This window comes from Paeniglutamicibacter sp. ORCA_105, from assembly GCF_045798545.1.
Classification (GTDB): Bacteria; Actinomycetota; Actinomycetes; order Actinomycetales; family Micrococcaceae; genus Paeniglutamicibacter; species Paeniglutamicibacter sulfureus.
The window spans coordinates 111945-169615 of record NZ_JBIXLM010000002.1 but is presented as its reverse complement, the minus strand read 5'-3'; the positions used below and the strand labels follow the sequence as shown (position 1 = coordinate 169615).

The window sequence follows — 57671 nt, the reverse complement described above, 5'->3', positions numbered from 1 at the left end:
TGCTGGCCGCCTTTGGCACCGGCATCGGAGGCTCGCTGCTGCTGGAGGGGGTTCCACTCTTTGGCGCCCGGCAGGTCGGCGGGCACCTGGGGCATGTGCCCAGCGTCGAAGCCTTGGGGCTGCGCTGCCCCTGCGGGGGAACCGGGCACCTGGAGGCCATCGCCTCCGGGCCTTCGCTGCACGCGCTGTACCTGCGCAGCGGCGGGGATCCGGAAGTGCCCGACGCGCGTGCGGTGTTCGCCCGCGCAGCCGCCGGGGATCGCCTGGCCTTGGCCGCCATTGACACCGCGGCTACCGCCGCGGGGCGGGCCCTGGGCGGGCTGGCCAATGCGCTGGACCCCGCATCGGTCATCGTCTCCGGCGGCCTGGCGGAGGCCGGGGATTCCTGGTGGGCGCCGCTGCGCGCCGCCTTCGCCGCCGAACTCATCGGCCCGCTGTCCTCCCTGGTCCCGCAACCCGCCGCCCTGGGCGCAGACGCCGCGCTGGCCGGGGCCGCCTTCCTGCTGCTGGCGCCCGCCGATTCCACCCAATTTCCCGCTTCCAAGGAGCCAACCCCGTGCTGTTGACAGCTTCCGATCTTGCCGCGCTGAAGGGCGCGCTGATCGTCTCCGCCCAGGCCTACCCCGGCGAACCCATGCGCGATCCGCGCACCATGGCCCAGGTCGCCGCCTCCGCGGTGATCGGCGGGGCCAAAGCGGTGCGCGTGCAGGGCCTTGCCGACATTACCGCCACCCGCTCCGCGGTGCAGGTCCCGGTCATCGGCCTGTTCAAGGACGGGCACGAGGGCGTGTTCATCACCCCCACGCTGCACCACGCGCTGGCAGTTGCCGCCGCCGGCGCCCACGTGGTGGCCCTCGACGGGACCCGGCGGCCGCGGCCCGACGGGCTCACCCTGGCCGAAACCATTGCCGGGATCCGCGCGACATCCGGTGCGACGGTGATGGCCGACTGCGGCTCGCTGGAGGATGCCATTGCCGCCGCGGCAGCCGGGGCGGATTTGATCGGCACCACGCTGGCCGGCTACACCGGCGAGCGTCCCAAGACCCAGGGCCCGGACCTGGAATTGCTTGAGGCCATCGTTGCCGCGGACCTGGGTGTGCCTGTCATCGCCGAGGGCAGGATCCACACCCCGGCCCAGGCCCGCGCGGCACTGGATGCCGGTGCCCACGCGGTGGTGGTCGGCACCGCCATCACCCACCCGGCTACCCTGACCGGCTGGTTCCTCGACGCCCTGGAATCATGAACCACACACCACGTGGCACCCACCGGCCCACCGCCGACCCTGCGAGCGCCGATCCCCTGGCCACCGGCCATACCGTCCTGGCCACCCGCGGCGCCGGCGGCTACCGGCAATACCGCATCCCCGCCCTGGCCGTGACCACGGCCGGGACACTGCTGGCGGTCTACGACGGGCGGCCCACGCTCGATGACCTGCCCTCCCCCGCGGACCTGGTGCTGCGCCGCAGCACCGATCACGGGCAAACCTGGGAACCCCAGCGCATCCTGCGCACCGGCACCGGGCTCAACGGCTTCGGGGACGCCTCCCTGCTGGTGGACCCCGACACCGGCACCATCTTCTGCTTCCATGCCGCGACCACCCAATGGGGCTTCTTCGAATCCCTGGAAGGCACCACACAGACCCAGCACGTTGACCTCTCGGTCTCCACCGACGACGGCCACAGCTGGAGCCACCGCCGGATCACCGGCCAGCTGAAACGGCCCGGGATCCGCGGCATCTTCGCCGCCTCGGGCGCCGGCACCCGGATCGGGCACGGACCCTTCGCCGGCCGGCTGCTCCAGCCCTGCGTGGTGTTGCTGGCCAAGGAGGGGCGGATCGCCGCCGCGGTGGCCCACAGCGATGACCACGGGCACAGCTGGAGCCTGGGAGATGCGCTGGAACCGGCAGCGGATGGCACCCACACCAACGAATCCTCGCTCGCCGCCCTGCCCGACGGAACCGTGCTGCTGCATTCGCGCGCCACGCCGCACCGGCTGTCCGCCCGCTCGGAGGACGGCGGCGCCACCTTCACCCGCCCCGTCCCGGTCCCGGAACTGCCCGACCCTTCCGACAACGGTTCGCTGCTGGCCCTGGCCGGCGGCGGGCTTGTCGCCACGCACAATGCGCACCGGCACCTGCGCCGCAACACCGTGGTGCGGCACAGTCCCGATGCCGGAACCAGTTGGGCCGGAACCGTGGTGCTCTGCCCGGGTGCCTCGGCCTACTCCACCGCCGCGCAACTGCCCGACGGCTCCATCGGCGTGCTGTACGAGCGCGGGGCCTACGAGGAAATCGTCTTCGTCCGCATCCCGCTCGCGGCGCTCACCGCACCGGCCGCCCTCAACCCGACCGCCACCACCCCGATGGACGCAGACCCCGTGCACGGGCCCCGCCCGCTGCCCGGCCACCCGGAACTCCTGGTCGAAGTCGTGCCCCGCTCGATCACCCCCGCCGCCCCGCAGCACTTCAGGTTCACCGAACCCCACTTAGTCCTTGGGCAGGCGTATGCCGGTTACGGGGCTGCGGGCAAGGAGGTGGGCCAGGCCGCCGCGCAGCTGGTGGCCTCCCGGGCCGACCTGCTGGCCAACTATGGCCCGCCCGTCCCGGGAATCCACCCCGGGGACACGCTGACCTATTCGGCCGCCGTCACCAACCACGGTTCAATTCCGGTGGCGGTGTCTCCGCACGGAAACGTGGACGCAGAGGCAAGAACCATCGCCCCGGGTTCCACCGCCGTGTGGCTCCACCTGAACCACCTCGCCACCGCGGCCGGCGTCCCGCCACGCATCGACTGGGCGGTCGAACCCGGGCAGGATGTGCCAGGCACTCCGCACCTCCACCCTCCCATGGCGCAACACCAGGACCGTCCGCTGGGCCCCAACCTGGCCGAGCGGTTGGCACCCTGAATCTTCCGGCACCGGCCCCTCTGCTTGGCTCCGCCGAGGCGACACGGCATGAGACGGGTGCGGCGAATCGAGGCTGGATCAGCTGGCGCGGCGCCCGGACTCCCGGGGACGGGTGCGCAAAAACCTTGTAGCGCCGCCGCACCCGCGCCTACCATGGGAACCCATCAGGTCCCCGGAACGGGGAACCTGCGAACCAGTCGTTCAGCCGGGGGATGACGGCACATCGATTGAGGGATGAAATGGTTGAGCCACAAGACTCCGGGGACACCGACTACCTGAGGGTGGCCGAGGCCGCCGCAGCGATGGACGTGCCGAGGATGACCGTGTACGACCTGGTGCAGGAGGGCAAGCTGCCTGCGGTGAGCTTCGGCAAGTCCTACCGGATTCCCGCCCGGGCCGTGCGGGAGTACCTGTCCGCCGACCGATACGCGGCGGTGCCCGCACAAATGGGCGTGCCGACCTAGCCGGGAACAGCAGGCACGGCACTGGTTACCGGCCGTGGCGCGGAAGCGGGGTCGCGAGGGCGCCAGGGCCGGCCGGCACCGGAGCCGGGCGCTGTGCCTTCCGACCGGCCGCGGTCCGGCTCATGAGTGTGGCCGTGGCCTCGGCGATGGCCCGTTCCTCGTCGGTGGGCACGACCAGCACCGGGAACACGGAGCCGGCGGTGCTGATGCACCGCGGCTCCCGCGCCGGGGCCCGGTTCGCCGCCTCGTCAAGTGCCAAGCCCAGGGCCGCCAGCTTGCCGACAACCAATGACCGGAAACCGGCCGCGCTTTCCCCGATGCTTCCGGTGAAGACCAGGGCTTTGGCACCGCCGACGGCCACATGGTAGCCGCCCGCGTATTTTGCCAGGCGGTAGGCGGCCATTTCCAGGGCGAGGCCGGCCTCTTTCCCCCCGTTCGCTGCCACTTTCTCAATGAAAGCCAAGTCGTCAAGGCCGCAGAGTGCCTGGAAGCCGCAGTGCCGATCCAGCATTTCCTCCGCGCCATCGGGATCGAGCCCTTTTCGTTGGAGGTACAGCAGGACCGAGGGATCGATGTCTCCGCACCTGGTGCCCCCGATCAACCCGTCCGCCGGCGAGTACCCCATGGACGTGTCGATGCTGCGGCCCCCCTTGATGGCTGTCACGGATGAGCCATCGCCCAGGTGCGCAATGATGCCGTCGAACTGTCCGACGCCCAGCCCCAGGAAATGCGATGCGGCGCGGGTGACCTGGTCGACCGAGATCCCATGGAATCCGTAGCGCCGGATCCCGTGCCGGCTGTAGTAGCCCCCGGGGATGGCATAGCGCCAGGCGGACTCGGGCATCGTCTGGTGAAAGGCGGTGTCAAAGACAGCCACCTGAGGGATTCCGGGCCACAAGGCGCCGGCAACCCGGATTCCCTGAAGTCCATCGGGGTTGTGCCGTGGGGCCAACCGCGTCAGGTCCTCCAGCGCGGCGATCGTTTCCTCGGTCAGTGCCACGGGCTCGGTGAATTTCTCTCCGCCGTGGACCACGCGGTGTCCGATGGCATCGATCGTCCTTTCGCCCAGGACCTCGTTCATGTGGTTCTTGATGTGCGCCAGGGCCTGGATTCCGTCCACGCTCCCGGAGAGATCCGGTCGCCCGCCACTCTTTGGGACCTCGCCCGAGGCGAGCAGAACCGATGCGTCCTGGGCATCCGCGTGTTCAAAGTGGCGCAGTTGGTAGCGGATCGACTCCGGGCCGCACATCAATGCCAGGATGAGCATGGTCCCGCCCCTGACCGGTGCCTCGTGGGGGAAACCCGTCGGTCCACGACGCGGCTGTGGTTTCCGGGGGCACGGATGGCGGGTGGGGCCGTCCGATGAACATGGATCTCGGATGGTGTGCGGCAAGGCCGAGGCCTGGTGCCCGGGACGGTGGGTGAACAGGCCATGCTGGATCTCCGAGGTACCCACCGGGGACATCGCCACCCCGTGGTTAAGGCCGGACCCTGCTTGCCGTCCATCTCCAGTCTATGGACCCCTCCCCGCGTGAGGGAAGGGATGAAGCCACCAGTATCCCCACCCGGCCCCGCGGTGCGGCCGGCGGCCGGAAGGACTGCCGCGACTGCCGCGATTGCGCTGAATCCTGGGGCGCCGCCGCCCGGCTGTCACGCCATGTCCGTCCGAGGGTGCACGTCCCGACGGTCCCGGAGGCTGACGCTCGGATACCTGGAAGCCCGTGCAAACACAATATCCCGTCATCCGGCATTGGTTGCCGGTCCCATCCATTGTCTTGGCCGAGGCGCGGCCGTAGCATTGCGACAGGGAAGATCCCTGTCGACGCCGGCTTCTGGCCGGTGGAGATGCGATACAACAAGAGGGTGCAACAATGGCAACAGGCGTAGTCAAGTGGTTCAATTCCGAAAAGGGCTTCGGCTTCATCGCTCCCGATGATGGTTCCGATGATGTTTTCGCCCATTATTCGGCGATCGCCAGCAGCGGCTACCGCTCCCTGGAAGAGAACCAGAAGGTCCAGTTTGATATCGTCCGAGGAGACAAGGGTCCGCAGGCGGAGAACATCCAGCCCTTGTAATCCCGGATCAAGAACATTCCCCCCTTTGCCACGTGCGGTAGCGGGGTCAGTGCATCCGAAGCGACGGGCCGTTGCGTTTGCTACCGGCCGTCAAGTCGAGGACGAGTGTACGGGGAGCCTGGTGCCATCGAACACCTGGGGAACCCTGCCCGAAGGATCAACCTTCGGGCAGGGTTCTTTCTCTTGCGTGGGGCACGCGCTTGCGACGGCCACAGACGGTTTCGTGCCATCCGGCCCAGCGGATCCGCGTCCGCCACTTGAGCCGGTACCCTTCGTGTTCTACGGTGGAATCCCACCGAGCAGGAGGTACGTCATGGGTGAAGTCATTGAACCACTGGACGCCGGGGACGCCGAGGCCATTGCCGCCGGGATCATCGCTCCCGACGAGGCCAGACCCGTGGATGAATCCGACCCCGAGCCCGGCCTGGACAGCGAGCGGCCAGTGCTGCTGGAGGACCGGAGGGGCAGCGAAGCTACCCCGACAGCTGGTTCCGGCGACGGCCTGGACGTTGAGTACACCGCGGATCCCGCAGATCAATAGGCGCCCGCGGCAACCTTGCCCCTTGCGACTTCCGGGGCACTGACCAATCTTGCCTCCACGGCTGAAGTAGCCGGTCGGCATTCGCGATGCGGTGCAGCCGTTGTGGCGCCCTGGCAGCGGTGGTGGGACGTTCTCCGCGGTTGGATCGCGACCTCGGCCAGCGATTGCCGTGTCCGAAATAGGCAACCGTTATCCGCGGGAGCGGTAGTCGGCCGGATTCTGGTCGATCAAGCCGAAGGCGTGAATGACGACGTCGACCAGAACGTCCCGCATATGGCCAGGGAGTGCGGCATACATCCTTTTCGGTCATTGCAGGCAAGGAACCCAGCGTCGGGAGGGCCTCTCGATGGCCGGAGCCCAGTCGATTAGACTACTCGTTTCTCGACCTCACCTACAGAGATGCTTTCCCAGCGGTTGGATATCTGAGGGAAGACGCGGAAAGGTGCAGCCAACCCGAGGTTGACTGCACCTTTCCTAGCTATTGCTGGCCTGGCGGAAGCACGCTAGAGGCGTGCAGTCCAGCTTTGCGTGCCGGTCAGCTTGTAGGCGCTGGATGACGCCTTGGTGGTGACGGTGACGGCCCCGGTGTACCTGTGGGTACCTGCAGCCTTCTTCACGCCGTTCACGTAGTAGGCGACACCCGTCTTCGACGGGATCTTCACCGTGTTGGCCGACGCGCTGAACACCGGCTTCGTCGGCGTCACCGCGTTGCGGTTGTCGAACCTCCACGACGTCGTTCCGGTCAGCTTGTAGACACTGTTCGATGCCTGGGCTGTGACGGTGACCACGCCGCTGTACTTGTGGGTACCGGCAGCCTTCTTGACACCGTTCACGTAGTACGCGACTCCCCTCTTGGATGGGATCGTCACCGTATTGGCCGAGGCACTGGCCACCGGCTTCGTCGGCGTCACCGCGTCGCGGTTGTCAAAATTCCACGAGACTGTGCCGGTCAGGGACTCGGTACCGCCGGCGGCCTTGGCCGTCACTTTGCCCTTTCCGGCGTAGGTGTGCGTCCCTGCCTTCTTCGCCACTCCGTTGATGGAGTAGGCCACGCCCGTCCTGTTGGGAATCGTGATGGTGTTGGCACTGGCGTTGGTGGCTGGCCTCGGCGCCGTCGCGGAGTTGACGTTGTTGAACTTCCAAGAAGTCGTCGCTCCTTCGGCCACCTTGTGCGAACTGTCAACGGCCTTGGCCGTCACAGTTCCCGATCCGGCGTTGACGTACGTACCCGCAGCCTTCGCTTCACCGTCGATGAAGTAGCCGACTCCGGTTGAAGCCGGAATCTTGACCTGGTTGGCCGTGGCACTGAAGGTCGGAGCAGCCGGGGTCACTTCGGTCCTCAGATCGAACTTCCACGAACGCGCCTCGACGATGTAGTTCTCCGAGGCCGCCTCCGCCGTGACCGTCACCTGCGTAGTTGCCGGGTAGGTTCCGGCTTCCTTGAGGGCTCCGTCGATGGAGTAGGCAACTCCGGTGACCTTCGGGATGGTCACGGTCTTGTTGGACAGGTTGTGGTCCGGAGCCTGCGCCGTGACGGTTTCCTTCAGGGTGCTCAGAGTTCCCTGGGTGGGATCGGAGATGAACTGTGAAGGTGCACCGTCAACCCCTGTCACGGTCGCCACGACCTGGACCGGGAATCCGGCCTCGGCCTCGGTGAAGGTGAACTTGCCCGTGGTGTTCGACTGCGTGGTGGTGGCGAACTGGGTGTTATCCGGTGCCAGGCGCAGGACCTGGAGTTCGAAGGCCACCTCGCTGCCGCCGGTGACCGGTCCCTGCACGTTGGCCGTGAGCTGGCCGCCGGCTGCCGGAACCGCGTTGGAGGAAAGTGCCACCGAAAGCGCGACGCCCGGCTCGGGATCGGGATCGCCGAGGCCGTTGCTGATGTCGATGATGCCGTCGGCGAACTGCAGCTGCTCAATGTTGCGCAGCACATCCACGCTGGCGTCGTTTCCGGTAGTGGTCACCTTGACCATGCCGTCGGGCAGGGCTTCGAGCTGCGCCTCGTCGGCATTGATGCCGTACACGACGGTGTCGCTTCCGCCCGTGGCGATCTGGATCTTCCGTTCGATCGTCAGCTCCGACGGGTTGATGGCGCGATCGAAGATGCGCTCGATGAAGGGCTCGAGCGTATCGGAACGTTCATCGCCCAGGGCGATGTTCACGTCCAGCCAGGCATCGCCGTCGACGAAGTTCTCGCCCCGACGGGGCTCGATCAGGTCGCTGCCGCCGCCACCGAGGATGAGGTTGTTGTTCATGTCCTCGGCATCGAAGGTCTGTCCGTCAAGGAAGGGCAGGGCGTAGACAGGCTGCTCGCCGCCGCCGAGCAGGTCACGAAGGCCGGTGACGCGGTCCAGCTGCGCCTGGGTCAGCCGGTGGCCGTACCCGATCTTGTCCCTCTGGGGGTCTTCGAATGCATCACGGTTGCGGACGCCGCGGACGACGTCATCCCCGTCGAATCCGGAGAACGCCTCGACCTCGTCGTAGCGATCGACGATGGAGCTTTCGACGCCCGGCACGATCTGGACGGGGTCAAGGTCGGCGCGAATCGGGTGGCTGGTCTTGTCGTAGGTCACCCAGTCGAATCCGAGCATGCCGTGGAAGCGGTCGGTGCCGGGGCCGCCGACCATGATGTCGTCGCCGCCTTCGGCGTCGTGGTCGTTGTTGCCGGTCCGGCCCACCAGGACGTCGTGTCCGCCGTGATACATCCCGGGGTCGTTTTGAGCGGTGCCGCTCAAGTCGCCGACCAGAAGGTCGGCGTTGGTTCCGCCGTCGATCCAGTCATCTCCCTCATCGCCGCGGACGTTGTCGCGGCCGGTGGAGCCAAGGATGAAGTCGTTCCCGAGCCCGCCGAAGCTGGTGGAGAAGTCCTGGCCGCCGACGATGAAGTCCTGCCCGGAACCACCGAAGAGCAGGTCGCCGAGGCCCGGTCCGCCGTTGAGTGCGTCGTTGCCGGCTTCACCTTGGAGACGGTCGTCGCCGAAGATGTCGGTCAGGACATCGTCGCCGTCGCCGCCCATGAGGGCATCTGCGCCGTCGTCACCTTCGATGGTGTCGTTGCCGCCCTTGCCCCAGACCGAGTCGTCACCGATGCCGGTGCGGATGGTGCTGCTTTGGTCGGCACCCTCGGCATCCTTGGCGTCCTGGACGACGATGTGTTCGTCTCCGGTGAACCGCCAGCCGTCGGCCTGCGAACCGGTGAGGCCTGCCGCGTTGAGCTCGGCCTGGCGGGTGGCGCCGTCGTCCAGGTTGAACGTCAGCTGCGGTGCCGCAAAGACATCGTGCGGGACGCGGTCCGCGGTGGTGTTGCGCTGCACGATCTGGGACAGCGAGTTCGCCTCCAGCGAGTGGAAGAGCGAGTTGCCCAGGTTGCGTGAGAGGTAGTAGAACCTGTCACCGTTCTGCAGGTCCTCAAGTTGCTTCTCAAAGACGTGGTTGAACGTGGCCCCGAGCATGCCGCCGAAGACGAACGGCTTCTCGGCCAGTCCACCCATCCACAGGTCAATGTCGTCCAGGCCGGCTTCGGACGCGGGCAGGTTCATGAATGCCGTGTCGCCCGCGAGCGTCGTACCGGCTGCACGCTTGGCTGCCAGGGTGGTGGCGGCGGTCAGGGACGGGTGGTTGCCGTAGGCGGCGATGAAGTTGACGATTGATTCCGGGTTCTTCATCGAGAGCTTGAAGTCCTGCCAGCTGGAGTAGGGCTGCAGCTGGGGATCGCGCGTCTCGGCAAAGAACACCTTGCGCGCCGCCTGGAGGCCCGGAGTACCGGTTTCCCTCGCACGCGCCATGTTGATGGTGGCGAGATCGAGCGGGAGGCCAAGAAGCTTGTTGCGCAGGGTATCGGTGACGAACTCGTCGACGCCGTTGGCGGTCTGGTTGGCCAGGCCCTTGAGGATGTTGCCCGCGGCATCCGCGGAATCGGTTCCCGAAGCCGCAAACAAAGCGGGATTGAGGAAGGCCTCCAAGAGTTGCTTGTCGGCGAACGTGCCGTCGGCTTGTTCCACCGGGATGGTCTCCCGCAGCATGGAGTGCCCGAACCGGTAGACGGAGTGGGCGAACTCGGCGCGGATCGAGGAGTTCACGTCCGGCTGGTACGAGTTCTCATTCAGCACAGTGGTGTCGATCTCCGGCTGGATCCGGCGGGCGAATTCCTCGAAGACCAGGTGCTGGTACTGCATCTCGGTCAGGAAGCGGGCGGCCTGGAACAGTCGCTCGCCCTTGTCCCAGAATCCGTTTGCGTTGAAGCGACTCTGCAGGTCGGCAGGCATCGAAGCGAGTTCTTCCTGGATCTGTGCCTGCAGGCGGTTGTGCTCCGAGTGGAAGACGTGGTGCACGGCGGTCAGGCCGATGTTCTCGTTTCCGCGACCATCGCCCGTGATGAAGTGCTTGCCCAGGGCGTCGTTGTCGTAGCCGGGGATCAGCGGGGAGTTCGGATCATTGGGAACCGACGGCTTTGGCTCGGCCGGCGTCGCACCATGGGCGATGTCGTCCAGGAACGATGCATTTGCCGTGAGCCCGTCCGTGACGATCGGTGAGCCGATGTTGCCTTCCTTGAACCCTCCGGTGGTGGCCAACTGGGGCATGCCCGAGGCTCCGAGGATCAGGTGTCCGTAGGGGTCCGTGGCGAGCAGCGGCACGTCCAGGACGTCGAAGTCGTCCAGGATGATTCCGAGCTTATCGGCTGCCTGGGCCTGGACATCGTCCCACGTGGGAAGACCTCCTGCTGCCCCGTCGAGGATCTTCCCCGTGGGAACGGGCTTGCCCTCGACGAGTTCGTATTCGCGCATGAACGCCTGGTGTGATGCGTGCGATCCGTAGGTCTGGTTCTGGTCCACGAACGGCGTGGTGCGGTTGACGTGTTCGCGAGCCGTGCCGTCATCACCGGTGTCGATGGTGGCGCGGGTCAGGGTCAGGAAGTTGGTGCGCCCGCCCGGGACATAGAGCGGGTCGTCCTCCTTCAGGGGCACCACAACGGTTCCGTTCCCGCCCTTGGACACGAGGTCCAGGCCGTGGTCGAAGAACTGGCCGAAGATCGTGAACAGGCTGGTGGCGGAGGCCGAAAGCCCCTCGTCGGTGGCGATATCGGGGATGAAGGTGTTGTTTGCGCCCTCCGGGCCTGCCCCCTCGACCCGCTGGACGACTTCGCCGGCGGCCGGATTGCCGGTCGTCTGGTCGACGATCAGGTTGCTGATGGTGCGTGGTTCCGAATCGTAGACGAATCCTTCGGTCTGCTTGTAGCTCGTGGCTGCCCCGGGTTCATCCGTGGCGTTTCCCGGGGCGCGCGGCGGCGTGACCTCGGCGTCCTTGTACTGGGCCGGAACGAGGCGCGGGAACGTTTCCTGTGCCGTGCCGAATCCGTCCTGGCCCGGCATGAGGTTGTTCCACCGCCCGTCAACGGTCCGCAGGCCGTGCGGCAGCAGCGGATTTCCCACGCAGGGGTCGTTGTTCGCGTCGAAGAATGTCTGCGACGCGACGTCGAACCGCTTGCCGTTTCCGCACAGCGGCGACGCATCGGGATTTGTGAGATTTCGCCTGGCATGCGCTTCGGAGATCTCGACCTGCTTGATGATGTATTCCAGGTCGCCTTGCGTGACGTTGAAGTCCTGACCCGGCGGAGGTGCGGCAACTGCGGCCGCAATCGGCCCGAGCGCACCGGTCGCAACCAATGCAGCCCCAACTGCAAGGGCCCCCCATTTTTTGCCCGGTTGCCCGGACTTTTCCCCATTTTTTTTCAATTTAATGCACTCCCAAGGTGATGACGGCGCGACGGATTGACCGTCGGCCGTGTTTGACCGAGGAACTGGCACTCCCCCAAAAGCCCAATGTGAGTGACCTGAACCCCCCAAGTACGGACAACTATGGCGCGAGAGCTCTCCAATGTAAATAGCGTGTGTTGACTCTTTTCCGGAGCCCCCGTGCAGTGCCCGCAAAACCACAAGCCGGGGCGGGAATGACGCAGGGATCGGCGCGAACCTTCCCCTGATGACAATCAGGATCGTTGGATGTTCATGCACGATTTCGCAGCGATTCGATCACCCACATCGCTGCCGGTCCTCTGGGGGGATTACTCGGAAATACCGAAACGGTAACCCACGTTTCGAATCCCCATGGCCGATCTGGAATTGGCAAGCCGCTCCAGGGGAAAGCCATTGAAAAAGAACCAAGACATTTCCTGCGCTCGACTCCTGACAGGCGAGGCTTGGCCTGACATACTGGGCCCATGGGGACTCGGGGGAAATCCAGGATAGGTGCAATCTTTTTGGGTGGCACAAGCATCATCTGCATGCTTTCGGCATGCGCCTTCTTCGGACCGGGACCGCCCAGTCCGACCAGTGACCCGTCCGCACGGGGCTCCACGGAACCGGTGCCTTCATCTTCCGCGGCCGTCGAAAGCCCCACGTCGAACCCGACGACAAGCGCCTCGGCTTCCGCGGGCACCGGCGAGCGCCCATCTTCCGGCGCCGGCTCCGTGAAGGGATCAATGGTGCTGGAGTTGGCGGACCCTGGGCTCCCCGCGGGCGCCGATTGCCAGGCCAGCGCCCAGAACACCAGTGAGGTCACCTCCGGCGGAGGCGGACTGGGTGGCGCGTCGGCGGCACTTGGACCGGTGTCCCCGGCCGACTCCACCGACTTCGACCTGTTGCCCGGGGTGTACGACGTTCTCGTCCTGTGCACCGCCGGTGAGGAAACCTGGCAGGCGGTGGAACGTTCGGTGTCCATCACCAGGGACCACGTCACGAACGTTCGCCTCGAACCCAACCAGGAACTCTAGCAGAACCCCCCTTGTTGCGGCACTCGGGCATCCAAGGCTCCGAGCTAGCGTGAAGCCCCGGTCCGGGGCTTGGGAAGCTTGGACAGCCGTTCGGCCATGAGCCCCGACACCTGCTCATGGAAGCGCTCGGTAGAGTCCCCGCGCGCGGCCCCGAAGTAGAGTTCCCGCGCCCTGAGGCGGCCATCTCGTCATCCTCGATCCACGATTCGAGCAGGGTGTCGAGTGAACCGTGGCCCGCCTGATTGACCACTCGGCAGGCGGAGGAGACCGGGGCGTCTTCATGCAGTTTGTCAGATGTATCCCCGGCGGTCGGTCAGGATCAGGGGCTTGTCAACGCACAGGTAGAGGAAGTCCAGTCCGACACTCGAAAAATCAGTACACGTCCACCGAAGTGTAGTTGTTGTCGTAGTTCTCACCCTCCCAGGTCGGCGAATAAGTGACCGTCCGCTGCTCGCTCTCCGATAAGGTCGGCTCAAAATCCACACCAAGTTGGGGCCTGCCGGTCACCAGGAGCTTGTCAAAATCACAGTCGATCAATCGCGCCTCGTGCCGCGCAATGGCTGCCGGACCTACAACGAAAACCTTGTCGTAGGCCTTCGCCTTGTTTGACACCACGAAGGTCGTTTACGTGGGCCGGTTGACTGCCAACAAGAACGTGGTCCAGATCATCGATATCGTCGGCACGGTGGCTCGCACCGGACATCGAGCTCGACATTCTCGGCGAAGGCGAACAACGCCAGGCCTTGGAGAAGCAGGTCGCAGATCTGGGCCTGGGGTAAATCGTGCACTTCCGTGGCCATGTCGCCGCGGTGGGACAGTATCTGTCGACGGCAAGCGTGCTCCTCGAGGCCCAGTCATACGGGTGCATTCCGGTGGCCTTCGATGTGCATTTCGGTCCGAGAGAAGTCATCAAGCAGGGCGAGACCGGCTATTTGGTCGAATACGGCGACATTGCAGCCGCGGCCGGTACCGTCATACGGTTGCTCGTCAACGAGGAACTTGCTTCGAGTATGTCTGCGCGGGGATTCGAGCAGGCCCAGGATTTCACCAGCCCCGCGATCTCCAGACGCTGGCAGGAAACCCTGGATTTGGCCCGTGGCAACCAGCGGGCCCTTTCCGTCCTGGGTCTCCTCGAGCCTCCTCTGGACTGCATCCGTTTCCGACCGGATGGACAGCTCGAAGTCGACATCGACCGGGAGGAAAAACAACTGGTTGTCGATGCACTGCATTTGGTGATCTCCGCGCGGGACTCGCAGGCTACCGGCCCGACACAAAGGATTGAACCCAGTGAGATCACCGGGGACGGAGCGAGGTTCCTGATTCCCGCGGGCACCAGATCCGCTGCCAACCCCGCAGCAATCCTTGACCTCAGCCTTGGTCTTCGCTCGGGCTCCGCGGCCATGACGATACGTCTGGGGCCAAGGAGCAAACCCGATCTCCTCCCCTATCTCACGGCCTATGGAAACCTGAGCCTCAAGTAATCCACATGGCCACGCGGGCCAAATAACTGCAGGCACGGCGATGGGTGTCGTTTCCTCGGGTAAGGAAACGACACCCATCCTTTAGGCGCTCCAGGTACTTCTAGGTGGGGGGCCGCCTATGGTGCCGGGAGCGTGTTCAAAGCGCTCGGGACTATGTCCGTTGCGTTGGACAGTGCCACTTCATCCTGGCCCTGGTCATCGGTGTAGGCGATGGCCAGGCGAATGAAGTTGTTCTGCTGTGCGGTGGTGACTGTGAACGAGGCCGCGTTGGACCCATCGCCGGTGGCTCCGGCGATATCGCTCCAGTCGGTTCCGTTGGGACTCTGCTGCCAGGTGTACACGCCACCTGTCCCTGCGAGCACCGCTTCCGCACCATCCTCGTCACTCATTTGGGTGGCGATCCGCAGGCTGTCACCGACCTGTGCTGCCTGTGGTGCGATGACCGCACCCACCGGAGCGTCATTGACGTTGGCGACTGCCGCGGTGGGTTCCGAGGCGATCTGTTCATGCGTTCCCGCACCGTCAATGTAGGTGATCTGTACCCGGACCGGGGCGCCGACTTCGGCGTCGGTGAGGGTGAAGGTACCCGTCTCATTCGCCTGGGTGGTGACCCACGCGTTGGTGAATTCAGCGGTCTCCGCTTCCACGAAGGCCTGCAGCGAGTAAGTCAGGTCCGATTCGATGCCGTCGGAGTCGGTGACTCCGCCGGCGTCGGTGGTGACGACGCCGTTTTCGGTGATCGGTGCGGTGAAGCCCAGCTGGACCTCACCCTCGGCCTGGCCGCAATTCGCCGTGGTGCCCAGCGGGAGGCAGACAACCTGGTCGTTGAACTGGATGCGCTCGATGTTGCGCAGGGTGTTGGACTTTGCCTCGCCCTCGAGCACGTTCACGACCTTGACGACGTTGGGTTCCAGCTCGGTCACGGTGTAATCCGCCGCGACGCCCTCGAAGACCACCGTGTCAATGTTGTCAGCTTCATTCTCCAGCTGCAGGACCTCGCGAACCATATGCAGTTCGCTCGGGTTGATCGTTCCATTGAGCAGCCGGGTGTTGAAGGCAGTCATGGAATCCCGGGACTCCACTGCACCGCCGGCAGGCCGGTACTCGATGCGAACGTTCAGCCACGCATCCCCGTCGACGAAGTTGCGTCCGTCGCGCGGTTCAAGAAGATCCGAGCCTGTGCCTCCGAGCAGGATGTTGTTGTTGAAGTCCCCTTCGAAGGTGAGCGGGTCGTCGAGCAGGAACGGACGGGAGTAGGCAGGAACTTCTCCCCCGCCGAGCAGCTCGCGAAGGTTGTCCACGCGATCCAGGTGTTCCTGGGTCAGGTGGTGCCCATAGCCGACTGCTCCGCCTGCCGGATCGAACGAGAGGTCCGGGTCGCCCTGCGAGCCGCGAATGATGTCGTTTCCGGTCCATCCGCTGGTGGCTTCGGTCTGCAGGAACCTGTCCCTGATGCCGCTCAAGTCGAGCGGCATGCCCACGATGAAGCCCATGTCGGAGTTGACCGGTGTGGTGTGGCCCTTGTGGGTCACCCAGTCAAATCCTAGGACGCCGGAGTACCTCTCGGTTCCCGGCCCGGCAACCATGATGTCGTCGCCACCCTCTGCGTCGATGTCGTTGTTTCCACCATTGCCCATGAGAATGTCATGTCCGCCGTGGTAGAGGTTCGGATCGTTGACCATGGTGTTGCCCATGTCGCCCTGGACCAGGTCGGGGCCGCCCAGGCCTTCAAGCCAGTCATTGCCCTCGTCGCCGTAGAGGATATCGGAACCGGTGGAACCGATCATGAAGTCATCGCCGAGTCCGCCGTGGGCGGTGACCCTGTCTTGGCCTCCGAGCATCCAGTCGATGCCCGATCCGCCGAAGGTGAGGTCCCCGACTCCCGGGCCCGGGTTCATGACGTCGTTGCCGGCTTCGCCCTGCAACCTGTCTCCGTCGCCGAAGAGGTCGTTGAGGATATCGTCGCCGTCCCCGCCCATCAGGACGTCAACACCGTCGTCACCTTCGATCCTGTCGTTGCCGCCCTTGCCCCAGATGGAGTCGTCGCCGAGACCGCCGCGGATGGTGCTTGCGGCGTCGGTGTCCTGGATGACCACGTGTTCGGCGCCATTGAAGCGCCAGCCGTCAGCTTGGCTGCCGGTCAGGCCCGCGGCGTTCAGTTCCGCCTGGGTGGAATCCAGGTTGAACGTTGCCTGCGGAGATGCGAACACGTCATGCGGAACACGGTCCGCGGTGGTGTTGCGCAGGACGATCTGGGAGAACGAGTTCGCTTCCAGGGAGTGGAAGAGCGTGTTGCCCAGGTTGCGGGAGAGGTAGTAGAACCTGTCACCGTTCTGCAGGTCCTCGAGCTGCTGCTCAAAGACGTAGTTGAAGGTGGAACCCAACATGCCGCCGAAGATGTACGGCTTTTCTGCCAGGCCGCCCATCCACAGGTCAACATCGTTGAGGCCGGTGCCTGCGGCCGGGGCATTCATGAATGCGGCGTCCGCTGCAAGTGCCGCGCCCGCTGCGCGCTTGTCGGCAAGCGTGGTTGCGTCGTTCACCGTGGCGTGGTTGGCGTACGCGGCCAGGAAGTTCCCGATGGATTCGGGGTTCTTCATGGAGAGCCGGAAATCTTCCCAGCTTTCATAGGGTTGCAGCTGCGAGTCGCCCGATTCGTTGTAAAACGTATCGCGTGCTGTCTGCATCGAGGCGACACCGGTGTCCCGTGCGCGCGCCAGGTTGATGGCCGGCAGATCCAGCGGCAAACCGAGCAGCTTGTTCCGCAGGGTATCGGTGACAAACTCGTCGATGCCATTTGCGGTTTGGTTGGCCAGGCCCTTCAGGATTCCGCCGGCCGATTCGTCGGCGGACATTGGCTGTCCGTCAGGTCCGGTGGCGAATACCTTCGGAGCCAGGAACGCATCAAGCAACGGCAATTCGGTCGTCTGCGTTCCGTGCGTGCGTGGGACTGTCTCGCGGAGCATGGAGTGTCCGAACCGGTACACGGCATGGGCGAATTCGGCCCTGATGGAGGAATTCACTTCTGGCTGGTAGGAGTTCTCATTCAGCGCCGTCGGATCGATCGCGGGCTGGATGCGGCGAGCAAATTCCTCGAAGACCAAGTGCTGGTACTGCATTTCGGTGAAGAACCGAGCTGCCTGGAAGAGACGTTCGCCGTAGGTCCAGAAACCGTCGGCCTGGTAGCGTTCGAGCAATGCCGCCGGCACATTGGTTTCCAGTTCTTCCTTCACCTGTTCCATCAGCCGGTTGTGTTCAGAGTGGAACACATGGTGGACGGAAGTGAGCCCGATGTTCTCATTGCCGCGACCGTCGCCGGTGATGTAGTGCGATTCCAGGGTTGCATTGTCGTAACCCGGAATCTGCGGTCCATTGGGATCGTTCGGGTTATTTACGAGCACCGGGGTGGCCCCGTGGGCAATGTCATCCAGGAACGAGACATTCGCGGTGAGCACGCCATCGGTTGACAGCGGAGTTGTCCGGTTGCCCGACCTGAGCTCATTGCCTTCAAAGACCATCTGGGCCTGGCCGTTGGCGTCAAGAACAAGTGAGCCGTACGGGTCGGTCACGAGCAGCGGCACATCCAGGACGTCAAAGTCATCCATCTCGATGCCAAGGATGCTTCGTGCTTGGTCCTTGACATTCTTCCAGGTTGGGAGGCCTTCGCCGCCGGCACCGTTGAGGATCTTTCCGGTCGGCGTCGGCCGGCCATCAACCAACACGTACTCGCGCATGAACGCCTGGTGTGAGGCATGAGAACCATAGGTCTGGTTCTGGTCAACAAACGGAGTGGTCCTGTTGACGTGCTCGCGTTGGCCATCGGTGGAGTCGATGGTTGCACGGGTGAGCATCAGGAAATTGGTGGGCGAGCCGGCGACATACAGCGGATCGTCTGGCTGCAGCGGAATGACAACGGTTCCATTGCCGCCCTTGGAAACCAGGTCCAATCCATGGTCGAAGAACTGCCCGAAGATGGTGAAGAGGCTCGTGGCCGAAGCGGAAAGCCCCTCATCTGTTGCGATGTCGGGAATCTGGTATGTGTCGCTCGTGATCAACGGTGCCAGTGCTCCGTCCAGTGCCGGTGCCAAAGCGACCGGTCCGCCGACGACCACCACGTTCCTGGGCTGAAGTCGTTGGATTTCAGCGAGGATCGCAGGTGGGATGGTGCCGTTTGCCGGAACCAGCAGAATCGGTGCGCCCTTGGCTCCCGCCACCGGCGCCAAGCTTAGCGCGTCCGGGAAGTTGGAACCGGTCGTCACGTAGATCGTGTCCACCGGAGGCGTGTAATTGGCGGCGGAAATCATTGCCGCGGTGTCGTACCGCGTGGCTCCGCCAATCCGGGTCACGGGCCAGGAGGCCCGCAGGGTGGTTTCAACCGACTCGGAAACTGCAATGGGTCCGCCCAGGATGACAATTTCCTGTGGGGCTAGTCGTTGCAATTCGGCCAGTACAACGGCCGGAACGGTGTTCTGCCCGACGAGCAGGACCTGATGCCCATCCCGTGCAGCTGGAGCGGCAACCGCCAAGGCGTCAGAAAAACTGGCACCTGTTGCGACATAGACACGTGCTTCCGGGTTCGTCGGAGATGCATCGGGGTTCGCAAACTTGCTGAGCTCCACAGCCGTTTCGTACCGGTTGGCACCGGCTACACGCGAAACAGCCCCGGATGCGTAGGTACCAAGTTCCGTGAACACGGCATCGGAGACAGCGGTGGGTCCGCCGGCCACTATGATGTTCACCGGGTTCAACCGGGTCAGCTCCGTTGCAATGTCGGCCGGAATGCTGTTCGAACTGACCAGCAATACCGGCGCGTTGAGTGCCTTTGCCACTGAGCCGGACACCAATGCATCTGCATAGTCATTGGACCGGGAGATGACAACGTTTTCCGTGTTTGCCGGGAAGAAGGATTTGCTGATCGCGGCAGAAGTTGCCGCCGAGTTGGCACCAAAGACGCGCGTCGGTGCCTCGCCCATTTCCAGGCCTGCGCCGTCAACACGGGCAGCGACTTCGCCAGCGGCGGGATTGTCCGCCGTTTGGTCAACAATCAGGTTGCTGATGGTGCGCGGTTCCGAGTCATAAACGAAGCCCTCGGTTTGGGTGTAGCTCGTAGGTCCGGGAGCTCCTGGCGCACCATCGGGCCTGACCTGAGCGTCTTTGTATTCGGCTTCAAGCAGGCGCGGGAAGACCTCCTGGGCTGTCCCATACCCGTCCTGGCCAGGCATCAGGTTGTTCCATCGACCGTCCACCGTCCGCAGTCCGAACGGCAAAAGTGGAGATCCCACGCAGGGATCTCCATCTAGGTCGATATGTGTTTGTGTTGGAATGTCAAACTTTGACGTTGGCTTACACAATGGTGATGAATTTGCGTTGGCCATTGCATCCTCGGCATGCGCCTCAGCGATATCAATTTGTTTGATAATGAATTCGAGATCGCCCTGTGAGACGTTGAAATCTTGACCCGGTGGCGGTGCCGCCAGTCCTGCGGGAACGTTCGCAATCGCTCCCGTTATGACCATTGCCGCAGCCGCGGCAATTGACCCCAATTTCCGGCCCGGCGAGCCGGACGTTGGTTTTTTGCCCGGCGATCCGGACACGCTGCTTTGCTTGTGCACCGTATTCTCCCCAAAAATCTGGCCCGGCGCTTTTCGTCATTGGGCCAAGGTGTACCCAGAAGACGGCCCCTGCGCTTCCCAAGCTAAGACCATGCCCCCCAAGATGAACCCACTATGGATCACGGATCGGGAGAAGTAAATAGATCGATCAGACTTGTTTAGTCAACCCGTGCCACTCAGGCCAGTTCCGGATGGCGTCCCGTCCACCCGCGGTCCTCTGGAATGGCGTCCTGGAATCGCTCCCGCCCATCCAGGGCAAAGGAGGGTATTGGCACTTGGTCTGGGGTTACTGCGCCCGGCCTTAGCCCCTGGGCGGGAGACGCTCCGGCGTCCGCCGGCAGGGGAAGAAAATACGCCAGCCGTTGCTCTTCTCACAATGGCGCTCGTGCGTTACCGTGATGCCTAAGCGTTCGGTTATTGGGGTGACCGCAACCACCACTCGATTTTTGTCGGGGTAGGCATCCTTCTTGAGCCATCGCTAGGCTATGCGCTGCATGTGGCTATTCTTGGGGGGCGTTACTCGGTGAAAAAATTGCATTCGAACGGTTCTATCCGTGCCAGACACCGGAGGAATACATCGAGCAAGGCAACACGTGTGGCTGCGTTGGGAATGGCCATTGCCTTCGGGTTGGCGCCTTCGGCTGCACCCGCCTTTCAAACAGGCCAATTCCGATTGGTTTCGCAGTCCCCGATGGGAACTTCCACGAATGCGGAGACCGGACTGGATTCTGTGTGGTTAGGTCTTCAAGGCGGGGGCACCACCATGTCGCGGCAGTGGCTGGATTTCAGAAGCGCTGCACCAGGTTTTCCAGTAACTGCCACCCCTGATTCGAGCAGCCCTGGTTCGAGCAGCCCTGATTCGAGCGGCGGAAACACTCTGTGGAACCGCGTCACCGGTGGAAACACAGCGGACATGGTTGCAAATCAGCGGGTGTCCGCGCAAAGACTTCTGCCCGGCAAGATCCACCTCATTCATCCGGTGACAACACGATTCATCACGAGTCGCTTCGGCTGGCGGAAGAATCCCACAGGGGCTGGACACCAGACACATGTCGGGCAAGATTATGGAATTGCTTGCGGATCGCCCGTATATGCGACCGCCGATGGAACTGTCGTCGTATCGGCATGGGCCGGCCACTCCGGAATGCGCGTGACCATTGAGCACGGAAGCTCCGTCCGGACCGGATACAGCCATAACTCCAAGCTGCTGGCCCGAGTTGGGGATTTTGTGAAACAGGGCCAGGTCATTGCGTTGAGCGGTACCACGGGGAACTCCACAGGATGCCATGTGCATTTCGAGGTCATCATCAGTGGCCGTTGGGTGGACCCGAGGCCGTATCTTCCCGGGTCGAATGGGCAACCGGGTCAGTCCCTTAATGCCGGCAACCTGGTGAGTAGGACCAATACCCAAGGCCCAAGGGCCCTGCTCGGTCATGACTTGGAGCTCGAGCTGCCGAACAAGACGGAATCCAAAAAGTCCGGCAAGAAAAAGTCCGATCCAGGACGAGACACCATACCGGCCGTCAAGGCGCCTCCGACGCCGAAACCCGCACCGGATCCAACCGCCAAGCCGACCCCGAAGCCGGCTCCCGCGCCGAAGCCTGAGACCACGCCAAAGCCCAAACCAGAGCCGACGCCCGAAACCACGCCAAAGCCTGAGACCACCCCGAAGCCCCAACCCGAGCCAAAGCCTGAGACCACGCCGAAGCCCCAACCCGAGCCAAAGCCTGAGACCACGCCGAAGCCACAGCCACAGCCACAACCAGAGCCAACGCCCGAAACCGTGCCAAAGCCCGCGCCGGAGCAGACACCCGAAACATCGCCCGAGCCAAAGCCTGTTCCTGCGCCGGAAAGCAACGCGTCAGAATCGCCCGCAGTTGTTGCCCCGGTGCCGACACCGGAAGCCAAGCCAGGGCCGACACCAAAACCTGCCCCCGAACCGGCGCCTAAGCTTTCACCGAAGCCAGAGCCCAAGCCCGCGCCGGAAGCCGAAACGGTGGAACCGCCGGCAATTGCCAAGCCTGCACCGTCGCCCGAAGCGAGCGCAAAGGCTACCCCGGAGCCTGCACCATCGATCCCGGTTCCATCTGCTATCCCGGAAGCCTGCGATCCGGAACTCGGATTGGACGCAACTGCAACGTCGGCGGCGGCGGAACAGTCTTGTCTCCCCACCGGGGGCGAAGCCACACCGAAGTCCTCCGGCACCGCAGCCCCTCCGGCACGGGAAGAGCAGGGCTAGCGCAACGAACGGCGTCGCCCCGGCGGGCCCCTTGAAGCCAAAAACACATTAAGAAACGAAGGTCCCGCAACCCTTGGGGTTGCGGGACCTTCGTACATCCAGCCCAGGGGCCGGAACAAGCGGTTTAGCGCTTGGAGAACTGCGAAGCCTTACGGGCCTTCTTGAGACCAGCCTTCTTGCGCTCGATGACGCGGGCGTCACGGGTCAAGTAGCCGGCCTTCTTGAGGGCTGCACGGTTGTTGTCGCGGTCAATTTCGTTCAGCGAACGGGCGATGCCCAGGCGCAACGCACCGGCCTGGCCCGAGGGGCCGCCACCGTGGATGCGTGCAAGAACGTCGTAGGCGCCGTCGAGCTCGAGGAGCTTGAACGGTTCGTTGACATCCTGCTGGTGCAGCTTGTTCGGGAAGTAGTTTTCCAGGGTGCGACCGTTAAGGGTCCACTTGCCGGTACCCGGGACGACGCGCACGCGGGCAATTGCCTGCTTGCGACGGCCGACTGCTGCGCCTGCAACGGTCAGTGCCGGACGTTCCTTGACGGCTTCTGCCTCAACGGCAACGGTCTCCGAGGTGTACGAAGTCGGAGCTTCACCCTCGAATTCAGTGGTTTCTTCAGTGTTCTGAGCCACGATATTCTCCTAAAGTCTTGTTCTCGGGGCCCAGCGCTACTGCGCGACCTGGGTGATTTCGAAGGTCTGCGGCTGCTGTGCAGCGTGCGGGTGCTCGGCACCGCGGTAGACCTTCAACTTGGACAGCTGATCCGCAGCCAGCGAGTTCTTCGGGAGCATGCCCTTGATGGCCTTCTCCACTGCCTGGACCGGGTTCTTTTCAAGAAGCTCGGCGTAGGTCACGGACTTCAGGCCGCCCGGGAAACCCGAGTGACGGTAGGCGCGCTTGTTTTCGAGCTTGGCGCCGGTGAGGGCAACCTTCTCGGCGTTGATGATGATGACGTGATCGCCCATGTCCATGTGGGGGGCGAAGGTAGCCTTGTGCTTGCCGCGCAGCAGGGTTGCGGCCTGGACGGCGAGGCGACCAAGTACAACGTCGGTGGCATCAATGATGTGCCACTGGCGGGTCTGGTCAGCCGGCTTTGGAGTGAACGTACGCACTGTAATTGCCTTTGTTTTATTGGTTACTGGTCAAGCACAGTTCCAAGCAGCGGCTGTGAGATCCACTGTTGTAGATGTGCTGTGTTCGATGCGCTGTAACCAGTTCGCCAGGTGAGGACTGAAAAGACCGGCCGTCCATGAATGTTCGCAATCCCAGCAGACCAGTGGCTCTGCAACTGAGCCGTCACGCGGAGAAGGTTGTGTCGAACAAAGGACACGCACAACAGCCCATAGTCTATCGGATTAACCCCTGCACCGCCAAAGCGCCCGCAGTGAGCCTGCCGACAAGCCATCTTCAAGGCAAAAAGAGTCACGTAGGCCCGTACCAGCGGCACCAAACGTCCGTTCTCTTTGCGCACGGGATTGCTCCCGGTTTGGATATGCCGACTGGTTGCGAATGCCGTGGATTGCTCCACAACCAAGGCAGACGTGTCGGTCGCAACAGTGCACAGCAGGGACATCCCGCAACGAGCCAATTAGGCTTGAAGCTACCTCCTGCGCATCAGAAAAATGTTGCCTCCCGGACTACGACGCAACGATTCAAGGATCCCATTGCCCTTTACCCTGGCCCATGCGGCCGCTGTCCTTCCGTTCGTGCGCCAGCCGCTCGTTCCGCTCGCGCTTGTCGCAGGCGCGATGGCCCCTGATCTTCCATACTTCCTGATGGTGCCACCAAGCAGGCACGGCCGGTTCGCCTCAATCCTCAACGGCGTCAATTCGCACGATTTCACCCAGATCTTGTCCGTCGGATTGCCGCTGGCCTTGGTGCTGGCCGGTTTCCTGTGGCTGGTGCGGGAACCAGTTCGATGGGCACTTCCCAAGTCCTGGATACCGGCCAATCCCGCTCCCACGGGACGTCGGCCCACCAGCGCGCGCATCGTTCTGTGGACGTTCTACTCCCTGATGCTCGGGCTTCTCACCCACCTCGTGTGGGACTCGTTTACGCATTCTTCCGGGTGGGTGGTTCAGCAATTGCCCTTCCTGGGCATTTCACCCGTTGGCGGCATTCCCCTCTTCCGCATCCTGCAACATGGCAGCAGCATCGTAGGCCTGGGGTTCCTGGCAATCTGGTACCTGAAACGGCGAAAAGCCTCCGACACGATCGAAAGTGCCGACGAACTCAGGGCCCGCTATGTGCGCACCCTGATGCTGGCCATGTTCTTATTGGTCCCGGCCGAGACGGCTGTTTTTGTGGGCCTGGGCCAGGATGTGGTTCCGGTGGTCGAAGATACGGCCAGTGCCGAAGTCTTCCTGCAGATCGTCATCCGACAAAGCGGCGCCGGGGCGATGATGGCATTGGCCGCATACGGTGTCGCATGGCATGTCATCGCCAAGATCCGGAAGTTTCACGGCGTGGGCATGGTCCGAAGCTAGCTTCAGCCGCTTCGCTGCGCAGGCCTACTTCACCACTGTGAACCGGCGTTTGGCTCGCCTTGCAGGAGAGGGAATCCCCCACGGGCCGATCGGCGCTCCCGCCTCAGGCCTTGCCGCCACGGGGGTCCCTACTCGGTGAATCCGAGCAACTCCGGCAGGTCGGTGGTGATATCGTCCGGCTTGCGCCGGGTCCGCGTCAACGCAGCACGTCTGGCGATCTCGTGGTCATCCAGCGGATAGGCGACTTCCTCAAGCACCAGGGCGCGAGGGTCGGCCAACATGATCCGTGAATCGCGCACTGCCTCCGCAAGTCGCCTGGCCACCCACCCCGGGGTCTCGCGTCCGTCGCCGACCTTGATGCATGCACCGATCATGGCCCTGACCATGTTGTGGCAAAAGGCGTCGGCCTTCAGGTGGGCCACGATGATCCCCTCGGCATCGCGGACAAACGAAAATTCCGTGAGCGTGCGGATCGTGGTGGCATGCTCCCGCGGCTTGCAGAAAGACAGGAAATCGTGGCGTCCGAGCAGGCTCACGGCCTCGGAGTTCAGCAACCCGACGTCAAGTTCTGTCTTGTGCCACATCGTGTAGGCGCGGGTGAGCGGGTCGAAGCGTGCCGGGCCGTCGGCGATCCGGTACGAGTAGCGGCGCCAGAGCGCGGAAAAGCGTGCGTCGAATCCATCCGGTGCGATCCAGACATCGTGGACCAGGACCGCACCGTTCTCGCGTCCCAGCACCCCGCGCAGTCGACGCAGCAGGGCAAAACCGGGTTCCAGGCCCGACCCGCGGGCCAGGCCCGCGACCTCGGTGGGTGTCAGATCGAAGTGCGCGATCTGGTTCCGGGCGTGAACGCCGGCATCGGTGCGCCCTGCCACCACGGTGCGGATGTTGCGGCGGACGAGCATTGACAGGCCGGCCTCGAGGACGCCCTGCACGGTGGGCAGGCCCGGCTGCAGCGCCCAGCCGTTGTAGGCGGTTCCGTCATAGCCGATCCGGATGGCCAGGCGCACGGTGGCGGGCTCGGTGGCCCCTCCGGACGGCGCAAGACCGGGGTGCCGGAGGTCAATGGGGGAAGTGTTCATCTCACGATCCTCGTTCAGTGGCCGCCCCCACCGACGCGGAGCGGGTCCTCCCGCCCTTATCGCCTGTCGCCGGGGGCGCCCATGGCACGGCGGGGGTGCTTCAGTACTTAAAACTTTGGCCCGGTGCATAAGTGCACCGGGCCAACGATTCAGCTATTGCCGAGTAAACAAGGACTAGGCCTTGTTCTCCTCTGCAGCTTCGGTCTCTGCAACCTCTGCGGCTTCGGTTGATTCGGTCTCAACGACCTCTTCAGCCGGAGCAGCCACTGCGGCAGCCTTTTCGGCTTCCTTCACAACGGCCTGCTTCGGGGAAACCGGCTCCATGACCAATTCGATGACAGCCATCGGAGCGTTGTCGCCCTTGCGGTTGCCGATCTTGGTGATGCGGGTGTAGCCACCCGGGCGCTCGGCCATGAGCGGTGCGATGTTCTCGAACAGCTCGTGAACGATCGACTTGTTGGTGCGGCTGCGCGAGGCAATGACTGCCTGAACGCGGCGACGCGAGGCCAGGTCTCCGCGCTTTGCGAAGGTGATCAAGCGCTCTGCGTGCGGACGAAGGCGCTTGGCCTTGGTCAGCGTGGTGGTGATGGATTTGTTCTCGAACAGCTGCGCGGACAGGTTCGCGAGCATCAAACGCTCGTGAGCTGCGCTGCCGCCGAGACGCGGACCCTTGGGAGGGGTAGGCATAGTGTTCTCCTATTATGGTGGCCTTTGTGCCCGGAACCCCGGGGGGAACCCGGGCACAAAGGTTTAAGTTCTATAGCTGGTGAGCCAAGAAGTCTTAGACTTCTTCGTCACCGTAGACGTCATCGTCGCCAATGGCGGCGGCACGTGCTGCAAGATCGAAGCCCGGAGGGGAATCCTTCAGGGCCAGACCCAAATCGATCAGCTTCGCCTTGACCTCGTCGATGGACTTCGCACCAAAGTTGCGGATGTCCATCAGGTCGGCCTCGGAGCGTGCAACGAGTTCACCCACGGAGTGGATGCCCTCACGCTTGAGGCAGTTGTACGAACGAACGGTCAATTCGAGGTCCTCGATCGGCAACGCCATGTCGGCTGCGAGGGCGGCGTCCGTCGGGGACGGGCCGATCTCGATGCCTTCAGCGGCGGTGTTCAGCTCGCGAGCCAGTCCGAACAGTTCAACCAGGGTGGTGCCGGCAGATGCAACTGCATCGCGCGGGGCCATCGAATCCTTGGTCTCGACATCGACGATGAGCTTGTCAAAGTCGGTGCGCTGCTCGACACGGGTGGCCTCCACGCGGAAGGTCACCTTGAGTACCGGCGAGTAAATCGAATCCACAGGGATGCGACCGATCTCGGCGTCCACGTTCTTGTTCTGCGCTGCAGAAACATAGCCGCGGCCACGCTCGATGGTCAGTTCCATGTCGAACTTGCCCTTCGCGTTCAGCGTCGCGATGTGCAGGTCCGGGTTGTGGAATTCCACGCCGGCTGGCGGGGTGATGTCGGCTGCGGTGACGACGCCCGGGCCCTGCTTGCGCAGGTAGGCGACGACCGGCTCATCGTGTTCGGAGGAGACCGAGAGATTCTTGATGTTCAGAATCAGCTCGGTGACATCTTCCTTAACACCGGCTACGGTGGTGAACTCGTGCAGTACGCCGTCGATCCGCACACTGGTGACAGCTGCACCAGGAATGGAGGAGAGAAGGGTACGGCGAAGCGAGTTTCCCAAGGTGTAGCCGAAGCCAGGCTCCAACGGTTCAATTACGAAACGGGAGCGGTTCTCCGCTACGACTTCTTCGGTCAGGGTGGGGCGCTGTGCAATAAGCACTTACATTTCCTTTCAGCGAGCGTCCGCTATATGACGCAACACAGGGGGTGGAAACGACGTAAGCCTCGTCGGCGTTCGTCTGGTTCGGTCTGGCTTGCCGTGGCGATCATGCCGCCGCGCCCAACTCCCTTGCGGAAGAAAGACGCGGCGGCATCAAAGCCAGACAGTCAATTAGACGCGGCGACGCTTTGAAGGGCGGCAGCCGTTGTGTGCGCTTGGGGAAACGTCCTGGATGGACCCAACCTCCAGGCCAGCGGCCTGGAGCGAACGGATCGCGGTTTCGCGTCCCGAGCCCGGGCCCTTGACGAAAACGTCAACCTTGCGAAGTCCGTGCTCCTGTGCACGCTTTGCAGCAGCCTCGGCGGCCATCTGTGCAGCATACGGAGTGGACTTACGCGAACCCTTGAATCCAACCTCGCCGGCCGAGGCCCACGAGATTACAGCACCGTTGGGATCCGTGATGGAAACAATGGTGTTGTTGAAGGTGCTCTTGATGTGCGCCTGTCCGAGCGGGATATTCTTTTTGTCCTTGCGACGCGGCTTGCGGACCGCTCCACGAGTCTTGGGGGGCATGCTTACTCCTACGAGAAATTTGGCTTAGTGACGACCGCTAGATTTAGCGGGTCTTCTTCTTACCGGCGACGGTGCGCTTCGGGCCCTTGCGGGTACGAGCGTTGGTCTTGGTGCGCTGACCGCGGACCGGCAGGCCCTTGCGGTGGCGAATGCCTTCGTAGGAGCCGATCTCAACCTTGCGGCGGATATCAGCTGCCACCTCGCGGCGGAGGTCACCCTCGACCTTGAAGCTGCCTTCAATGAAGTCACGCAGCTGAACCAGCTCAGCGTCGGACAGATCCTTCACACGAGTGTCCGGGTTGATCCCGGTCTCGGCGATGGTCTGTTCTGCACGGGTCTTGCCCACGCCGTAGATGTATGTGAGCGCAATAATCACGCGCTTTTCGCGCGGGATGTCTACGCCAGCTAGACGAGCCATATGCTGTCTACCTTTCGATGTGCGGAGGTCTAAAACAGCACATTCCCGAGTGTTCCCGGTCCACGGCCTCCGTGCCGTGGGTATGCATCGCGCGGTGGATGCTGTGCTGCCAATTACTTTTACTACGCGCAGGATTTCCCGTGAGGGAAATTAGCCCTGACGCTGCTTGTGGCGTGGGTTTTCGCAGATCACCATGACCACGCCATTACGACGGATCACCTTGCACTTATCGCAGATCGGCTTCACGCTAGGGTTAACCTTCAAGGCTTTGTCCTTTTGCGGTTGCGGTTTCAAGTGGAGCGTAACTACCTTTGTCGCCCGTCCCCAGGGGATGGAAGAACAAAAATCTTTACTTGTAGCGGTAAACGATACGTCCGCGGTTGAGGTCATACGGACTGAGTTCCACCACTACGCGATCCTCTGGGAGGATTCGAATGTAGTGCTGACGCATCTTTCCCGAGATAGTTGCAAGTACAACGTGCCCGTTGGGCAGCTCAACACGGAACATCGCATTGGGCAGTGCCTCTGACACGGTGCCTTCTACCTCGATGACACCCTCTTTCTTGGCCATATCCTCCGCTAACTTTTGTTGCCGGCGGCTTTTGCCCCCGACAGGTTTATGGTCTTGGCCATCAAGAACAGAGGCACCCGAAGCATGAGCTTTTGGGCACCAAGGAACAGACAACCAACAGTCAAGCCTACGTGGTATATGGCTTAAAGGGAAATCATAGTGGCCAACCGATTTGTTAGATCGCCCACACTTTTTCCGGGCAGCTTCCGCACCGGCCCGCAGGTGGGCCGGTGCGGAAGAAAGCTATGAAGCGATCGGGGACGGCGTCACGCCGAAGGGGGCAAGGCCTGCCACTCCCCCGTCGTGGGCAGTCAGCACCCAGATGCCGCCCATGTGCACGGCAACCGAATGCTCCCACTGCGAGGCGCGCGCTCCGTCGACGGTGACAACAGTCCAGTCGTCCTCGAGCACCTTGGTCTCCAGGCCCCCGCGCACCAGCATGGGCTCGATGGCCAGGCACATGCCCGGCTTGATGCGGGGACCGCGGTGGCCGGTGCGGTAGTTGAGCACGTCCGGGGCCTGGTGCATTTCCGAACCGATGCCGTGGCCGACGTAGTCCTCCAGGATGCCCAGCGGCTTACCCGGCACGGCCGAGACGAAGTCGTCGATGGCATCGCCGATCTGGCCGACGAAGCGGGCCTCGGCAAGCGCCGCGATGCCGCGCCACATGGCCTCCTGCGTGATGTCGGACAGTCGCTGGTCCTCCGGGTCCGCGTTGCCCACGATCACGGTGCGTGCCGAGTCGGCGTGCCAGCCCTCGATGATGGCGCCGCCGTCGATCTTCAGCACGTCCCCGTCCTTGAGCACGTACTCGCTCGGGAAGCCGTGGACGACCTCGTCGTTGACCGAGGCGCAGATGTTCGCGGGGAAGTCGTGGTAGCCCTTGAAGTTGGATGTCGCACCGTGGCGTTCGAGCACCGCGGCAAACACCTCGTCAAGGTGTGCGGTGGTGACCCCGATCTGTGCGGCGGCAACCGCTTCGTCCAGTGCCTCGGCCAGCACCAATCCGGCTTCCCGCATCTTCAGGATCTGCGTGTTGGTCTTGTACTCGATTTTTGGTTGGCGCAAAGCCATGGTGTGTGTCCCCTTCCAAGGAATCTTCTGGGCGGCGTTAGCGCAAAAACCGCGGGGATGCCGGCACGTGTGGTGCCGATCCCCGCGGTTTGCGCGTGTGCAAGCTATTTAGACGTTCTGTCCCAGCGCGCCCATGACGCGGTCGGTGACTTCGTCGATCTCGCCGATGCCGTCGACCAGGCGCACGATGCCGCGCTCCTGGTAGCGGTTGACCACGACGGCGGTTTCCTCGTGGTAGAGGCCCAGGCGGTGGCGGATGACCTCTTCGTTGTCATCCGCGCGGCCCTCGATCTCGGCGCGCTTGAGCAGGCGGGCGACGAGCTCGTCGTCATCGGCGGTCAGCTGCAGCACCGCGTCAAGCTCCACGCCGGCGTCCGCCAGGATCGAATCCAGCTCGTCGACCTGGGCGCTGGTGCGCGGGTAGCCGTCCAGCAGGAAGCCGTCCTTGACGTCGTCCTGGGACAGGCGGTCACGGACCATGGAGTTGGTGACCGAGTCGGGAACGAAGTTCCCTGCGTCGATGTACTTCTTGGCCTCGACGCCCAGCGGGGTGCCGCCCTTGACGTTGGCGCGGAAGATGTCGCCGGTGGAGATGGCCACAACGTTGAGGCGCTCGGAAATGCGGTCCGCCTGGGTGCCCTTGCCGGCACCGGGTGGTCCAATGATCAACAGTCTTGTCATCGCAGAAGTCCTTCGTAGTGTCGCTGCTGCATTTGTGCGTTGATTTGCTTGACGGTCTCAAGACCCACACCAACCATGATGAGGATCGAGGTGCCGCCAAATGGGAAGTTCTGATCGGCGTTGATGAGCACGAAGGCAATCAACGGAATCAGGGCCACGAATGCCAGGTAAATGGCACCGGGGAAGGTGATGCGGCTGAGCACGTACTCGAGGTACTCGGCCGTGGGGCGTCCTGCGCGGATGCCCGGGATGAATCCGCCGTACTGCTTCATGTTGTCGGCAACCTCGGTCGGGTTGAACGTGATCGCGACGTAGAAGTAGGTGAAGCCAATGGTCAGCAACGTGTAGGCGACCATGTAGAGCGGGGACGAGCCGGAGAAGTTCGTCTGCACCCACAGCGCCCAGTCCGGCAGCGTGCCGTCGGCCCGCGTGTTGAACGAGACCAGCATGGTCGGCAGCGCCAGCATCGAGGATGCGAAGATCACCGGGATGACGCCGGCCATGTTGACCTTGATCGGGATGTAGGTGGAGGTGCCACCCACGGTGCGGCGCCCGATCATGCGCTTGGCGTACTGGACCGGGATGCGGCGCTGGGACTGCTCCACGAAGACGACCAGGCCGATCACGGCGACGCCGATGAGGATGACGCCAATGAAGACGCCCCAGCCCTGCGAGGTGGCGATGGCGCCCATGGCGGAGGGGAAGCCCGAGGCGATGGAGACGAAGATCAGCAGGGACATGCCGTTGCCGACGCCGCGCTCGGTGGCCAGCTCGCCCATCCACATGATCAGGCCGGTGCCGGCGGTCAGCGTGAAGATCATCAGCACGATGATCCACAAGCTGTCATCCGGGACGATCGGCAGTTGGCAGGAGGGGAAGAGCATGCCGCTGCGGGCCAGCGAGACCAGCGTGGTGGCCTGCAACAGGCCCAACGCGATCGTCAGGTAACGGGTGTACTGGGTCAGGACGGCCTGTCCGGACTGGCCTTCCTTGTGCAGTTCCTCGAAGCGCGGAATCACCACGCGCAACAGCTGGACGATGATCGAGGCCGTGATGTACGGCATGATGCCCATGGCGAAGATGGAGACCTGGAGCAGGGCGCCGCCGCTGAACAGGTTCACGAACTGGTACAGCCCGCCGGTGGTGTTACCCGCGGCAAGGCACTGCTGGACGTTCGAGTAGTCCACGCCGGGAGCAGGGATATAGACACCCATGCGGTAAATCGCGATAATGGCGAGCGTGAACAACAACTTGCGTCGCAGGTCAGGCGTCCGGAATACCCGGGCAATGGCGGCGAACAAGCGTCCTCCTGAAGGATGGTGGCCCGGCAAACCCGGGTGTTGACCTACTGATTCTAGCGGGTGGCGAGCGTGACTCGCCAAATGCACCGCGGCAAAACCGAAATCATTCCCTGGCCGATTGGGATATTCGGCGGGAAAACAGCCCCGGTGACCGCGTGCCGGCGTCCTGCGGATGCCGATGGTAACGGGGTGGTGAAACGGTAAGAAAAAGGGGGGTGGTCCCGGAATCCGCCATGCGAATTCCGGGTCCACCCCCCTCTCACTGTGTGATCAAGAGACCACGTAGCTTAGAGCTCTACTGCAGAGCCGCCGGCTGCGGCGATCTTTTCCGCTGCGGAGGACGAGAAGGCGTTGACCTTGACGTCGACCTTGACGGTCAGTTCGCCCGAGCCAAGGACCTTGACGGGCTCGTTCTTGCGAACGGCGCCCTTCGCGATCAGTGCCTCAACGGTGACTTCGCCACCTTCGGGGAACAGCTCCGAGATCTTGTCCAGGTTAACAACCTGGTACTCGACGCGGAACGGGTTCTTGAAGCCGCGAAGCTTCGGAAGACGCATGTGCAGCGGCAACTGGCCACCGGCGAAGCCGGCCTTGACCTGGTAGCGCGCCTTGGTGCCCTTCATACCGCGACCTGCGGTCTTACCCTTGGATCCTTCACCACGACCCACACGGGTCTTGGCCTTCTTGGAACCTTCGGCCGGACGCAGGTGGTGTACCTTCAGTGCGTTTTCTTTTTCAGCCATGATTACTTCGCCTCCTCAACCTTTACGAGGTGCGGAACCGTGTTGATCATGCCAACGGTCACTGCATCAGCGGTACGGAACACGGTGTGTCCGATGCGCTTCAAGCCAAGCGAGCGAAGGGTATCGCGCTGGTTCTGCTTTACACCAATGATGGACCTGATCTGGGTGATTGCCAGATTTGCGTCGCTAGGGACAAAATTCTTCGCCACTACTTACGCACCTGCCTTCTGGTTCTGGATGTTCCACAGCATCTGTGCCGAAACAACTTCTTCCAACGGCAGGCCACGACGTGCTGCTACTGCCTGAGGCTCTTCAAGGGCCTTCAGGGCGGCAACGGTGCCGTGGACGATGTTGATCTGGTTGGTCGAGCCCATGGACTTCGACAGAACATCGTGGATGCCTGCGCATTCCAGTACGGCGCGAACCGGACCACCGGCGATAACACCGGTACCCGGCGAAGCCGGACGCAGGAGGACAACGCCGGCAGCGGCTTCACCCTGCACCAGGTGCGGGATGGTGGTGCCGACGCGGGGAACGCGGAAGAAGGACTTCTTGGCTTCTTCAACGCCCTTGGCGATTGCTGCCGGAACTTCCTTGGCCTTGCCGTAGCCGACGCCAACGAGACCGTTGCCGTCACCCACGACGACAAGTGCGGTGAAGCTGAAGCGACGACCACCCTTGACGACCTTGGATACGCGGTTGATGGCTACAACGCGCTCAAGGAACTTGTCCTTGTCGTCGTTGCGGCTGTCCTTCGAATCGCGGCCACGGCCACGACCCTCGCCACGGCCACGGCCTTCGCCGCCACGTCCACGGCCTTCGCCGCGAGCGGCGCCGGCCTTGTCGGCGGCAGGAGCAGCAGCAGCTGCCTCAGTAGCTTCAGACACCTGAGTTTCCTTCTTGTTAGTTGCTTCGCTCACAGTGCCAGCCCACCTTCACGTGCACCCTCAGCAACAGCTGCCACGCGACCGTGGTACTTGTTGCCGCCGCGGTCGAAGACCACGGACTCGATGCCTGCGGCCTTGGCGCGCTCGGCAACGAGCTCGCCAATGCGCTTGGCCTTGGCGGTCTTGTCACCATCGAACGTGCGCAAGTCGGCTTCCATCGTCGACGCGTAAGCAACGGTGATGCCCTTGCTATCGTCTACGATCTGGACGAAGATGTGGCGTGCCGAGCGGTTGACGACCAGGCGCGGACGCACCTCGGTGCCGGTGATGCGCTTACGGACACGCAAGTGGCGGCGGCCGCGTGCGGCGGCCTTGCTCTTACCCTTGATTCCCAGAGCCATGGTTACTTACCAGCCTTTCCGACCTTGCGGCGGATGATTTCGCCAGCGTACCGAACGCCCTTGCCCTTGTACGGGTCAGGCTTGCGGAGCTTGCGGATGTTGGCGGAAACTTCGCCAACCTGCTGCTTGTTGATACCCGAGACGGTGATCTTGGTGTTGCCGTCGAGCGCGAAGGCAATGCCCTCGGGAGCTTCGACAACAACCGGGTGCGAGTAGCCCAGGGCGAACTCGAGGTTCGAACCCTTTGCCACTACGCGGTAACCGGTACCGTGGATTTCGAGCTTCTTTTCGTAGCCAGCGGTGACACCGATGATCATGTTCTCGATCAGGGTGCGGGTCAGGCCGTGCAGCGAACGCGAATCGCGCTCGTCGTTCGGGCGCGACACGGTTACGGTGTTCTCTTCGAGAACAACCGCAATCGGGCTGGGTACGGTGTGCGTCAGTTCGCCCTTGGAGCCCTTGACGGAGACAATGTCGCCATCAATCTTGAGCTCTACGCCGGCAGGAACAGTGATCGGAAGACGTCCAATACGTGACATGGTTTCTTTCTCCCTTTCCCGTTACCAGACGTAGGCGAGGACTTCCCCACCTACACCCTTCTTGGCTGCCTGGCGGTCGGTGAGCAGACCGGAGGACGTGGACAGGATTGCAATGCCGAGGCCACCAAGGACGTGCGGCAAGTTGGTGGACTTTGCGTATACACGCAGGCCCGGCTTGGAAATACGGCGAACGCCAGCGATTGAACGCTCGCGGCTCGGGCCGAACTTCAGGGTGATGGTCAGCTTCTTGCCAACCTCTGCTGCTTCTTCAACGAACGAGGCGATGTAGCCCTGTTCCTTGAGGATCTGTGCAACGCGCACCTTCAGCTTCGACGACGGCATGGAAACCGTGTCGTGGTAAGCCGAGTTGGCGTTACGCAGACGAGTCAGCATATCTGCGACAGGATCTGTCATTGTCATTTGGGCTTCTGCCCTTCCTCGCTACGGTTTCCGCGCAAGCGCGGACCTGCAACGTAGTTGATCTAGTTGGCGGTCTTGAACGGGAAGCCCAGTGCCTTGAGCAAGGCACGACCTTCGTCGTCGGTCTTCGCGGTGGTCACTACGGTGATGTCCATGCCGCGAACGCGGTCAATGGAATCAACATCGATTTCGTGGAACATGGACTGTTCCGTGAGACCGAAGGTGTAGTTTCCGTTGCCGTCGAACTGCTTCGGGCTCAGGCCACGGAAGTCACGGATACGCGGCAGTGCCAGCGAAACCAAGCGGTCCACGAATTCCCACATGCGATCTCCGCGCAGGGTGGCGTGGGTACCAATCGGCATGCCTTCGCGCAGCTTGAACTGTGCGATCGACTTGCGTGCCTTGGTTACCAACGGCTTCTGGCCGGTGATGGCGGTGAGGTCGCGAACTGCGCCTTCGATGAGCTTGGAGTCCTTGGCGGCTTCGCCAACACCCATGTTCACAACAACCTTGACCAGGCCCGGGACCTGCATCGGGTTGGCGTAGCTGAACTCGTTCGTCAGGGTTTCGCGGATTTCGGCGTTGTACTTGGCCTTAAGGCGAGGCTGGATGTTCACAGCTGCTTCAGTCATTACAGTGCCTTTCCGGAAGACTTGGCGAAGCGAACACGGACGGTCTTGGACACGCCGTTCTTCTCCACGGTTTCCTCGCGGAAGCCAACGCGGGTCGGCTTCTTGGTTTCCGGGTCAACGATTGCGACATTCGAGATGTGCATCGGGGCCTCAACGACCTCAATGCCACCGGTCTGCGTGCCACGCTCGGTCTGGCCGGCCTTGGTGTGCTTGGTGACGCGGTTGACACCCTCAACAAGCACGCGCTGTGCTGCGGGGAATACCTTCAGCACCTTGCCCTGCTTGTTGCGGTCGGAACCGGCGATGACCTGAACGAGGTCACCCTTCTTAATCTTTGCACCCATGGTTACAGTACCTCCGGAGCCAGGGAAACGATCTTCATGAACTTCTTATCGCGAAGTTCACGACCCACCGGACCGAAAATACGGGTACCGCGGGGCTCACCGTCAGCCTTGAGGATGACAGCTGCGTTCTCGTCGAACTTGATGTAGGAACCGTCGACGCGTCGACGTTCCTTCTTGGTGCGAACGATGACAGCCTTGACGACGTCACCCTTCTTTACGTTTCCGCCCGGGATTGCATCCTTGACGGTGGCGACGATTACGTCGCCGATGCCTGCATAGCGACGGCCAGATCCACCGAGAACACGAATGGTAAGGATTTCCTTAGCACCGGTGTTGTCGGCAATCTTCAGTCGCGATTCCTGCTGAATCACTTTTTACTCCTGTCGTCTCGCTGGTTCTCCTAGGGAGCCTTGCGGAACGGATATGGTCCATCTCAGCTTCTGCTTACCCCCACCTCCAAACACCACGATGCACAACGCCCGAGGGCGAAAAACATGTGAAGCTGGGGAAGCAGGGCCGAGGCTTAGGCTCAGAGCTATGCCGCACGACTTTCGGGCCCGTAAAAAACCCTCCGGCCGCACTATGCATCATGAAGGAGGTGGATAGTCCCCATACACAACGCGCACAGAAAATAAAGTCTACCGCACGGATGCACGATCCCGAAACCGTATGCTATGTGCCCGCGGGTGGTCCTTGGTCACACACGCCCCCCGGAATTCCGCGCCTTTTGGGGACGTCGGTCATCGGCAGAAAGCCAGACGCGCCACGATCCCGTGGTGGTCGGTGCCGGGCACCGAGAAACGCTCGGAGCCGAGCACCGCCAGACCGCGAACCAGGACATGGTCGATCCCCGCGAACGCGGGCAGGTCCATGTCGGCGGGCCAAGTGGCACCTGCCCATGGTCCCAACCTCGGGGAGGCTTCCACAAGGCCGGCTGCCAGGGCCCGGAATTGCGGGTGCGCGGCCGTGGCGTTGAAGTCCCCCGCCATCACCAGCGGCATACCGGTCTGTCCATGCTTCCAGGCCCCGAGGTCTTGCAGGGTGCCTGCCCAGGACGACGGCGAGTAGGTCGGCGGCGCCGGATGGACACCGGCGACCCGGATGGGACCGGCCAGCGGATGTTCGATGACGGCCACGGGAACGTCGAAGAGCGCACCGTTTGATTGGAGCGCCCCCGCGGCCTCTTCCCGCAGCGGGTGCCTGGAGAGGATCACGGTGTCCGCGCTTCCGCCCGTGACCACTTTCCCCGTCCGGTGCGTGTACTCCCATGCGGGGAACCCTGCTGCCAGCGCCGTGAGCATCGGTTCGCTGGACTCGACAAGCACCAGCACATCCGGGGCCGAATCGCGGATCACCTCGGCCAGGGAGGAAGTGTCGGCGCGTCCGTGCTCCGCGTTCAGCGAGAGCACGCGCACCTGCTCCCCCGGTGTGCACGTCGTCCCGGTCACCGACCCCACGGAGGGTGCCACGACCGGTGCCAACGAGGCGGCGGCAAGGACCAGCAACACCGCGGCGGGAACGAAGGCGCGGCGCAACGCCAGGACCAGGCAGGCCAGCAGGGCGGCCACGCACCACAGCGGCAAAAGGGCCTGCAGCACCGCCAGGATCCTGAAAGGACCAACGGAGAGGTGTGGCAGCGCGGCCAGGACCAACCCGGGAACCAGCACCGGAACCAGGCGCAGGGCCAGCGGTTTCCGCATCCTTGCCGGGTTTCCCCGCCGAGTGCTTCCCACCGTGCTCCATCCCCCGTTCCCACGGAACCGGTTCGGTTCACGCCAAGGCACCCATGCTACCGGCGGTAGTTGTGGGGGAAACGCAAAACACCCCGGCACCGGCTGGATAATCCAGCGGTCCCGGGGTGTTCTGCTTGGTTCACGTCAGAGTGAAAACCAGCGAAAGGGGCTTACTTGGCCTTTTCGAGGATTTCCACGAGGCGCCACCGCTTGGAAGCGGACAGCGGGCGGGTCTCGGCGATGAGAACGAGGTCGCCGATACCGGCGCTGTTCTCTTCGTCGTGAGCCTTGACGTTCTTGTTGCGACGCATGACCTTGCCGTAGAGGGCGTGCTTTACACGGTCCTCGACGTCAACGACGATCGTCTTCTGCATCTTGTCGGAAACCACGTACCCGCGGAGGGTCTTGCGGTCGTTGCGCTCTGAAGCTGCATCCACGACGTTCTCCTTCTCGCTCATTACTTGGCTTCCTCAGTTGCTTCTTCGGTAGCTTCGGCCTTCTTGGAAGACTTTTTGGCCTTCTTGGCTTCTTCTACCGGGACAACAACATCTGCACGAATGCCCAGCTCGCGTTCGCGAAGTACCGTGTAGATACGTGCGATGTCGCGCTTGACAGTCTTCAGGTTGCCGTGCGATTCGAGCTGACCGGTGGCCGACTGGAAACGGAGGTTGAAAAGCTCCTCCTTGGCCTTCTTGAGCTCCTCGACCAGACGGGCGTTATCAAAGCCGTCCAGTGCTTCGGTTGCTAGATCCTTGGATCCGATTGCCATTCCTTATTCACCACCTTCGCGACGCACAATGCGTGCCTTCAACGGCAGCTTGTGGATTGCCAGGCGCAATGCCTCGCGTGCTACCTCATCACTGACGCCGGAGAGTTCAAAGAGAACCCGTCCCGGCTTTACGTTTGCGACCCACCATTCCGGCGAACCCTTACCGGAACCCATGCGGGTTTCGGCAGGCTTCTTGGTCAGCGGACGGTCCGGATAAATGTTGATCCAGACCTTACCGCCACGCTTGATGTGGCGGGTCATTGCGATACGAGCTGCCTCGATCTGGCGGTTGGTAACGTAGGCCGGTGTAAGGGCCTGGATACCGTACTCACCGAAGGCTACCGTGGTACCGCCCGAAGCTGCGCCACTCCGATTGGGGTGGTGCTGCTTGCGGTACTTTACTCGGCGTGGGATAAGCATTTAAGCCTGTCCTCCTTCTGCAACTGCTGCTGCAGGAGCCTCAACAGCCGGAGCTGCTTCTGCACCTGGAGCGGCGTTGCGCTCGGGGCGACGACGACGCTCGCCACCTTCGGGACGTCCACCCGGACGTCCACCCGGACGATCGCCACGGCCGCGGGCCGGAGCTGCAGCAGCCTGGGCTGCCAGTTCCTTCGAGGTTACGTCGCCCTTGTAGATCCAGACCTTCACGCCAATGCGGCCGAAGGTGGTCTTGGCTTCGAACTTGCCGTAGTCGATGTTCGCACGCAGGGTGTGCAGCGGCACACGGCCTTCGCGGTAGAACTCCTTGCGGGACATTTCTGCACCGCCAAGACGACCGGAGCACTGCACGCGGATGCCCTTGGCACCTGCGCGCATTGCCGACTGCATGGCCTTCTTCATCGCGCGGCGGAAAGCCACACGCGAAGCAAGCTGCTCGGCAATGCCCTGGGCAACAAGCTGGGCTTCGATCTCGGGGTTCTTGACCTCGAGGATGTTCAGCTGAACCTGCTTTGCGGTGAGCTTTTCGAGCTCGCCACGGATGCGATCGGCTTCGGCGCCGCGGCGACCGATAACGATGCCCGGACGTGCGGTGTGGATATCCACACGAACACGGTCACGAGTACGCTCGATCTCCACGCGGGCGATGCCGGCGCGCTCCATGCCAACGGTCATCAGTTCGCGGATACGGATGTCTTCTTTTACGAAGTCCTTGTAACGCTGTCCGACCTTGGTGCTGTCGGCGAACCAGTGCGAAACATGGTCGGTAGTGATACCGAGTCGGAACCCATGCGGGTTAACCTTCTGTCCCATTTACTCTTCCCCACCCTTCTTAGGGGTTGCGACGACCACAGTGATGTGGCTCGTGCGCTTCTTGATCTGGTATGCCCGACCCTGAGCACGCGGCTGGAACCGCTTCATGGTCGGACCCTCGTCAACAAACGCTTCGCTGATGAACAGCTCGTCTTCGTTGAACGCGACACCCTCGCGGTCTGCGGCGGCACGGGCGTTAGCCACTGCCGATGCTACAACCTTGAACACTGGCTCTGAAGCTGCCTGCGGGGCAAACTTCAGGATCGCCAGTGCTTCGTTCGTCTGCTTGCCACGAACAAGGTTGACGACGCGCCGGGCCTTCATAGGCGTCACGCGGATATGGCGCGCAATTGCCTTGGCTTCCATTGCTTTCCTTCTCTCGTCTCTCGAAGAAGTGCTAAGCACTCGCTAAACCCTTGCGGGTTAGCGGCGCTTGCCCTTCTTGTCGTCCTTCACGTGGCTGCGGAACGTCCGGGTCGGGCTGAACTCGCCGAGCTTGTGCCCGACCATCGACTCGGTGACAAACACGGGGATGTGCTTACGTCCGTCATGTACGGCGATCGTGTGCCCGAGCATGTCGGGGATGATCATCGAACGGCGGGACCACGTCTTAATGACGTTCTTGGTGCCCTTTTCGTTCTCAGCAGCTACCTTGACAAACAGGTGCTGATCGACGAAGGGGCCTTTCTTCAGGCTGCGTGGCATGTTTCCAGGCTCCTATCGCTTGTTCTTGCCGGTACGGCGACGGCGGACAATCATCTTGTCGCTGTCCTTGTTCGGACGACGAGTGCGTCCTTCGCGCTTGCCGTTCGGGTTGACAGGGTGACGTCCACCGGACGTCTTACCCTCGCCACCACCGTGCGGGTGATCAACAGGGTTCATGGCTACACCACGGACTGTCGGGCGAACGCCCTTCCAGCGCATGCGGCCGGCCTTGCCCCAGTTGATGTTCGACTGCTCGGCGTTTCCGACCTCGCCGACGGTTGCGCGGCAGCGCACGTCAACGTTGCGGATTTCACCGGAAGGCAAACGCAGCTGAGCGAAGCGACCCTCACGGGCCACCAGCTGAACCGAGGCACCTGCGGAACGAGCCATCTTGGCACCGCCACCGGGACGCAATTCCACGGCGTGGATAACAGTACCCACCGGAATGTTGCGCAACGGCAGGTTGTTGCCGGGCTTGATGTCGGCGTTTGCGCCGGCTTCAATGGAGTCACCCTGGGCGAGCTTGTTCGGTGCAATGATGTAACGCTTGGTGCCATCAATGTAGTGAAGAAGCGCAATGCGGGCGGTGCGGTTCGGGTCGTACTCGATGTGAGCGACCTTTGCCGGCACGCCGTCCTTGTCGTGGCGACGGAAGTCGATCAGACGGTACTGGCGCTTGTGTCCGCCACCCTTGTGACGAGTGGTGATCTTACCGGTGTTGTTACGGCCGCCAGTCTTGTGGAGCGGGCGGAGCAACGACTTTTCCGGAGTCGATCGCGTGATTTCTGCGAAGTCGGCTACGCTCGAGCCGCGAAGGCCCGGGGTAGTCGGCTTGTATTTACGGATTCCCATAGTTTAATTCCTCGTTAAAGTGGTCTCCGCTTAGGAAAGCGGACCGCCGAAGATGTCAATCGAGCCTTCCTTCAGGGAGACGATCGCACGCTTGGTAGCCTTGCGCGTCCCCCATCCGAACTTGGTGCGCTTGCGCTTGCCGGCACGATTGAGGGTGTTTACGGAGTCAACCTTGACCGAGAAGATGGCTTCCACGGCGTTCTTGATTTCCGACTTGTTCGAACGCGGGTCAACCAGGAAGGTGTACTTGCCTTCGTCGATCAGACCGTAGCTCTTTTCCGAAACGACGGGTGCGATGACCACATCGTGCGGAGCCTTAGAGAAGGTGCTCATTTGGCTTCCTCCTTCTGGACCAGGGCATCGAAAGCGGCCTTGGTGAAGACAACGTCGTCGGAAACCAGCACATCGTAAGTGTTGAGCTGGTCTACGTACAGGACGTGGACCTCGGGGAGGTTACGGACCGAAAGGGCCGCAACATCGTTGGCGCGCTCGATGACTACGAGCAGGTTCTTGCGCTCGGACAGAGCGCGCAGGGTGGCCAGTGCGGCCTTGGTGTTCGGCGTGGTGCCTTCAACCAGGGCTTCAATGACGTGGATGCGGTTGTTGCGAGCGCGGTCAGACAGGGCGCCGCGCAGTGCAGCAGCCTTCATCTTCTTGGGGGTGCGCTGGCTGTAATCGCGAGGAGTCGGACCGTGGACAACGCCACCGCCGGTCATGTGAGGAGCACGGATTGAACCCTGACGGGCGCGGCCGGTGCCCTTCTGCTTGAACGGCTTGCGACCGGCTCCGGAAACCTCGGCGCGGTTCTTGGTCTTGTGCGTACCCTGGCGAGCAGCTGCCAGCTGGGCCACGACGACCTGGTGCAGCAGCGGAACGTTGGTCTGAACGTCGAAGATCTCCGAAGGGAACTCGACGGTGAGTGCGTTAGACATTTAGTTATGCTCCCTTCACAGCGGTGCGCACGAGAACGACGCGGCCGCGGGCGCCGGGAACGGCACCCTTGATCAGCAGGAGGTTCTTCTCGGCATCCACTGCGTGAACGGTGAGGTTCTGCGTGGTGACGCGCTCGGCGCCCATGCGACCGGCCATCTTCTGGCCCTGGAACACACGGCCCGGGGTCGATGCGCCGCCGATGGAGCCCGGCTTACGGTGGTTCTTGTGAGCACCGTGCGATGCCGGAGCACCGTGGAAGCCGTGGCGCTTCATAACGCCGGCGAAGCCCTTACCCTTGGAAGTTCCAACGACGTCGACCTTCTGGCCGGCGGCGAAGATTTCGACGGTGAGTTCCTGGCCTGCGGCGTAGGAATCGGCGTCGGCAGTGCGCAGCTCAACGACGTGGCGGCGCGGGGTGACCCCGGCTGCTTCGAAGTGGCCGGCCAGCGGCTTGGTGACCTTGCGCGGGTCGATCTGGCCGTAGCCGATCTGAACCGCTACATAGCCATCACGCTCGGCGTTGCGCAGCTGAGTGACGACATTGCTGTCGGCCTGTACGACGGTTACCGGGATGAGGTTGTTGTTCTCGTCCCAAACCTGAGTCATGCCGAGCTTCGTGCCCAACAGTCCCTTGACATTACGGGTTGCGGTCATAGTTTTCTCGCCACCTCCCCTAGAGCTTGATTTCGATGTTGACATCCGCCGGCAGGTCAAGACGCATCAGCGAATCTACGGCCTTCGGGGTCGGATCGATGATGTCGATCAGACGCTTGTGCGTGCGCATTTCAAAGTGCTCACGGCTGTCTTTGTACTTGTGGGGCGAACGGATAACGCAGTACACGTTCTTTTCCGTTGGCAGCGGCACTGGGCCGACTACGGTCGCGCCAGCGCGCGTCACCGTCTCAACGATCTTCCGGGCAGAAACGTCAATGACCTCGTGGTCATACGACTTCAGCCGGATGCGGATTTTTTGTCCCGCCATGGCGTGATGCCTCTTTCTAATTAGCACTCTCTGTACAGTTACTGTGCCCTACGGGTCCAATAGTGGACCGGCACGCCTCGCATCGAACTGAATCCGGATAAATCCGGGTTCCTCAATCCGCCGAAGCCCGACCCCCGCGCTCGGGCGTGTCGCGTTTGAAAGCGATACGAATCCGATGGATACGCAGGGGACATTGTCAATGTTTCCAAAAAATTCGGTTGTATTGCTCCCCAGCCCCGGGCATTATCCCGGGTGAGACACAATCTCGGTTGAAACCCCTGTGCCCCGGTGTCGGTTTCCCGACCAGCAGACACGAAGCATGGAAATGCTCACGAACAACTTGTCTAGTGTGTCAGGTTTCTGCCCCAAACACCAACTCTTCCTTCCGCCTACCGGCCGTTGCCGGGAGTGCGGGAGGACGTGCAGGTTCCGCGTGCTGTTGCGACGGAACAAAAATTGCCGGAATTCCGGCGCGCACTTCGCGCACGGGCACCCGGGACCCAGCGACGGTGAGTGGGCAAGCTCACGAAATCCCCCCGGTCCACGACGACCGGGCTACTGGTCGTCGCGGTGGGCCCGCCGGATGTCCTTCACACGATCGAGCTCCCGGGAGAACTGCTTGCGCAGTCGAATGACGACCACGATGACTACGACGACGATGAGCATGACGATCAAGAACTTCATGCTGCCAGCCTAACCGCCGGCCGCGCGCCGGTCACCACCGGCCGGCGGTCAACGTGGTTCATCGGTGGTGTCCTGGCTCCTCGGTTTCATCCACGGCATGCCGCTACCCGGTTGCGGGGCAAGCTGGCCCTGCCCCTGGCCATTGCCCTGCCGCTGGTGTTCGGCTGCCGGGGTACCGGGTTCCGGGGATTGGGTCGGTGCCGGGGCCACCCTCCCCGGTTCCGTCCACCGGCCCGTGACGCCCGATGGCGCAGTGTGGTCCTGCGGGTTCTCCCCCATGGGTCCGGCGGGGCCTGCCGGCGGCTGCCCCTGTCCCGGGGCTTGCGGGGATTGCGAGCCCCGGTTCATCTTGCCCAGCTTCCACAGCGCCAGTGCAATCAGGCCCGCGGCAACCAGCAACAGCAACAGGAACGTGAATCCGCGCAGGAACCAGAGCACCGCCACGGCCACCCCGACGGCTCCCCACACCGTGAAGATCTTGCGGTTGGAGAGCAGGCCGGTCACCAGCAGAATGGTGAAGCCCAGCAAGACCAACAACTGCTGGCCCAGGTTGGAGGAAAGGATCGTCCCCAGACCCGCGACCGACAGCAGGGCCGCCGAGGAGCCCAGCACCACAGTCGCTTCCCTCTCCCGCTTGCGCGAGAACTCGTAGACGGCCAGCAGTCCCAGCGTGATGACCCAATAGAAGGTGGCGGCAAAGGCGCTCGTCCCGTCGACCGCCACCCACCAGCAACGGTGGATCACCGCGGCGGCCACCAGGGCCGCCACCTCGAATCCGGTTTCCCGCCACCGCGCCGGCACCTCGAGTGCCGCCGCGGCGAAGACCGCCGCCAGCAGCATCGCTCCCCCGGCGTAGACGTACCGGTCCACGTTGTCGGCCAGCCCCAGCAGCCCGCCAAACCACAGCGCCGCCAACCCCGCGGTCAACAGCACCCGCGCGTGGGCCGGGCCCCAGCCGGTACCCCGCCTGGCCACCGCCGCGAATTCCACCGGTTCGCCGCCAAAGCGGCCGCCGAAAAGTGCCATGACCAGCAGGACGACGAAGGTCGCGCCCAGCCCGATCATGGTGTCCAGCGGCTCGCTCCCCGGCGCTCCGGCCAGGGCGTGCATGAATTCGACCCCGCGCAACGAGGCACGAAGCACCAGTGCGGCGGTGCCGAGCAACAGCAATGGGACTCCCCAGGTTGCGGCGAAGACCGTCGCGCCGGCCGCCCCGAGAAGGCCGGCGACGACCTGCCACCCCGGTTCGGTGCGATCCTGCAGGCCTGCCAATGCCACCCAGTACATCAGCGCCACCCCTGCCCTCACCCAGCGGTATTCGGCTCCTCCCAGTGCGCGCAGCTCGCCCACCAGGATGCCGACGACCAGGAGAACCAGCACGGTGCTGGCGGTGTTTTCGCCCCACAACGCTCTCGGCAACCAACCGCCGTTTCGCAGGTCCGCTCCCAGGGCCGGTGTCAGGACCAGGCCGAGGAATCCGAGCGCTGCCGGGAAGAACGCATAGCGAAACCCCGGAACCTTGCCCGCCTGGGTCTTCACCAGCACACCGGCGAAGACCGCCAGGCACAGGCATTGGACCAGCAGGCTGGCCTGGTCGAGCCCGCCGGTGCGTCCGGCCAAGTAGATCGCAGGGATCGCCAGCAGCAGCACAAGGGCCGCGACGCCCAACAGCGTGCGCGGATCCCCCGGCTTCACGGCCTGGGAGCCGCGGGACAGAAGCGCGCGCACCGATTGCGCCAGGGAAATCGTGAACGCGAGCAGCGCGTACTGCCCGTGCCCGTCCATGGTGAAGCGGTCCGCCACATGCCATGCCGCACCGGAGAAGAGCACCTGTGCCAGGACGGAGTAGCCCACACGGGTTCGCACCGAGGCGCCGGCAAGGATGCGGATCCCCACGTACGCCAGGCCGAAAACGGCCACCAACTCCACCAGCCACGACGGGTTCAGGTCCGCGCCGATCCCCAGGCCGGTGCCCAGGGCGACCAGTCCGCCCAGGTGCATCAGTGCGGCAGGAACCCACGAGGCGGGTGGACCGGCCGACCCTGCTGCCGGCTCCTCGCCGGCGGTGGTTTCCGGGACCGGGGATGCTGCGCGGCGGTGGCCCAGAACCAGGGTGGCACCCACGAGGCCCACGGCGAGCAGCAGCCACATCAGGATCAGCACCCATGGGCTGCCCAGCCAGAACCGGGTGCTCCAGCCGACAACGGCGGCGTCCAGGCCCGCCGGGCCGCCCACACCCGTGTTCACCTCCAGCAACCAGAGGGTGGCCGCGGCGCACGCCACGGACCCGGCGAACACCAGCGACTCCCCCACCGCATGGATCCGCGCGGTTCCCTCGGCCCGGGCGACCGCGACGGCTGGTGTTCCCTTGCGCAGGGCAGCGACGGCCCAGCCCGCCTGGACCAGCACCGCCAGGATGACACCGACCATGCTCGCCACCTCGATCGCGCCGGCCAGGGCCACCGGGTCGCCGGATCCGGAACCCGATCCTGCATTGCCGGCCCTTCCCGACCCCAGCACCCACCCCGCAGCGGCAAAGCCAAAGAGCGCAGCGGCGGCCACGATGGACGCCGCCCTGGCCGCCCACCGCAACAGGAGCCGTTGGGTGCCGGTCGCGCGGCGTGCCAGCATCCAGGTGCCCAGCATGGCTACGGCGATCACGATGCCCTGGCGTCCCAGGTTTCCACCGGTTGGTTCAATGAACGACAAGACCGCCGCCCCCAGGGGAATCCAACGGTAGTGCCCGCCCGGTTTCACCCCGGCCACCAGGCCGGCGAGCACCAGCAGCGCCAGCGCCCAGTTCAGATCCGGACCCGGCCCGACGCCGGGGCCGGCGGTTTCGCGCAGCAATCCCTCGGCCCCCAGCACCGTGCACATGGCCGCGGCGGCAACCAGCACCCAGGCTTCGACGGTGACGAGGCGCGGGTGCACGCGCAGTTTGCGCGAGTAGATCCGGGCCCGGTGAGCCAGCAGCACGAACTGCACCAGCAGCAGGGCGGCCATGACCCGGAAGATGTTCGTCCACGACACCTCGGCCACATGCATGAACGAGCCGATGCCCAGCATTCCCGCCGCGCGGGCAGCGGCCAGGTGCCAGAAGCGCTCGGCGGCCGGAGCTGCCACGAGCGCCACCGCGTAGTACACGGCGGCCGCCGCGAAGAGCCATGCGTAGTCCTCAGCCTCGAGCACGGCCGCCGATAGCACCGCCGCCAGCAAGGTCGCCGGCACCAGGTAGCGGTGGGCAACAGTGAACGACTGCACGTAGATGTTGGTGATCCAGCGCGGCCGCAGGAAGCCAACCAGCGTGATGGCGGTGGCCAGCAGCATGCTGAACAGGAAGTAGTAGACCAGCCCGCGGTTGAGCACGGCACCGCCGGAGTAGGCGATGGAAACCAGGAACGTCGTGGACAGTCCGGCGATGACCCTGGACTGCAGCCGTGCCGCGGCGTACACGAACGCCGCGGTCCCCACCACCGAGGTCACGAACCAGCTGGTGCCGGGGGTTTGGGACAGCAGCAGGTAGTGGGCGAGGCCCGTCATCGGGATCAGTGCCAGTCCGGTCGCGGTGAAGGCGGCGGCCGCCGGGCGGAGGCGCTCGCTTTGCGCATGCATCACCAGGCCGGCGAGGTAGAACCCGAGGGCGACGATGCCCAGGCCCACGATCTTGGCCGGCGCCGGCAGGGCCAGCGCAATGAACAGCGAGGCCGAGGCCACCATCAGCAGCGCCGCGACATAGAGGGTGATGTTGATGTTGCGCAGTGCCCTCACCCGCGGGTCCACCGGCACCGGGGGGACGTATGCAGGTGCGGCGGTGCGCATCGGTGCAGCGGCGTTCACTGGGTCCGGCCGCGACGCGGCACCCGGCGCAATAGGCTGCGCGCCTGCGGGTTCGGCCACGGCTTCGGCCTCGGGCCCCACCGGGGAACCTGCCTCGCGATGCGGCACGGCGGATGGGGCCACGGGTTCGGCGGCCAGCGTAGCGGCCTCGAAGCCGAGCTGCCAGGCCTCGGCCAGCTTCTGGCGCTCGGTCGACACATCGGCGGACGGATTGCCGGCGACCGCGTCCCTGGTCGTCAGCCTCTTGCCGAGGAAGAACCCTGCAAGGAACACCAGCACGGCCAACACAACCAGGACGAACGTTTCCATCTGGGTTTCCCGCTTTCACCTACGTGGTTGCGCCGCCTGAAATTCGGGGACGCTTGCGGGTTCCAGCGTATCGCATTCAGACCATTCGTTTGATAAATATGTCCGGCGAATTGTCGTGGAAGTGCCAGGGCACATGAAAAGACCCCCGCCGCACTGTCGAAACAGTGCTGCGGGGGTCTTCCCTAGACCGTTAGGTCAAGATCTGCGAAGTAAACTTACGCGGTGATCTTGGTAACGCGTCCCGAACCAACGGTGCGGCCGCCTTCGCGAATTGCGAAGCCGAGGCCCTCTTCCATGGCGATCGGCTGGATCAGCACGACAGACATTTCGGTGTTGTCGCCGGGCATAACCATTTCCGTGCCTTCCGGCAGGGTGATAACGCCGGTGACGTCCGTGGTGCGGAAGTAGAACTGCGGGCGGTAGTTCGAGTAGAACGGGTTGTGACGCCCACCCTCATCCTTGGACAGGATGTAGACGTTGGCCTCGAACTCGGTGTGCGGGGTGATGGAACCCGGCTTCACGATGACCTGGCCACGCTCTACGTCTTCGCGCTTGATACCGCGAAGCAGCAGACCACAGTTCTCGCCGGCCCATGCCTCGTCGAGCTGCTTGTGGAACATCTCGATACCGGTAACCGTGGTCTTCTGGACCGGGCGGATGCCGACGATCTCGACCTCGGAGTTGATGGCGAGGGTTCCACGCTCGGCGCGGCCCGTAACAACGGTGCCACGACCGGTGATGGTGAAGACGTCTTCAACCGGCATCAGGAACGGCTTGTCGCGGTCACGAACCGGGTCCGGCACGTGGTTGTCGACAGCTTCCATCAGGTCCTCAACGGCCTTGACCCAAACCGGGTCGCCTTCGAGTGCCTTCAGACCGGAAACGCGCACAACAGGTGCCTCGTCGCCGTCGAAGCCCTGCGAGGAGAGAAGTTCGCGAACTTCCATTTCCACGAGGTCGAGGAGCTCTTCGTCATCAACCATGTCGGACTTGTTCAGTGCGACCAGCAGGTAGGGAACGCCAACCTGGCGGGCAAGCAGAACGTGCTCGCGGGTCTGAGCCATCGGGCCGTCAGTGGCGGCAACCACGAGGATTGCACCGTCCATCTGGGCAGCGCCGGTGATCATGTTCTTGATGTAGTCAGCGTGACCCGGGGCATCAACGTGCGCGTAGTGGCGCTTCTCGGTCTGGTACTCGACGTGAGAGATGTTGATGGTGATGCCGCGCTGGCGCTCTTCCGGTGCAGAGTCAATCTGCGAGAAGTCGCGCTGCTCGTTCAAATCCGGGTACTTGTCAGCAAGCACCTTCGAAATGGCGGCCGTCAACGTGGTCTTACCGTGGTCAACGTGACCAATGGTGCCGATGTTGACGTGCGGCTTGGTCCGCTCGAACTTTGCCTTTGCCACAGGTTCCTCCTAGAAACGTTTACAGAAGACGTACCTCGCCCACTCGGATCGCGGGCGAACTTATGCAAGTCTACTGGGGGCTTAGTGAAATGTTTAAATTGTGGTTAGCTGCGGGATCCGACTGTGGATCCGTTAGTTGGCCTGACGGGGCCGGATTGGATTTCTCTGATCCGGCCCCATCGTGCGGCCACTCACCCGAGACTCGGGTTCACGGCCAATGTTGGTCCTAGACGATTACTCGCCGCGGTTCTTCTGGATGATCTCGTCGGCAACAGCCTTCGGGACCTCGGAGTAGCTGGAGAAGGTCATCGAGTACACGGCACGGCCCTGGGTCTTGGAACGCAGGTCACCGATGTAACCGAACATTTCAGACAGCGGAACCGTCGCGCGGATGACCTTTACGCCTGCTGCGTCTTCCATCGAAGCGATGGAACCACGGCGGGAGTTCAAGTCACCGATGACGTCGCCCATGTACTCCTCAGGAGTACGGACTTCGACATCCATGACCGGCTCGAGGATGATCGGCTGGGCGCGGCGTGCGCCTTCCTTGAACACCTGGGAACCGGCGATCTTGAATGCCATTTCCGAGGAGTCAACGTCGTGGTAGGCACCGTCGAGGAGGGTAGCCTTGACGCCCACCATCGGGTAGCCGGCCAGGATGCCGAACTGCATGGCGTCCTGGATACCTGCGTCGACCGAAGGGATGTATTCGCGAGGAATACGACCGCCGGTTACGCCGTTCTTGAACTCGTAGATGACACCTTCAACAACTTCCAGGGGCTCGAACGAGACCTGGACCTTTGCGAACTGGCCGGAACCACCGGTCTGCTTCTTGTGGGTGAAGTCAACCTTCTCCACAGCCTTCTTGATGGTTTCGCGGTAAGCAACCTGCGGCTTGCCGACGTTGGCTTCAACGCGGAATTCGCGGCGCATGCGGTCCACCAGGATATCCAGGTGGAGCTCGCCCATGCCGCCGATTTCGGTCTGGCCAGTGTCTTCGTTGAGGGAGACGGTGAACGTCGGGTCCTCGGCCGAAAGCTTCTGGATAGCAGTCGAGAGCTTCTCCTGGTCACCCTTGGTCTTCGGCTCAATGGCAACGAAGATCACGGGATCGGGGAAGGACATCGACTCAAGAACGATCGGGTGTGCCGGATCGCACAAGGTATCACCGGTGGTGGTGTCCTTGAGGCCAATCACTGCGTAGATGTGGCCCGCGTGAACCTCGTCTACCGGCATTTCCTTATTGGCGTGCATCTGGAAGAGCTTGCCAATACGTTCTTTCTTCTGCTTGGTCGAGTTCAGCAGCTGGGTACCCGGAGTTGCCTTGCCGGAGTACACGCGGATGAAGTTCAACTGGCCGAAGAACGGGTGGGTTGCAATCTTGAACGCGAGGGCCGAGAAAGGATCGGTTTCGTTCGGCTCGCGCTTGAGCTCGATTTCCTCGTTCTTCGGATCGTGACCGATCGTCGCGCCAACATCCATGGGATTCGGCAGGAAGTCGATAACGGCATCGAGCATCGGCTGAACGCCACGGTTCTTGAAGGCAGAACCACAGAAGACCGGGTAGATCTCCGAGTTGACAACCATCTTGCGGATGCCGGCCTTGAGTTCAGCAATGCTGATCTCTTCGCCCTCGAGGAACTTCTCCATGAGCTCGTCGGAGGCCTCAGCGACACTCTCGACCAGCTGGGCGCGGTATTCTTCGGCCTTTTCCTGAAGGTCGGCCGGGATTTCCTTGACTTCGTAGGCGGCACCCATGGTGACGTCACCCTTGGAGTCGCCCTCCCAGACGAAAGCCTTCATGGTCATCAGGTCGACAACACCGGTGAACTCCGACTCGGAGCCGATCGGCAGCTGCATGACCAGCGGCTTGGCACCAAGACGCTTGATGATGGTGTCTACGGTGAAGTAGAAGTCAGCACCCAGCTTGTCCATCTTGTTGACGAAGCAGATACGCGGAACGTTGTACTTGTCAGCCTGGCGCCAAACAGTCTCGGACTGCGGCTCCACGCCTTCCTTGCCATCGAACACGGCAACGGCGCCATCGAGGACGCGCAGGGAGCGCTCAACCTCAACGGTGAAGTCAACGTGACCCGGGGTGTCAATGATGTTGATCTGGTTCTTGTTCCAGAAGCAGGTCACGGCGGCAGACGTGATAGTAATGCCGCGCTCCTTTTCCTGCTCCATCCAGTCAGTCGTCGAGGCACCATCGTGCGTTTCGCCGAGCTTGTGGTTCACACCCGTGTAGAACAGGATGCGTTCCGTAGTAGTGGTCTTACCGGCATCAATGTGAGCCATGATACCGATATTGCGGACCTTGTTAAGGTCGGTAAGCACGTCCTGTGCCACGATGTCTCCCTTTGTAGGTTAAGTCCGAAATGTTGGCGGAACTGATCATCGATCAATCCCGCCAACCGGACTAAACGCTTTTTACCAGCGGTAGTGGGCGAATGCCTTGTTGGACTCTGCCATCTTGTGAGTGTCTTCGCGACGCTTGACAGCGGCACCAAGACCATTCGATGCGTCGAGGATCTCGTTCATGAGACGTTCGATCATCGTCTTCTCGCGGCGAGCCTTGGAGTAGCCAACGAGCCAGCGGAGAGCCAGCGCGGTGGAGCGTCCGGGCTTGACCTCAACAGGAACCTGGTAGGTCGCGCCACCGACACGGCGGGAACGAACCTCGAGGGCCGGGCGGATGTTATCCATGGCCTTCTTGAGGGTCACAACCGGGTCGGAACCGTTCTTGGCCAAGGCACCTTCGAGTGCACCGTAAACGATACGCTCTGCGGTGGACTTCTTACCGTCGACCAAAACCTTATTGATCAGCTGGGTAACAAGGGGGGAACCGTAAACCGGATCCGAGACGAGGGGGCGCGCTGGCGCCGGGCCCTTACGAGGCATTACTTACCTTCCTTCTTGGCACCGTAGCGAGAACGAGCTTGCTTACGGTTCTTCACACCCTGGGTATCGAGGGCACCACGTACGATCTTGTAGCGCACACCCGGAAGGTCCTTCACACGACCACCGCGAACGAGCACGATGGAGTGTTCCTGAAGGTTGTGACCAACACCAGGAATGTAAGCGGTCACTTCAACGCCACCGGCAAGGCGCACACGTGCGACCTTACGAAGTGCGGAGTTCGGCTTCTTCGGGGTCGTGGTGTACACACGGGTGCAAACGCCACGACGCATCGGGTTGCCCTTGAGGGCTGGGGCCTTGGTCTTTTTGACCTTCGGCGAGCGGCCCTTGCGGACCAGCTGCTGAATAGTAGGCACTTTCGTGTCCTCCGGTTTCTTGTTCTGCGGCGCCGCCCACAATCAAACTGCTTGGAGACGCTGCGTTTATAGTCGTTTCATCACAGCGACTTCGGATTTGACCCTAGGCGTGCGAAAGTGTGGCATCTGTTGCGCAACCTACCCGCAACCCGGACCGTGTCCATTTGCCACACATGAAAAACAATTACCCCTAGCTTAGCACGCAGATCATGCGCTCCATGACACGGGGCCTCCCCCATGGGCCGATGGCGGTGCAGATCACTTAATCCCGAGCGGTACCCGGCGAATTCCCGCGAACCGTTGCGCATATGGATGTTACCCGCCCGCCGCCGCGGCCTCGCTTCCCGTTCCCGCAAAGTTGTCCGAGTCTTTGCTCGCTCCCCTGTGTCAAAGGCGTCGGCGGGGCAGCGCCATTTCCGGACCATTCATCCAATCAATGCCTTGGCGTCGACAAGCTGGGGCGGAGTTGTCCACATCCCCGCAACCGTCGCGCCCGCCGGAGCAGGAATGGGCTCATGGTGGATCCATGACACAGGTGGCATCACTGGCAGGAGCCGGGTTGGCTGGACTCCAGCAACTCCTGGCACCGTCCGCGGACGGCACGGATACTCCGGTATCCGAGGCACCCGTGGACGACCAGTTGCGCCTGCTTGCCGTGCTGACTCCCATATTGCGCACGCTGCTGGACACGATCGCCGGTTCCGTCACCACGTCCCCGGTGCGCGCCACCTTGTTGGCGCTGTTGACCGAGGACATTGCCCGCCTCATCGGCCGGGCCCAGATCGTAGCTGCCGGCAAGATCGAGGATTCCGATGCGCACACCTTGAAGGAAGCGCCCCTGGCCGCGTTGCACCGCATCCACGCCAATCTCACCGGGTTCATCGAGGGCACCGCTTCGCTTCCGGCCGATCAATGCAATGGCCAGGGAACCAAGATGCTCTTCCGCGACGCAACCGAGATGGTCAGGGACCAGCTGCACCTCTCCTTCTCCCAGTCCAAGCAGCGTTTGGCCACCCGCGACCTGCTGCTGCCCAGCGCCGGATTCAACGGGGTCCCCGTGCCACCCCGGTTCCACCGGCTGTCCACGGTGTTCAACAACGGCAGCGCCGATCCCGCCCAGGTGGCGCAGGCCGCCCAGCGCCTGCTGGCGTTGCAACCGGGAATCGACGCGCAAACGTGTCCCGAGGAAGCCGCCGAGCTCATCGAGGGACAGGTGGCCGAGTCGTTGCTCACCCGGAATCCGATCGGTACCGGCAACCTGCTCAAGAGCATCTCCGCCCGGCTCGATGCCCAGGCCCTGGAACGCGGCGAATCCCGGATGCAGCCCTACTTGGGGCTCTCCTTCAAGGGCCGGCAGGCCCGCGGCTACATCTGGGAAATGTGCACTGACCTGGCGGGCCACGAGAGGCTTTCACAACTCGCCGACCAACTGGCCAATCCCCGTTCCAGCTTCGGAAACACCAAGAATGCCCCGTCAACGCCGGACACCGACGACGGCGGTCAGCCGCTGCTTCCAGGTTTTCCCGACGACGGACCCGCCCCCGCAGCACCCACCATCCCCGAAGCACCCACCATCCCCGCATGGGCCATCGATCCCGACGTTCCGGAGGACCAGCGCCCGCGAGCAGGGTTCACCGACGTGGGCCGGGAATTTTCCGTGCCGGAGCCGACCGCGGAGCCCGTGGCGTTGCCGGGCGAAAGTACCGCAGAGGCGCGGCAACGGGCCAAGGCCAGGGCATTGCTCCAGTTCGTGTTCGACTCCATAAGATACGGTGCCGACGGGGACGGGAAGGACGCATCGGCGATGCCGCTGAAGCCCAATGTCGACTTGATCGTCACGATATCGTGGGATTCACTCGTCGGAAAGCTCAACGATCCGGGCATCACGGCCCGCAACAACTTGGTTTCCGCTGGATATGTCCGCCGGTTGGCCTGCACAGCGAACATCATTCCGGCGGTTTTGGGCAGTAAATCGGAGCCCCTCGATCTGGGACGGAAGCAACGCTTCTTCAGCAGGGCGCAACGCAGGGCCATGCTTCTGCGAGACAAGGGGTGCATCAATCCCGGCTGCACCATGGCCGCCCACCGCTGCGAAGCGAACCACATCAAGCCCTGGTATTTGGGCGGTGAGACCAACCTGTCCAACGGCGGACTGCTGTGCCCCGTGTGTCACGCTTCGTTCCATGCCGGCCACTTCCGGATCGAAATGGTCGACGCGATCCCCTACGTGCTCCAATCGGTCGCGCGCGATCCAGAACAACGACTCCGACGAAACTGGGTCTTTCACCCCGAGGCCGAAAGCCTCGCATAAGGCGACCGCTCCATCAGCTGCATAGTCTTAGTGGTCCCGTTGCCCGAGCGGACCACCGGTCTGCGGCCAACTGCCAGTGTCCCCGTCCTAGGATACTTATCCACTGACTGACGTTGCCAATGACAGCGCCTGGCGCTGCACGCTTCGGCACTTTCTCCCCCGGTCGAACAGCCTGCCGCGACCACGCGCGGCCCAATTTCGATCTGCCGCCGGCGCTCAATTCAGGTGTAGTTGCTCCTAGCCGATATTGCGCCTTCCTGAGCGCATATGCGTCAACGCTGGCCAACATCCCGCACCGGCCCTGTCCTGTGACCGCCCGGGGCGCACATCTCCGCGGGTTGCCGCAAGCCCGTCTTCCAAGCACAAAAAGACCGGCCCGCACCGCGCTCCCCCGTCCTCTTTCAAGGAACGGGAAGCGCGGCACGGGCCGGCTTCGTTACGTGTTCTTCTCCCCCGCGCTGCGGGGGAGAAGAATTACGCCTTAGCGGAAATCGTTGCCGAGATCGTAGTCATCCATGGCGATGGCGTGGAACTCCGGGCTGAGGCCCGGCTCCAGACCGTCGTAGTCCATGCCGGTGGAGAAGGCGGACTGTCCGGTGAACAGCGAAGCCTTCGCTGCCTCGGTCGGTTCCACGTTCACCTGGGTGTAGCGGTCCAGGCCGGTGCCGGCCGGGATCAGCTTACCGATGATCACGTTTTCCTTCAGGCCGAGCAATGGATCGGACTTGCCTTCCATCGCGGCCTGGGTCAGGACACGAGTGGTCTCCTGGAAGGACGCGGCCGAGAGCCAGGAATCGGTAGCCAAGGAAGCCTTGGTGATACCCATCAGCTCGTCACGGCCCGATGCCGGACGCTTGCCCTCGGAGACGGCCTTGCGGTTCTCCGACTGGAAGCGTGCCTTGTCAGCAAGCTCGCCCGGCAGCAAGTCGGTGTCGCCCGACTCGATGACGGTGATGCGGCGAAGCATCTGGCGAACGATGACTTCCACGTGCTTGTCGTGGATACCAACACCCTGGGACTGGTAGACCTCCTGGACTTCGCGGACGAGGAACTTCTGTGCCTCACGCGGGCCAAGAACTCGCAGAACCTGCTTCGGGTCGATCGCACCTGCAACCAGCTGCTGGCCAACGGCGACGGACTCGCCCTCGACAACCAACAGACGTGCACGACGCAACACCGGGTAGGCGATTTCTTCGTCGCCGTTGTCCGGGGTGATGACAACGCGAAGCTGCTTCTCGCTGTCCTCGATCGTGACGCGGCCGGCAACCTCAGAGATCGGGGCAACACCCTTGGGGGTACGTGCCTCGAAGAGCTCCTGGATACGCGGCAGACCCTGGGTGATATCTTCCGCGGAAGCAGCACCACCGGTGTGGAAGGTACGCATGGTCAGCTGGGTACCGGGCTCGCCAATGGACTGTGCGGCAATAATGCCCACTGCCTCACCGATGTCCACGGTCTTGCCGCTGGCCAGCGAACGGCCGTAGCAAAGTGCACAGGTTCCGACGGCCGACTCGCAGGTCAGCACGGAGCGGACCTTGATGTCGGTGACACCGGCTGCGAACAGTTCGTCGATGAGCACGTCGCCCACGTCCGAGCCGCCCTCGGCGAGCACCTTGCCCTCAGCGTTGGTCACATCGGTGGCCAACGTACGGGTGTAGGCGGAGTTCTCGACGGTTTCGTGCATGCGCACGGTGCCGATCTCATCGGTGTATGCAATCGGCACGTTCAGGCCGCGGCTGGTGCCGCAGTCGAGTTCGCGCACGATGACATCCTGCGAGACGTCCACCAGACGACGGGTCAGGTAACCCGAGTTGGCGGTCTTCAGCGCGGTATCGGCCAGACCCTTACGGGCACCGTGGGTGGCGATGAAGTACTCGAGAACCGACAGGCCTTCGCGGTAGGAAGACTTGATCGGACGCGGGATGATCTCGCCCTTAGGGTTGGACACCAGACCACGGATACCGGCAATCTGGCGAAGCTGCAGCCAGTTACCACGAGCCTTTGAGGTCACCATTCGGTTAATGGTGTTCAGCTCTTCCATGCCGGCGCGCATGGCCTCGGCAACCTCGTCGGTCGCCTTGGTCCAGATGTCGATCAGGTCCTGGCGGCGCTCGGAGTCCGCGATCAGGCCCTTGTCGTACTGCGACTGCACGCGGGTTGCCTTCACTTCGTACGGAGCAAGGATGGCTGCCTTGTCCATGTTCGAGGTGATGTCGGAGATGGCCACGGTGACACCCGAGCGGGTGGCCCACTTGAAGCCTGCATCCTTGAGGTTGTCCAGCGTTGCCGCGGTGACGACCTTCGGGTAGCGCTCGGCCAGGTCATTGACGATCTCGGAGAGAGCGTCCTTGCCTGCGACACGCTCAACCCATGGGTAGTCCACGGGCAGCGTCTCGTTGAAGAGGACCTGGCCCAGCGAGGTTTCGATGAGCGCATCGGTGCCCTCGACCCAGCCTTCCGGAGCCGACTGCTCCGCGGACGGAACGAAGCCCGAAACGCGGATCTTGACCGGCGAGTTCAGGTGCAGTTCGCCGCGGTCCATGGCCATGATCGCCTCGGAGGTCGAGGAGAACGCACGACCGGCGCCCTTCTCGTCCAGGCGCTT

General features: G+C 63.1%; 56 protein-coding genes and 1 pseudogene (2 of these 57 cut by a window edge). 12 read left to right on the top strand and 45 right to left on the bottom strand.

All coding sequences use genetic code 11. The annotated features are described in order from the left end of the window. The 4 genes from ACIPUB_RS01900 to ACIPUB_RS01885 form a co-directional block, all read left to right on the top strand. Positions 1-566, top strand: the 3' portion of a protein-coding gene (locus tag ACIPUB_RS01900; RefSeq protein ID WP_407605845.1) for an ROK family protein. It extends 436 nt beyond the left edge of the window; 566 of the gene's 1002 nt are visible here — the last part of the coding sequence; the start codon falls outside the window, past its left edge; the stop codon is at positions 564-566. Next, on the top strand, positions 560-1243 hold the full coding sequence (locus ACIPUB_RS01895) for an N-acetylmannosamine-6-phosphate 2-epimerase (RefSeq protein ID WP_407605867.1): 684 nt from the start codon (positions 560-562) through the stop codon (positions 1241-1243). The genes ACIPUB_RS01900 and ACIPUB_RS01895 overlap by 7 nt, the downstream gene beginning before the upstream one ends. Further along, positions 1240-2904, top strand: a complete 1665-nt coding sequence (locus tag ACIPUB_RS01890; RefSeq protein ID WP_407605844.1) for an exo-alpha-sialidase — start codon at positions 1240-1242, stop codon at positions 2902-2904. Before ACIPUB_RS01895 ends, ACIPUB_RS01890 begins: the two co-directional genes overlap by 4 nt. 239 nt (positions 2905-3143) lie before the next feature. Continuing rightward, positions 3144-3368, top strand: a complete 225-nt coding sequence (locus ACIPUB_RS01885) for a helix-turn-helix domain-containing protein (RefSeq protein WP_407605843.1) — start codon at positions 3144-3146, stop codon at positions 3366-3368. Between the two features lie 25 nt (positions 3369-3393). Here ACIPUB_RS01885 and ACIPUB_RS01880 read toward each other — a convergent pair whose 3' ends face one another. Next, a complete protein-coding gene (locus tag ACIPUB_RS01880) occupies positions 3394-4635 on the bottom strand; it encodes an acetate/propionate family kinase (RefSeq protein WP_407605842.1) in 1242 nt (413 codons plus the stop codon). A gap of 604 nt (positions 4636-5239) precedes the next feature. Between ACIPUB_RS01880 and ACIPUB_RS01875 the strand changes: the two genes are divergently transcribed. Continuing rightward, positions 5240-5443, top strand: coding sequence for a cold-shock protein (locus ACIPUB_RS01875; RefSeq protein WP_264270861.1), 204 nt, complete (start codon positions 5240-5242; stop codon positions 5441-5443). 313 nt (positions 5444-5756) lie between these two features. Then, entirely contained in the window at positions 5757-5984 is a 228-nt protein-coding gene (locus ACIPUB_RS01870) for a hypothetical protein (protein WP_407605841.1), read from the top strand. 503 nt (positions 5985-6487) lie between these two features. On the opposite strand, the gene ACIPUB_RS01865 is transcribed toward ACIPUB_RS01870, so the two are convergent. Beyond that, positions 6488-11647: a peroxidase family protein gene (locus tag ACIPUB_RS01865; RefSeq protein WP_407605840.1), complete on the bottom strand. Its 5160-nt coding sequence runs from the start codon at positions 11645-11647 to the stop codon at positions 6488-6490. 698 nt (positions 11648-12345) lie between these two features. Between ACIPUB_RS01865 and ACIPUB_RS01860 the strand changes: the two genes are divergently transcribed. Beyond that, positions 12346-12753: a hypothetical protein gene (locus tag ACIPUB_RS01860; protein WP_407605839.1), complete on the top strand. Its 408-nt coding sequence runs from the start codon at positions 12346-12348 to the stop codon at positions 12751-12753. 372 nt (positions 12754-13125) lie between these two features. Here the strand turns inward: ACIPUB_RS01860 and ACIPUB_RS01855 are convergent, their stop codons facing one another. Continuing rightward, positions 13126-13368 carry a hypothetical protein gene (locus tag ACIPUB_RS01855; RefSeq protein WP_407605838.1) on the bottom strand — a complete coding sequence of 81 codons (243 nt, stop codon included), beginning with the start codon at positions 13366-13368 and terminating at the stop codon, positions 13126-13128. 167 nt (positions 13369-13535) lie between these two features. On the opposite strand from ACIPUB_RS01855, the gene ACIPUB_RS01850 reads away from it, so the two are divergent. Further along, entirely contained in the window at positions 13536-14234 is a 699-nt protein-coding gene (locus ACIPUB_RS01850; protein WP_407605837.1) for a glycosyltransferase, read from the top strand. Positions 14235-14350: 116 nt separating this feature from the next. On the opposite strand, the gene ACIPUB_RS01845 is transcribed toward ACIPUB_RS01850, so the two are convergent. Beyond that, complete coding sequence (locus ACIPUB_RS01845) at positions 14351-19516, bottom strand: peroxidase family protein (protein WP_407605836.1); 5166 nt, start codon at positions 19514-19516, stop codon at positions 14351-14353. Between the two features lie 226 nt (positions 19517-19742). Here ACIPUB_RS01845 and ACIPUB_RS01840 point away from each other — a divergent pair, with 226 nt between their 5' ends. Continuing rightward, on the top strand, positions 19743-19985 hold the full coding sequence (locus ACIPUB_RS01840) for a hypothetical protein (protein ID WP_407605835.1): 243 nt from the start codon (positions 19743-19745) through the stop codon (positions 19983-19985). A gap of 471 nt (positions 19986-20456) precedes the next feature. Beyond that, positions 20457-21164 (top strand): annotated as a pseudogene (locus ACIPUB_RS01835) (M23 family metallopeptidase); the annotation flags it as partial. Positions 21165-21277: 113 nt separating this feature from the next. On the opposite strand, the gene ACIPUB_RS01830 reads toward ACIPUB_RS01835, so the two are convergent. From ACIPUB_RS01830 to rplM, 3 genes are all read right to left on the bottom strand, one after another. Beyond that, complete coding sequence (locus ACIPUB_RS01830) at positions 21278-21865, bottom strand: hypothetical protein (RefSeq protein WP_407605869.1); 588 nt, start codon at positions 21863-21865, stop codon at positions 21278-21280. Between the two features lie 344 nt (positions 21866-22209). Further along, on the bottom strand, positions 22210-22710 hold the full coding sequence (gene rpsI / locus ACIPUB_RS01825) for a 30S ribosomal protein S9 (RefSeq protein ID WP_407605834.1): 501 nt from the start codon (positions 22708-22710) through the stop codon (positions 22210-22212). Between the two features lie 36 nt (positions 22711-22746). Further along, positions 22747-23190 (bottom strand): 50S ribosomal protein L13, encoded by a 444-nt coding sequence (gene rplM, locus ACIPUB_RS01820; RefSeq protein WP_071212959.1) that lies wholly within the window; start codon positions 23188-23190, stop codon positions 22747-22749. 552 nt (positions 23191-23742) lie between these two features. Between rplM and ACIPUB_RS01815 the strand changes: the two genes are divergently transcribed. Next, a complete protein-coding gene (locus tag ACIPUB_RS01815; RefSeq protein ID WP_407605833.1) occupies positions 23743-24564 on the top strand; it encodes a DUF4184 family protein in 822 nt (273 codons plus the stop codon). A 128-nt stretch (positions 24565-24692) separates the two neighbouring features. Here the strand turns inward: ACIPUB_RS01815 and ACIPUB_RS01810 are convergent, their stop codons facing one another. The 37 genes from ACIPUB_RS01810 to rpsL all read right to left on the bottom strand — a co-directional run bounded on the left by ACIPUB_RS01810 (position 24693) and on the right by rpsL (position 52755). Next, positions 24693-25646, bottom strand: coding sequence for a tRNA pseudouridine synthase A (locus ACIPUB_RS01810; RefSeq protein WP_407605832.1), 954 nt, complete (start codon positions 25644-25646; stop codon positions 24693-24695). Between the two features lie 174 nt (positions 25647-25820). Next, positions 25821-26333, bottom strand: coding sequence for a 50S ribosomal protein L17 (rplQ, locus tag ACIPUB_RS01805; RefSeq protein ID WP_407605831.1), 513 nt, complete (start codon positions 26331-26333; stop codon positions 25821-25823). 94 nt (positions 26334-26427) lie between these two features. After that, positions 26428-27435 (bottom strand): DNA-directed RNA polymerase subunit alpha, encoded by a 1008-nt coding sequence (locus ACIPUB_RS01800; protein WP_217389437.1) that lies wholly within the window; start codon positions 27433-27435, stop codon positions 26428-26430. A gap of 171 nt (positions 27436-27606) precedes the next feature. Next, positions 27607-28008: a 30S ribosomal protein S11 gene (gene rpsK, locus ACIPUB_RS01795; protein WP_264270846.1), complete on the bottom strand. Its 402-nt coding sequence runs from the start codon at positions 28006-28008 to the stop codon at positions 27607-27609. Positions 28009-28051: 43 nt separating this feature from the next. Beyond that, a complete protein-coding gene (gene rpsM, locus ACIPUB_RS01790; protein ID WP_113762222.1) occupies positions 28052-28426 on the bottom strand; it encodes a 30S ribosomal protein S13 in 375 nt (124 codons plus the stop codon). Positions 28427-28576: 150 nt separating this feature from the next. Beyond that, positions 28577-28690, bottom strand: a complete 114-nt coding sequence (rpmJ, locus tag ACIPUB_RS01785) for a 50S ribosomal protein L36 (protein WP_013349661.1) — start codon at positions 28688-28690, stop codon at positions 28577-28579. Positions 28691-28775: 85 nt separating this feature from the next. Next, a complete protein-coding gene (gene infA / locus ACIPUB_RS01780) occupies positions 28776-28997 on the bottom strand; it encodes a translation initiation factor IF-1 (RefSeq protein ID WP_068731548.1) in 222 nt (73 codons plus the stop codon). Positions 28998-29240: 243 nt separating this feature from the next. Further along, positions 29241-30071: a type I methionyl aminopeptidase gene (map, locus tag ACIPUB_RS01775; protein ID WP_407605830.1), complete on the bottom strand. Its 831-nt coding sequence runs from the start codon at positions 30069-30071 to the stop codon at positions 29241-29243. A gap of 108 nt (positions 30072-30179) precedes the next feature. Beyond that, entirely contained in the window at positions 30180-30752 is a 573-nt protein-coding gene (locus ACIPUB_RS01770; protein ID WP_264270844.1) for an adenylate kinase, read from the bottom strand. Then, entirely contained in the window at positions 30749-32053 is a 1305-nt protein-coding gene (gene secY / locus ACIPUB_RS01765) for a preprotein translocase subunit SecY (RefSeq protein ID WP_264270843.1), read from the bottom strand. Before secY ends, ACIPUB_RS01770 begins: the two co-directional genes overlap by 4 nt. 287 nt (positions 32054-32340) lie before the next feature. Next, the gene (rplO, locus tag ACIPUB_RS01760) at positions 32341-32796 is read right to left on the bottom strand and encodes a 50S ribosomal protein L15 (RefSeq protein ID WP_264270842.1); all 456 of its coding nucleotides are present in this window, start codon (positions 32794-32796) and stop codon (positions 32341-32343) included. Positions 32797-32798: 2 nt separating this feature from the next. Continuing rightward, on the bottom strand, positions 32799-33005 hold the full coding sequence (gene rpmD, locus ACIPUB_RS01755; protein WP_217389431.1) for a 50S ribosomal protein L30: 207 nt from the start codon (positions 33003-33005) through the stop codon (positions 32799-32801). Between the two features lie 3 nt (positions 33006-33008). Then, entirely contained in the window at positions 33009-33716 is a 708-nt protein-coding gene (gene rpsE, locus ACIPUB_RS01750; protein ID WP_264270841.1) for a 30S ribosomal protein S5, read from the bottom strand. Then, on the bottom strand, positions 33713-34084 hold the full coding sequence (gene rplR, locus ACIPUB_RS01745) for a 50S ribosomal protein L18 (RefSeq protein ID WP_264270840.1): 372 nt from the start codon (positions 34082-34084) through the stop codon (positions 33713-33715). Before rplR ends, rpsE begins: the two co-directional genes overlap by 4 nt. 2 nt (positions 34085-34086) lie before the next feature. Further along, positions 34087-34623, bottom strand: a complete 537-nt coding sequence (gene rplF, locus ACIPUB_RS01740; protein WP_264270839.1) for a 50S ribosomal protein L6 — start codon at positions 34621-34623, stop codon at positions 34087-34089. 21 nt (positions 34624-34644) lie between these two features. After that, positions 34645-35043 carry a 30S ribosomal protein S8 gene (gene rpsH, locus ACIPUB_RS01735; protein WP_007271041.1) on the bottom strand — a complete coding sequence of 133 codons (399 nt, stop codon included), beginning with the start codon at positions 35041-35043 and terminating at the stop codon, positions 34645-34647. Positions 35044-35105: 62 nt separating this feature from the next. After that, complete coding sequence (gene rplE / locus ACIPUB_RS01730) at positions 35106-35675, bottom strand: 50S ribosomal protein L5 (RefSeq protein ID WP_264270838.1); 570 nt, start codon at positions 35673-35675, stop codon at positions 35106-35108. After that, positions 35675-36019, bottom strand: a complete 345-nt coding sequence (gene rplX / locus ACIPUB_RS01725; RefSeq protein ID WP_071212944.1) for a 50S ribosomal protein L24 — start codon at positions 36017-36019, stop codon at positions 35675-35677. Before rplX ends, rplE begins: the two co-directional genes overlap by 1 nt. 2 nt (positions 36020-36021) lie before the next feature. After that, complete coding sequence (gene rplN, locus ACIPUB_RS01720; protein ID WP_264270837.1) at positions 36022-36390, bottom strand: 50S ribosomal protein L14; 369 nt, start codon at positions 36388-36390, stop codon at positions 36022-36024. 369 nt (positions 36391-36759) lie between these two features. Then, positions 36760-37719 carry an endonuclease/exonuclease/phosphatase family protein gene (locus ACIPUB_RS01715; protein WP_407605829.1) on the bottom strand — a complete coding sequence of 320 codons (960 nt, stop codon included), beginning with the start codon at positions 37717-37719 and terminating at the stop codon, positions 36760-36762. Between the two features lie 203 nt (positions 37720-37922). Beyond that, positions 37923-38210 carry a 30S ribosomal protein S17 gene (gene rpsQ, locus ACIPUB_RS01710; RefSeq protein WP_407605828.1) on the bottom strand — a complete coding sequence of 96 codons (288 nt, stop codon included), beginning with the start codon at positions 38208-38210 and terminating at the stop codon, positions 37923-37925. Further along, a complete protein-coding gene (gene rpmC / locus ACIPUB_RS01705; RefSeq protein ID WP_407605827.1) occupies positions 38210-38521 on the bottom strand; it encodes a 50S ribosomal protein L29 in 312 nt (103 codons plus the stop codon). The genes rpsQ and rpmC overlap by 1 nt, the downstream gene beginning before the upstream one ends. A gap of 3 nt (positions 38522-38524) precedes the next feature. Continuing rightward, positions 38525-38941 carry a 50S ribosomal protein L16 gene (gene rplP, locus ACIPUB_RS01700; RefSeq protein ID WP_217389425.1) on the bottom strand — a complete coding sequence of 139 codons (417 nt, stop codon included), beginning with the start codon at positions 38939-38941 and terminating at the stop codon, positions 38525-38527. Then, entirely contained in the window at positions 38942-39772 is an 831-nt protein-coding gene (gene rpsC, locus ACIPUB_RS01695; RefSeq protein ID WP_217389424.1) for a 30S ribosomal protein S3, read from the bottom strand. Continuing rightward, positions 39773-40138 carry a 50S ribosomal protein L22 gene (gene rplV, locus ACIPUB_RS01690; protein ID WP_071212937.1) on the bottom strand — a complete coding sequence of 122 codons (366 nt, stop codon included), beginning with the start codon at positions 40136-40138 and terminating at the stop codon, positions 39773-39775. It lies immediately after the preceding gene. 57 nt (positions 40139-40195) lie between these two features. After that, positions 40196-40477, bottom strand: a complete 282-nt coding sequence (gene rpsS, locus ACIPUB_RS01685) for a 30S ribosomal protein S19 (protein WP_068731512.1) — start codon at positions 40475-40477, stop codon at positions 40196-40198. Positions 40478-40489: 12 nt separating this feature from the next. Further along, complete coding sequence (gene rplB / locus ACIPUB_RS01680; RefSeq protein WP_264270833.1) at positions 40490-41329, bottom strand: 50S ribosomal protein L2; 840 nt, start codon at positions 41327-41329, stop codon at positions 40490-40492. 30 nt (positions 41330-41359) lie between these two features. Further along, positions 41360-41662, bottom strand: a complete 303-nt coding sequence (gene rplW, locus ACIPUB_RS01675; RefSeq protein ID WP_217389422.1) for a 50S ribosomal protein L23 — start codon at positions 41660-41662, stop codon at positions 41360-41362. Then, positions 41659-42261, bottom strand: coding sequence for a 50S ribosomal protein L4 (gene rplD, locus ACIPUB_RS01670; RefSeq protein ID WP_217389421.1), 603 nt, complete (start codon positions 42259-42261; stop codon positions 41659-41661). Before rplD ends, rplW begins: the two co-directional genes overlap by 4 nt. 4 nt (positions 42262-42265) lie before the next feature. Then, the gene (gene rplC, locus ACIPUB_RS01665; RefSeq protein WP_217389420.1) at positions 42266-42916 is read right to left on the bottom strand and encodes a 50S ribosomal protein L3; all 651 of its coding nucleotides are present in this window, start codon (positions 42914-42916) and stop codon (positions 42266-42268) included. Between the two features lie 19 nt (positions 42917-42935). Next, on the bottom strand, positions 42936-43244 hold the full coding sequence (rpsJ, locus tag ACIPUB_RS01660) for a 30S ribosomal protein S10 (protein ID WP_003803825.1): 309 nt from the start codon (positions 43242-43244) through the stop codon (positions 42936-42938). Positions 43245-43799: 555 nt separating this feature from the next. Continuing rightward, positions 43800-43928: a hypothetical protein gene (locus ACIPUB_RS01655; RefSeq protein WP_407605826.1), complete on the bottom strand. Its 129-nt coding sequence runs from the start codon at positions 43926-43928 to the stop codon at positions 43800-43802. Between the two features lie 48 nt (positions 43929-43976). Further along, positions 43977-48074: a hypothetical protein gene (locus ACIPUB_RS01650; RefSeq protein ID WP_407605825.1), complete on the bottom strand. Its 4098-nt coding sequence runs from the start codon at positions 48072-48074 to the stop codon at positions 43977-43979. Positions 48075-48289: 215 nt separating this feature from the next. Further along, on the bottom strand, positions 48290-49480 hold the full coding sequence (tuf, locus tag ACIPUB_RS01645; protein ID WP_217389418.1) for an elongation factor Tu: 1191 nt from the start codon (positions 49478-49480) through the stop codon (positions 48290-48292). Positions 49481-49714: 234 nt separating this feature from the next. Beyond that, positions 49715-51829: an elongation factor G gene (gene fusA / locus ACIPUB_RS01640; RefSeq protein WP_407605824.1), complete on the bottom strand. Its 2115-nt coding sequence runs from the start codon at positions 51827-51829 to the stop codon at positions 49715-49717. Between the two features lie 81 nt (positions 51830-51910). Then, positions 51911-52381 carry a 30S ribosomal protein S7 gene (gene rpsG / locus ACIPUB_RS01635; RefSeq protein WP_264270829.1) on the bottom strand — a complete coding sequence of 157 codons (471 nt, stop codon included), beginning with the start codon at positions 52379-52381 and terminating at the stop codon, positions 51911-51913. Then, positions 52381-52755: a 30S ribosomal protein S12 gene (gene rpsL, locus ACIPUB_RS01630; RefSeq protein ID WP_068731493.1), complete on the bottom strand. Its 375-nt coding sequence runs from the start codon at positions 52753-52755 to the stop codon at positions 52381-52383. Before rpsL ends, rpsG begins: the two co-directional genes overlap by 1 nt. Before the next feature lie 526 nt (positions 52756-53281). Here rpsL and ACIPUB_RS01625 point away from each other — a divergent pair. Continuing rightward, positions 53282-55066, top strand: coding sequence for a DUF222 domain-containing protein (locus ACIPUB_RS01625; protein ID WP_407605823.1), 1785 nt, complete (start codon positions 53282-53284; stop codon positions 55064-55066). Between the two features lie 481 nt (positions 55067-55547). Here the strand turns inward: ACIPUB_RS01625 and ACIPUB_RS01620 are convergent, their stop codons facing one another. Beyond that, positions 55548-57671, bottom strand: partial view of a DNA-directed RNA polymerase subunit beta' gene (locus tag ACIPUB_RS01620; protein ID WP_264270827.1) — the 3' portion only. The gene runs 1770 nt beyond the window's last position; 2124 of the gene's 3894 nt are visible here — the last part of the coding sequence; its start codon lies off the right edge, out of view; the stop codon is at positions 55548-55550.

Excerpts from the sequence above, each read along its gene's own strand:
- ACIPUB_RS01890 (WP_407605844.1), top strand. The coding sequence starts at position 1,240 with ATGAACCACACACCACGTGGCACCCACCGGCCCACCGCCGACCCTGCG.
- ACIPUB_RS01885 (WP_407605843.1), top strand. The coding sequence starts at position 3,144 with ATGGTTGAGCCACAAGACTCCGGGGACACCGACTACCTGAGGGTGGCC.
- ACIPUB_RS01880 (WP_407605842.1), bottom strand. The coding sequence starts at position 4,635 with ATGCTCATCCTGGCATTGATGTGCGGCCCGGAGTCGATCCGCTACCAA.
- ACIPUB_RS01875 (WP_264270861.1), top strand. The coding sequence starts at position 5,240 with ATGGCAACAGGCGTAGTCAAGTGGTTCAATTCCGAAAAGGGCTTCGGC.
- ACIPUB_RS01870 (WP_407605841.1), top strand. The coding sequence starts at position 5,757 with ATGGGTGAAGTCATTGAACCACTGGACGCCGGGGACGCCGAGGCCATT.
- ACIPUB_RS01840 (WP_407605835.1), top strand. The coding sequence starts at position 19,743 with ATGACCATTGCCGCAGCCGCGGCAATTGACCCCAATTTCCGGCCCGGC.
- ACIPUB_RS01810 (WP_407605832.1), bottom strand. The coding sequence starts at position 25,646 with ATGAACACTTCCCCCATTGACCTCCGGCACCCCGGTCTTGCGCCGTCC.
- rplQ (WP_407605831.1), bottom strand. The coding sequence starts at position 26,333 with ATGCCTACCCCTCCCAAGGGTCCGCGTCTCGGCGGCAGCGCAGCTCAC.
- rpsK (WP_264270846.1), bottom strand. The coding sequence starts at position 28,008 with ATGCCCCCCAAGACTCGTGGAGCGGTCCGCAAGCCGCGTCGCAAGGAC.
- rpsM (WP_113762222.1), bottom strand. The coding sequence starts at position 28,426 with ATGGCTCGTCTAGCTGGCGTAGACATCCCGCGCGAAAAGCGCGTGATT.
- infA (WP_068731548.1), bottom strand. The coding sequence starts at position 28,997 with ATGGCCAAGAAAGAGGGTGTCATCGAGGTAGAAGGCACCGTGTCAGAG.
- map (WP_407605830.1), bottom strand. The coding sequence starts at position 30,071 with ATGGCTTTGCGCCAACCAAAAATCGAGTACAAGACCAACACGCAGATC.
- ACIPUB_RS01770 (WP_264270844.1), bottom strand. The coding sequence starts at position 30,752 with ATGACAAGACTGTTGATCATTGGACCACCCGGTGCCGGCAAGGGCACC.
- rplO (WP_264270842.1), bottom strand. The coding sequence starts at position 32,796 with ATGGCTGAAAAAGAAAACGCACTGAAGGTACACCACCTGCGTCCGGCC.
- rplR (WP_264270840.1), bottom strand. The coding sequence starts at position 34,084 with ATGGCTCTGGGAATCAAGGGTAAGAGCAAGGCCGCCGCACGCGGCCGC.
- rplF (WP_264270839.1), bottom strand. The coding sequence starts at position 34,623 with ATGTCACGTATTGGACGTCTTCCGATCACTGTTCCTGCCGGCGTAGAG.
- rpsH (WP_007271041.1), bottom strand. The coding sequence starts at position 35,043 with ATGACAATGACAGATCCTGTCGCAGATATGCTGACTCGTCTGCGTAAC.
- rplE (WP_264270838.1), bottom strand. The coding sequence starts at position 35,675 with ATGACTGAAGCAGCTGTGAACATCCAGCCTCGCCTTAAGGCCAAGTAC.
- rplX (WP_071212944.1), bottom strand. The coding sequence starts at position 36,019 with ATGGGTGCAAAGATTAAGAAGGGTGACCTCGTTCAGGTCATCGCCGGT.
- ACIPUB_RS01715 (WP_407605829.1), bottom strand. The coding sequence starts at position 37,719 with ATGCGGAAACCGCTGGCCCTGCGCCTGGTTCCGGTGCTGGTTCCCGGG.
- rpsQ (WP_407605828.1), bottom strand. The coding sequence starts at position 38,210 with ATGAGCGAGAAGGAGAACGTCGTGGATGCAGCTTCAGAGCGCAACGAC.
- rpmC (WP_407605827.1), bottom strand. The coding sequence starts at position 38,521 with ATGGCAATCGGATCCAAGGATCTAGCAACCGAAGCACTGGACGGCTTT.
- rplP (WP_217389425.1), bottom strand. The coding sequence starts at position 38,941 with ATGCTTATCCCACGCCGAGTAAAGTACCGCAAGCAGCACCACCCCAAT.
- rpsC (WP_217389424.1), bottom strand. The coding sequence starts at position 39,772 with ATGGGACAGAAGGTTAACCCGCATGGGTTCCGACTCGGTATCACTACC.
- rplV (WP_071212937.1), bottom strand. The coding sequence starts at position 40,138 with ATGGAAGCCAAGGCAATTGCGCGCCATATCCGCGTGACGCCTATGAAG.
- rpsS (WP_068731512.1), bottom strand. The coding sequence starts at position 40,477 with ATGCCACGCAGCCTGAAGAAAGGCCCCTTCGTCGATCAGCACCTGTTT.
- rplB (WP_264270833.1), bottom strand. The coding sequence starts at position 41,329 with ATGGGAATCCGTAAATACAAGCCGACTACCCCGGGCCTTCGCGGCTCG.
- rplW (WP_217389422.1), bottom strand. The coding sequence starts at position 41,662 with ATGAGCACCTTCTCTAAGGCTCCGCACGATGTGGTCATCGCACCCGTC.
- rplD (WP_217389421.1), bottom strand. The coding sequence starts at position 42,261 with ATGTCTAACGCACTCACCGTCGAGTTCCCTTCGGAGATCTTCGACGTT.
- rplC (WP_217389420.1), bottom strand. The coding sequence starts at position 42,916 with ATGACCGCAACCCGTAATGTCAAGGGACTGTTGGGCACGAAGCTCGGC.
- rpsJ (WP_003803825.1), bottom strand. The coding sequence starts at position 43,244 with ATGGCGGGACAAAAAATCCGCATCCGGCTGAAGTCGTATGACCACGAG.
- ACIPUB_RS01655 (WP_407605826.1), bottom strand. The coding sequence starts at position 43,928 with ATGAAGTTCTTGATCGTCATGCTCATCGTCGTCGTAGTCATCGTGGTC.
- ACIPUB_RS01650 (WP_407605825.1), bottom strand. The coding sequence starts at position 48,074 with ATGGAAACGTTCGTCCTGGTTGTGTTGGCCGTGCTGGTGTTCCTTGCA.
- rpsG (WP_264270829.1), bottom strand. The coding sequence starts at position 52,381 with ATGCCTCGTAAGGGCCCGGCGCCAGCGCGCCCCCTCGTCTCGGATCCG.
- ACIPUB_RS01625 (WP_407605823.1), top strand. The coding sequence starts at position 53,282 with ATGACACAGGTGGCATCACTGGCAGGAGCCGGGTTGGCTGGACTCCAG.